This is a genomic window from Neorhizobium sp. T25_27 (assembly GCF_002968565.1).
GTDB lineage: Bacteria > Pseudomonadota > Alphaproteobacteria > Rhizobiales > Rhizobiaceae > Neorhizobium > Neorhizobium tomejilense.
Window position 1 is genome coordinate 57,488 of record NZ_PVBJ01000003.1, and the last position, 55,786, is coordinate 113,273.

The following is a 55,786-nucleotide window of genomic DNA, read 5'->3' on the forward strand; positions in this document are numbered from 1 at the left end:
ATATTCAAGCCGCCACGATGTCGAAGGGACCGGCGTCAGAAGGCGAAGATACTCTCCCGTGCTCGTTCCCGGCAAAACCGCCGAAACGATCGACGCCCCATCCGAAAGCGGTTCCTGCCGCACGATCGGAAGAGGCGCCAATGGCGCGTTGCCGAATTGCAGGCTTTGGCGGATGGCGCCCAGCCGGTCCGCAGGCAGCGGCGCGGCGGTCATGAAGCGCCAGGACGGAATGCTGGTGATCAAGACGACACCATCGGCGTCGGTGACATAGACGGGACGGTTGGCGTCGTGCCAATCGCCTTCCAGCTGGTCGAACTCCATCTTCACCACAACGACGCCGAGCGCACCGGCCTGATTTTCGGCACGCCGGGAGATGTACAGTCCAGGACGCTTACTGACGCTGCCCAGGGCGAAATGCTCTGCCGTTCCGTTCTCCATCGCCCGTTGGAAATATTCCCGGAAGGAATAGTCGTTGCCGACGAAACTCAAGGGTTCGCGCCAGTTGCTGGATGCGACCGCAATGCCATCCCTGCCGGTGACGTAGAGAACGGAGGCATGGGTGCCGGCCACCAACCCTTCCAATTTTCGGTCCAGGGCGCCGACGCTCTGTACGTTTCTCGACGCCAGCGCGCCGACCACCTGTTGATCCTCGGCCAGAAGCAGGGGAAGCGCTCGCGGTCTTTCCAGCACCGCACGCAGCAGCGCAACCTTGAGATTGGCATCGGCGCGGCCCTGGTCGAGGATCGCTCCGATTGCGGAACTGCGGCCGGAGAGACCGGCGGCATAAAGAGTGGATATCAGGATCGCGGCAGCTGCGAAGGCAAAGGCAGGCCATGGTGTCCACCCGAAGGCGGGATCCCTGACCGATTTCTCTCGACGGCGCTGCTCAAGCATCACCGGATGTGTGCATAAATCCGCATAAAAAGCAAAGACCAATGGCGGAAATCCGCACGGCAGGCTTCAGGAACCACTTCCGTCGTTCAGTCCGAACATGGAAAATCAATGGGTTAGGCGTCAGCCACCTCTCTGGCACGCATGTTGCTCCAGCAAAACCAGCAGCACACCTGCCGCAACAGTAACGCCGCCGCCCCGGGAGGCCAATTGGTTGGGGCGCCATGGAGGACATGATGAACGCAACGATCTCCGATGTGCCAACGCACGACAAACTTCCTTTCTACCGCCACCTTTATTTTCAGGTTCTCGTGGCAATTGCCGCCGGCATCCTGCTCGGTCATTTCTACCCGGATGTCGGCGCGTCGCTGAAGCCGCTCGGCGATGCCTTCATCAAGCTGGTGAAGATGATTATCGCGCCGGTGATCTTCCTGACGGTGGCAACCGGTATCGCCGGCATGGCCGACCTGCAGAAGGTCGGGCGTGTCGCGGGCAAGGCGATGATCTACTTTCTGGCCTTTTCGACGCTTGCGCTCGCCGTGGGCCTCCTCGTCTCGAATGTCGTCCAGCCCGGCGCCGGCATGCACATAGATCCGGCCACGCTCGACGCCAAGGCAGTGGCGACCTATACGGCGAAGGCCCATGACGCGACGATCACCGGCTTTCTGATGAACATCATCCCGGACACGATCGTCGGCGCCTTCGCACAGGGCGATATCCTGCAGGTGCTGTTCTTCTCGGTTCTGTTCGGCATCGCCCTTGGCATGGTCGGAGACCGCGGCCGTCCTGTTCTCGACTTCCTGCAGGCATTGACCGCGCCGATCTTCCGTCTCGTGACCATCCTGATGAAGGCGGCCCCGATCGGCGCTTTCGGCGCCATGGCTTTTACCATCGGCAAATACGGCATCGGCTCGATTGCCAACCTTGCCATGCTGATCGGCACTTTCTATCTCACTTCGCTCCTGTTCGTTCTGGTCGTCCTTGGTGCCGTCGCCCGATACAACGGCTTCTCGATCATCGCGCTCATCCGCTACATCAAGGAGGAACTGCTGCTTGTGCTTGGCACTTCCTCGTCGGAAGCGGCGTTGCCCGGCCTGATGGCCAAGATGGAACGCGCCGGCTGCACGCGCTCGGTGGTCGGGCTGGTTATTCCGACCGGCTATTCCTTCAATCTCGACGGCACCAACATCTATATGACGCTTGCCGCGCTCTTCATCGCCCAGGCGACCGACACGCCGATCACACTCGGCGACCAGGTCCTGCTGCTGCTGGTCGCGATGCTGAGCTCGAAAGGAGCTGCAGGCATTACCGGCGCCGGCTTCATCACCCTGGCGGCGACCCTTTCGGTCGTTCCCTCCGTGCCTGTCGCCGGCATGGCGCTGATCCTCGGCATTGATCGTTTCATGTCGGAATGCCGGGCGCTCACGAACCTGATCGGCAATGCGGTCGCGACCGTCGTTGTCGCGCGCTGGGAAAACGAGCTGGACCGGACACAGTTTGCAGCCGCCATGGCAGGCGGCGCCGACGCCGAAAACGCGGTATTGATACCGTCGGGCCAGCCTGCCGAATAATCGCCTGTTTCTATCGCAGCCGAAGAAAGGTCGCTGGCCAGCCGGCGGCCTTTCCCGTTTCCGTAGAACACACGTGTGTCTCGGGATAAGCGCGGCTCTACTCTTCAGGCACGCCTTCGAGCAGACCGTCATACACCTCGATGAGTGCATTGGTGATGGCCTGCCCCAGCGCGTTGCCGGCGACGCGTAGCTCGTCCTCCGTGCCGCTCCGCGAAGCGTTGGCCAGGTCGAAACCCTGTTCGCTGACGATCTGCTTGGCCACTTCGATGGCCCAGAGCCCGAAGTCGCCGCGATTGTCTATCTTGATCGAGTCATCCATCGCGATCTGCCTGTTGCTGAACCTGGCTTCTATATCGCCTCGGCAATGATGGCCAGCATCTATCCGCATAGTATTCAAGCGGCCCGAAAGAAACGGCCCAAGGATTACCAGCTGGTTGGATATTCTGGACAGCCGGCCAAATCGCCGCGTTTCCGCAGCTCATCAATGAAAGGGTCAAATATGAGAAGGCACCGACGCTGCAGTGCAGGCGTGTCCGTTCATTGAAGGCTAGAGCGACAGTCGAACGCCATCGATGCGCAGGGTCACGAGCAACCCTTCCATAGACCATACGTGCTCGAGGGCGCCGCCAAGATGGCCAGCCAGCGTGCGGCGGAGAAGCTTACTCCCATATCCGCCAGGCCCCTCAGGCGCGCTGACTTCGGGCCCCCCTCTCTCCGTCCAGCGAATTTCGACGTTATCCCCAACCATCGTACCCGAGACATCGAGCGTGCCTTCCGACACCGATAGTGCGCCATACTTCAAGGCGTTGGTTGCCAGTTCGTGGACGACGAGCGCCAGACCCGTCGCAGCCGCCTGGCCGACGCCGAGACGCGGAACGGCTACTCTGATTCTTCCGGCAAAAGCTCCATCGTCGTCATAGGGAGCGAGCAAAACGGTAAAGATGTCCCCGAGAAGCGCGGCATCGCCCTGGCCGCTCGGTAACGGCCGAACAAGATCGTGCGCCCGGCCGAGTGCGGTCAGCCGGTTGGTCAGCTGCTTCGTCATGTCTTCGATGGATGCAGAGGATCGTGAGGTAATCAGAGTGAGGCCCGACGCGATGGCAAGCAGGTTCTTGACCCGGTGGCTCATTTCGCCCGCAAGGAGTTCATGGCTTTCTTCGGCCTGCTTGCGCCCCGTGACGTCCAGAAAAATACCCGTCATCGCCCGGTTCTTGATGCCCGCATCACTGCCCTGTCCCCGCGCCGATACCCATCGCACGTCCGATCCGACGAGGATGCGGAAGTCGATCTCGTAAGGGCCGATCACGGCGCGTGTCGCGACAAAGGCTGCCCTCACCCGGTCCCTGTCGGCCGGATGTATTTTCTCGGACAGGTGCTCGAAGGTCAGGGCAACATCGTGCGTGACGTTCCAGAGAGTAAAGCCGTGACCGTCCATAACGAAGCGGTCAGTATCCACGTTCCAGGACCATAGGGCCACGCCCGCCGCATGGATTGCGCTGCGCAATTGCTCCAATCCCCACTCGGGATGTTCGGCGGGGCGACTCTCGGTCACGGCGTTGCTCACACCTGTCTCTGTTTCGCGCGCTTCGCGAGCGCGATGGCGAGCGCTGCATTTCGATCGCGCTCCTCCCTGGCAAGGCGGGCTTCGCGAAGACGCAGGGTCTTCGCCTCCCGTACCTGCGCGACATAATCCAGCTCTTCGACCGCGTGGTCGCGCGCGAAGAACTGCGATTGAACCTGGTCAAAGGCCATTTCGGCCTTGCTGTGCGTCATGACGGCTCCTGTTTGCAAACTATGCATGATCGAAAACAAAAAGGCCGGACATGATGCCCGGCCCTTAAAAAATCAGCTTCCAGCGGTGCCAGTACATCCGTGGTCAAAGCGGAAGCCGCTTTTGGTTAGGCAGCCTGCAGGTTGCAAGCCGACATCTTACCGGACTTTGCGTCGCGTTCGAGTTCGTAGCCGATCTTCTGGCCCTCGACGATTTCCCGCATTCCGGCGCGCTCGACGGCAGAAATGTGTACGAACGCATCAGCGCCGCCGTTGTCAGGCTGAATGAAGCCGAAGCCCTTGGTGGAATTGAACCATTTAACTGTGCCTGTGGTCATGATGATGAACCCTTTCAAAGCAAGATTGAGTGACCCCAGAGCCAAAGCCCTGCGGATGGTGATAGCGATTGATTTTGAAAGGGAAGTTCGTCAGGCGCGCTGCCAATCGCGCGGAAACCAAAGTTCAGCAAGCAAAAGATCGATAAACCGTAAATAGAGGCTATCCGCCCGTGAGTCAACTTTTAGTTTGGACGTCTCGGTGAATTTGCGTCCCGGCACAGCAAAAGGGCTCTCACAGGTGGACCCTCAGCCCGCTCGGCTGGGCGCAGAACTGCCGCAGCAACGGACTGCTCTGTGGTTGGCCTGTCCATACTCCTTGCCTGCTGGCGCAGGACCGCCATATAAGGCGCGATGACGTCTGATTCAAAGATATTTGTCGGCCTACGGTCGATCCGCAAAAAACCGGCTCCGCACCACGAACCCAACCATCCGAAATGCCAGTGGGACGGATGCGAAAAGGGTGGCACTCATCGCGCTCCTGTCGGGCGGGATGCCGAAGGGCTTTATCTGCTGTTCTGTCCTGAGCATGTAAAGGAATATGGCAAAGGTTATAACTTTGCGCCAAACCTCTCCGACCCGTTGATCGCGCGCTATCAGAGGGAAGCGGCAAGCGGCAGCCGCCCGACCTGGGGCACCGGTATCAAAAAAGCCTCGGAGATGCCGCTCCCCTCCATGGCCCGCTCCGGTTCCGCAAAGGCGACGAACGCACGCAAAAGCGCTGCACAACGCCAGGCCGCAAACCTGGATCTTCAGCGACGCAAGCTCAAGGTACTGGAAGCCAAGGCTTTCGAGACGCTTGGCCTTTCACCGGATGCAACGCCGGAGGAGATCAGAAGCCGCTACAAGCAAAGGCTCAAGATGCATCATCCGGACGCGAACCATGGAGAGCGCAACTCGGAGGATCAGCTTCAGGCGTCGATCGACGCCCATAAGATCCTCAAGCTCAATGGCTTCTGCTAGACGTGCGGCAGTGATCCGCTGGCGGTTTCGATGTCGCCCGCCCGTCCCCTGGCGAAGAGAGACAGCGTCGCCGCCGATGCCGGATCACCACCAAGGCACGAATGGCGCTAGCACTCCTGGCATAAGAGTGCTAAGGATATCCGATCGGGAACCCGCCATTGGGCTGCGCTCTCGCTAAGGAACCCAAAATGAACAATACCAATTTTCGGCCGTTGCACGACCGTGTCGTCGTGCGCCGTATCGAGGCTGAAGCCAAGACCAAGGGCGGCATCATCATTCCCGACACCGCCAAGGAAAAACCGCAGGAAGGCGAGATCGTCGCCGTCGGCACCGGCACCCGCGACGAGAGCGGCAAGATCGTTCCCCTCGATGTCAAGGCAGGCGATCGCATCCTGTTCGGCAAGTGGTCCGGCACCGAGATCAAGTTCAATGGCGAAGACCTGTTGATCATGAAGGAAGCAGACGTCATGGGCGTCATCGCCTGATCTTCGGCCGCTTCCTTATTTCCTTTTGACGAAGACCATGGGGCCAACGGCCCGGGAGTTTTTCCATGTCTGCCAAACAGATCAAATTCGGCCGTGATGCACGCGAGAAGCTGCTGCGCGGCGTCGACATTCTCGCCGACGCAGTGAAGGTGACGCTCGGTCCGAAGGGCCGCAACGTCGTGATCGACAAATCCTACGGCGCACCGCGGATCACCAAGGACGGCGTTACCGTCGCCAAGGAGATCGAACTTGACGACAAGTTCGAGAACATGGGTGCCCAGATGGTCCGCGAAGTTGCTTCGAAGACCAACGACATCGCCGGCGACGGCACCACGACCGCGACCGTTCTTGCCCAGGCGATCGTTCGCGAAGGCGGCAAGGCCGTTGCAGCCGGCATGAACCCGATGGACCTGAAGCGCGGCATCGACCTCGCCGTTACCGCCGTCGTGAAGGACCTGCTTGCCAAGGCCAAGAAGATCAACACCTCGGAAGAGATTGCCCAGGTCGGCACCATCTCGGCCAATGGCGAGAAGGAAATAGGCCAGTATATCGCCGACGCGATGCAGAAGGTCGGCAACGAAGGCGTGATTACCGTCGAAGAAGCCAAGACCGCCGAAACCGAACTCGAAGTCGTCGAAGGCATGCAGTTCGACCGCGGCTACCTGTCGCCCTATTTCGTCACCAATGCCGAAAAGATGGTGGCTGAGCTGGAAGATGCCTACGTGCTGCTGCACGAAAAGAAGCTCTCCAACCTGCAGGCCATGCTTCCTATCCTGGAAGCCGTCGTCCAGAGCGGCAAGCCGTTGCTGATCATTTCCGAGGACGTCGAAGGCGAAGCCCTTGCGACGCTCGTCGTCAACAAGCTGCGTGGCGGCCTCAAGATCGCTGCCGTCAAGGCTCCAGGCTTCGGCGATCGCCGCAAGGCCATGCTGGAGGATCTGGCGATCCTGACCGGCGGCACCGTGATCTCGGAAGACCTCGGCATCAAGCTCGAGAACGTCACGCTCGAGATGCTCGGCCGCGCCAAGAAGGTCTCGATCACCAAGGAGAACACCACCGTCGTCGATGGTGCGGGCACCAAGGCGGATATTGACGGGCGCATCGGCCAGATCAAGGCTCAGATCGAGGAAACCACCTCGGACTACGACCGCGAGAAGCTGCAGGAACGTCTGGCCAAGCTGGCCGGCGGCGTTGCCGTGATCCGCGTCGGCGGCTCGACGGAAATCGAAGTCAAGGAAAAGAAGGACCGCATCGACGACGCCCTCAATGCAACGCGTGCAGCAGTCGAAGAAGGCATCGTACCGGGCGGCGGCACCGCCCTGCTTCGCGCCTCGATCGTTCTCGACATCAAGGGCGAGAATGACGATCAGAATGCCGGGATCAGCATCATCCGCAAGGCTTTGCAGTCGCTAGTTCGCCAGATTGCCGAGAATGCCGGTAGCGAAGGCTCGATCGTGGTCGGCAAGATCCTGGAAAGCGATACCGACAATTTCGGTTACAACGCCCAGACTGGCGAATTCGGCGATATGATCACCATGGGCATCGTCGATCCGGTCAAGGTCGTCCGCACGGCTCTGCAGAACGCGGCTTCGGTTGCCGGCCTGCTGGTGACGACGGAAGCCATGATTGCCGACCTGCCCAAGAAGGATGCTGCCGGCGGCGGCATGCCTGACATGGGCGGCATGGGCGGCATGATGTAAACGGGTTCCCATCGGGAACTCGATCACGTCTTCTGCTATGAAGGGCTCCGATCAATCGGGGCCCTTCGTTCGTATATGCAGAAAATCGATCGGCAGCCCTGGTGGCGGCGGACGCGGTCTGGGCCGCAGTTATCTGCCAACCGTTCCGGCTGCAGCATAAGATGAGGGTCAAATGGTTGTATTGAACAGGCCGCGCAGTTCCGAACCCTATCCGGACAGGGATATCGGTTGCCAGGAAGCCCTGGAGCAAGTCTTTCTGCAGCTTGCAAAGGGACTGACGCCGGACGATATCGTGGCGACGGCTGGCGGCAATCTGCCGCCCGTGTTGGCCGGCCTTGCAAAACGCGCCGAAAGCGTCGGCTGGAGCCTGGAAGAAGCGGAAAACGCCATCAGCGAACTGGCTCAGAACCTGCTGGATGACATGTCGCAGATGTAGCTTTTTGGGTGATCCACAACCGATCCCGATAGGAAACGGCCGGTGAGCCACCTGAGACGGCGGTAAATGATCTGCATCCGATCGGCCGGGGACGGGACAGAGATGTCGGCGAACTCTACGCGGAATTCAACGCGAAAGCGTCACGCGCCATCAAGCAGGCATCGTCTCCCGGAACGCATTCGCGACAAACGTCAGGCCTGATCTCGTAGACCATGCAGGATGTGCCGACGCCGACCTGTCCTGACAATGCAGAACAACGGGATCCTTCACAACGCATTCCTCCTTCGTCCGCCGCGACGAAACGTGCCGGCAACAGATCGAGGGCGGCTTCGCTTTCCATGGAGAATCGTGGCCAATCGGCGGAAAACGAACAGCACGCACCGCATGACTGGCAATCAAAATCGTTCGATAAGGTCATAGCCGTCTCATATCACGGCGCCGACCGAAACTCCACAAAGGTGCGCCACACGTGATGATACCTGACCACGATCCGGCAAACCCGGCGGTCGGTGTCGCATAGTCACAAAAGGGTCGTGAGATTGCGGGTATCACAGCGCAGGGCATGCCCCGGAGGGCGCCGCATGATCATAGAAATCCCGGAGGCTGCATGAGCGTCGCTGCATCTTTTCTCTATCGCGGCGGCCGGCGGGTTGAAGCCGTGCCGTTCGACGAGGCGGCGATCCCGGCAATGGACAACGAATTCGTGTGGATCGGGCTGCACAAGCCCACCCGCGACGACCTTTTGACGCTGCAAAGCCGTTTTGGCCTGCACGAACTCTCGATCGCCGACGCACTCAGTCCGCTGCAGATGCCGAAGCTCAGCGTCTATGACGATCAGCTGTTCGTCATCGCGAAGACGGCGCAGCTGGAAGCCGACCATATCACCTATGGGGAAACAGCGATTTTCGTCGGCAAGCGCTATATCATAACGGTCCGCAACGGCTCGGAGCGCGGACATCAAGAGCTGCGCGGCAGGCTGGAAACATCACCGCAGACGCTGTGTCATGGTACGGACTACATCCTGCACGCTATTCTCGATTTCATTATCGACGGCTATCTTCCCATTGTGCGCACGATCGAGGATTCCGTGCTCGACATGGAAAGAAAGATGCTCGATGCGTTTCTGGACCGCAACCAGATCAAGCGCATTTTCAAGCTGCGGCGGGAAATCATCCTGTTCCAGCGGGTGCTGGACGCAATGCTCGACCTTTGCGGAAAACTCTATCACCTCGATTTGCCGTCGCTTGACAGGGAAGCCAAGCCCTATTTCCGGGATGCACTTCAGCACATGCACCGCGTCGAAACGATGGTCGCAAGCTTGCGCGACGTGATCACGTCGGTTTTCGAGGCGAGCAATCTGCTGGAACAGCAAAGACAAGGCACAATCACGCGGCAACTGGCGGCCTGGGCCGCCATTCTCGCCGTTCCGACGGCGATCGCCGGCATATACGGCATGAATTTCGACAATATGCCGGAGCTGAAAACCAGCTACGGGTATTTTGTCGTTTTGGCAGTCATCGCCGTCATGTGCATCGCGCTTTTCATTCGGTTCAAGCGCGCTCGCTGGATCTGACGCCTTCAACGATGCCGCGCCGTCCACCTATCGATCATTGCTGCCGATGAACCCAGCCTTCATTTCTTCTCGTCTGCCAATGCCTCCTTGCGCGGGCGACGCGGCAGGAGTGATTTGAAATATCGCCAGGTCGGCGAGATGACGTAGCCTGCAACCGGGATCGTGACAAAGCCGAGGACAATACCGACGATGCCCGCTCCTGCCGCTTCGACGATCCAGCGCAGCACGGAGGGCAGAACCGGGATCGCATGCGCGGTCACCTCCCCGGCATCATGGATCAGATGCGCAAGGCCACCGAGACCATAAGCCTCGAGCCCGTGAACGATGATGCCGCCGCCGACCCAGATCATCGCGGCCGTTCCCACGATACCCAGCACTTTCAGGAAATAAGGCATACCGGTGACAAGCCCTCGTCCGATGCCGCGCACGAACGACCCTATCGGAGGCGCCGTCTGCGCACCCGCCATCATCAGGCCCAGATCGTCGGCCTTCACGATCAACCCCACGCCACCATAAACCATGGCCGTTATGCTCAATCCCACGACCGCAAGGATAAAGGCCTGCGTGATGACGCTGCCTGACGGCACCGCGGCGAGCGTAATGGCCATGATCTCGGCCGACAGGATGAAATCCGTCTTGATCGCGCCGGCAACCTTCTCGTCTTCGAGCGACTGGGCGCTGAGACTTGCCGTTTCGAGGGCTGTTTCATGGGTGTGAGCGGCATGCGGCAGCAGCATTTCGTAGATTTTCTCCACACCCTCGTAACAGAGGTAGAGTCCACCGATCATCAGCAGCGGCGTGATGGCCTGGGGTGCCGCCAAGCTTAAGACGAGCGCGGCGGGAAGCAGGATCAGAAGCTTGTTCTTCAGCGAACCGAGCGCGATCTTGCCGATGATCGGCAATTCGCGTTCGGCCGAAAATCCGGTCACGTAGCGGGGCGTGACCGCCGCATCGTCGATGACGACGCCTGCCGCTTTCGCGCCGGCCTTGGCCGCCTGTCCGGCGATATCGTCGAGCGAGGCGGCAGCTACCTTCGCCAAGGCCGCAACATCGTCAAGAAGGGCGATCAAGCCAACGCTCATTCGAGCCTCCCGGGGTTAAGAGATTGCGCAGCGGCAACGGGTAGCCGTCATCCCTTAACGCGAGGACGTGGCATCTTCTATCGCGAAGATGCCACGTGCAGATCTTGACGGCAATGTCCGTTACTCGGCGGGCATCGGACTGAAGCCGCCCTCGTTGCTGACGGGACGAGCCTGTTCGTCGCGCTGGCGCGGCACGCGCGACAGGATGCTCTGCCGGTTCACAGACTTGCGCTCCGCATCGATCCGGTGGATCAGGATCTGCGCCCGTTCGATCGAACCGAGCAGCGCAAGGATGGTGCCACGTTCCGCAGCGCCGGCATTGGGTCCGAGCGCCAGCGTGCGGGCACGCAGTTCCTCGACTTCGGGAAGGCTGACATGGCCGGCCGGCATATCCGGACGGGCGACACCGTGATCGGGCATGATTTCCTGTAGGGCAGTGCCCAGCTTGTTCAACGCGACATCGACGATCGCCTGGGCCTGGCTGCTGAACTTTTCACGCCTTACCCGCCGGGCGACCTGATGCATCGATTCCGTCAGGGCCGCGGTAAAATCCGCCTCCTCGATCAAGCTTGCCACGAGATCGAGCTGCTCGTAGGGCAAGTCCTCCTTCATCAGCGATGCGGTATAGTCGCGAATATCGCGGCTGAGGATATCGGTGGCGAGATAGTGTTCGCCCGGATCGGAGGGTGCCGACTTGGCGGAACGGGCGATGTCCAGAAACATGGCGCCGGCCTGAAGATGCCGAGCGGTTTCCTTCTGCACTGCCGGAACCGCAAGGGCAAAGTTGCCGGCAAGCTTGCGGTCGAGAAATTTCGGTGTCGAATAATCCTCCGCATCCTCGGAATCCGTGCGTCCGATCCGCGACAGGACCCGGTCGAACACGCCGACGAAGGGAAACAGCAGCGCCGTGTTGAAGACGTTGAAGAACGTGGAATAGAGACCGACGGCCACGGGAACCAGCGGAAACGTTTCCTTGCCCTCGATCACGACGGCGACACCCGGATCGCCGCCGAACCATTGCATCGCCCATGCCAGCACATCGATCGAGACGAAGAACAACGGTACGGTGATGCAGACGCCGATAATGTTGAAGGACATATGCGCGTAGGCGGCGCGCTTGGCATTCTTCGAAAGATTGAGAGAGGCGATCCACGAGGTGATCGTGGTCCCCAGATCGGCACCCAGCGAGAAGGCAACCGCCGTCGTCCAATCGAGGACGCCGGCCGCGCCGAGACCCATGACGATCCCGATCGTCGCGGACGAGGAATGGATCATCGCGGTGACGCCGGCGGCGATCAGTACGCATTTGATCAGGTTATAATAGGAGTCCGCCGTCAACGTCGACAGAACGGCCATGACCTCGGGTATGTTGCGGAGCGGGCGAAGGCCTCCCGTCATCAGATTGAGGCCATAAAAGATCAGCGCGAAACCCATGCAGGCCAGTGCGATGTTGCGCACCTTCTCGCTCTTGGCAAAACAATAGACCAGCGAGAACGTGCCGGCGAAGATCAGACCGAGTGGACCAAGCGGCAGGGCGATCAGGCCGTTTCCAAGGGTCGTGCCGATGTTGGCACCCATGATGACGCTGATGGCCGGCCGCAGGCCGACGACGCCTGCGTTGACCAGGCCGACGACCATGACAGTCATGGCCGTTGAGGATTGAATGACGCCGGTGATGACCGTACCGGCAATTACGCCCTTGATCGGCGTACCCGCAGCCTTGGCGAGGAACGCCCGCATCTTGTTGACGGAGAGTGCCTGGATGCCGTTCGACATGAACTCGAGACCGAGCATGAAAATACCGAGGCCGCCGATGACGGGAACCAGGATATCCTTAAAGATATCAATATTCATAACGCCTAACCCCTTTTGACGCCGTGGCGGCACGATGCAATGAGACCTTTCGCAACCGGCCGAGCCGGTAGTGAAAAACCTGGCTACGAAAGCACCAGCCTATTGGCTGGCGGCAGTGTCCTTCTTCAGCCAGTACTTGACGATCTGGCTGACCATTTGCGGCGTCACGGGCACGTAGCCCAGCGCCTCGGCGTCCTTGCCACCGTTTTCGAATGCGAGGCGGAAGAAGTCTTGAACCCGCCCGAACCTGTGCGGTCCTATTTTCCTGGAAACGACTGCGAACGTTGCCCCGGCGATCGGATAGGCGCCTTCCGCCGGCTGGTCGGTCAACGACACGGCGAAATCTTTCGCTTCATCCCAGGAAGCCGCGCTTGCGGCGGCCCGCACACCTTCCGGCCCCGGCTTCACGAACTTGCCCGCCTTGTTGCCGATCGCCGCATAGGGAAGATTTGCCCGTTTCACCTGGCCAAAGTCGGCATAAGCGATGGCGCCCTTGGTCGCCTGCACGGCGCGTATGAGATCCTGGGTGCCCTCGACGGAGGCTCCGACGGGCCACTTGATCAGGATATCCGCGCCATGGGTCGCCTTCCATTCCGGGCTAACGGACGACAGATACTCCGTGAAGATGAAGGTGGTACCCGAGCCGTCCTTGCGTGTGACGGCGCTAATCGCCAGGTCGGGAAGCGCGATATCGGGGTTTACGGCCTTGATCGCAGGATCTGCCCAGGACTTGATCCTTCCCAAATAGATGTCGGCAAGAACAGGTCCGGTAAGGTTGATCCCGCTTTTCTCGATCCCGTCGAGATTGACGGCAATAGCCACGCTGCCGAGCACGATCGGAAACTGCTGACGGCCATGCTTTGCCAGTTCCTCATGCGAAACGGGCACATCTGATGCGGCAAAGTCGAGTTCCGGCTGGTCGAGGCGCATCAGGCCCGCCAGGGAGCCCACCAGCTCATAGTCGACCGTCCAGTCCGGCGAACTGAAATCGCCGTCGTCCATGCGCGCCTTCTCGTAGTTCTCGGCCCATCTGGCGATGATCGGGGCAGCAAAGGTCGATCCAGCCCCGCGGATCGGATCGGCCATGACCACTGTTGGGCAAAGCACCAGAGCGATAGCGATGAGACCGCAAAGATGGGCCGTGGCCGCACTCAGTCCCCGCATCTGTCGAAAGAAACGTTCCATCGGTTATTCCCCTCGTGGCCGTTATCTGCGTCCGACCGAATGGCCCGACGGCCGGACATAATCATTCCGCGGCGAGTTGCCCCGCCCTATGCACCATCCAAAAAGATATCCTGGGAATTTAGGTATTTACCTTTGTTAACATCCTGATGACGGCTCACATCCGACAACCTCGGCCTAGTGGCCAAGCACCCAACAAAGCCCCTCTGCTTAACAACGAGGGCGCTCACGCCTTGAAAGCGGGAAGAATGCGCTATAGGCTCTCGCTCGCGGCAATGGCCGTGCAAAAAATCAGGAGCCTTCATGCCTACCGGTACTGTCAAATTTTTCAACGAAGACAAAGGGTTTGGCTTCATCACGCCCGAGAATGGTGGAGCGGATGTGTTTGTGCATGTCTCTGCACTGGAACGAGGCGGATCTTTGAGAGAGGGACAAAAGGTAAGCTATGAGCTAGGCCAGGACCGCAAGACCGGAAAATCAAAAGCCGAAAACGTCAGCGCCCTTTAATCGGCAATGCGCGTTTAGACTACAAAACAGGGTCGAGCCGAAAAGGCGAAACCAGTGAGATGCCGGCGCATCAATTGACAATCGCCGGCCTCTCCCACCTTTCATCGTGATCGTCTTCCCCTCATCTCCGGATCGATTGCGTACGCACCTGTACCTGGCCGGATCGACCTGCGCGTGTAGGGCGACGTTGCTCGCCGACCGCGACGATGATGGGATGGGTATCGGCCAGCCTCGCCAGTTCCTCGACGGTTATCGATAGTTTGGGTCTCCAGTTCGGGTAGGTGTCACTGGTCCCTGGCACGTTGGTGGGCTGTTTTTCGTCCGTCACATCGGCCAATCGCACGGCCACGAGCAACGAAGGCGTCTTGGCGATGAAGCGGTGCGCCATGACCGCCAGTGCCGGAATGTCATTCTCGCGTGCCGTCGTTTCGCTCATCGACGCGACTGGGAGTCCGGCCGTCTTGAATGCCCGCAGAACCTGTCGTCGTTCCCGCTTCCGGTCCCTGATCTGCTGGCGGCCAGCATCGCCGGAAACGAGCCCGTGGCTGATGCGCATCTCGACGTCTACCGCCTTCCACCATCCGGCAAATGTCTGGTGATCATGGGTCGACACACAGGCAAGCGCAAGGGACGGATAATCCTCGGGCAGCTTGAACCCACTCTTGGTCTGCTCATAGGAGATTATCCGATAGGAGAGAATATTTGCCGCTGCCAATTGGGCTTGCAAGCCCTTCGGCAGGTTACCGAGGTCCTCTCCGATCACCACGCAGCGGTATCTCTTGGACAAGGCCGCCAACGTGGCGATCAACGACCGCTGAGGGTAGCCGACATAGGCTCCCTGGTCGGGTCCGTCCTCCGCGGGCACCAGAAATAGCCGGCGCAGGGCGGCGGCGTGATCGATGCGGACAGCACCGGCATATCGCATGACCGCGGACATCAGCTTTTCGAACGGTGACGGCTCGCCTTCGGCAATCGCCGAGGGATGAAACGCCGCCAGCTGCCAGTCCTGCCCACCGGCGGCCATCGGGTCCGGTGGGCTGCCGATGCTCGCTCCCTGGACATAAATCTGGCGGTTGCTCCAGGTCCCGGAGCCATCGAGCGCTTCGCCAACCGCGACATCGAGGTACAGCCCTATACGCATCCCCAGTTCCTGCGCGTGATCGGCAGCCTCCGAGAGCTGCCGATGCGCCAGCCATTGAAGCCATATGTGAAACGCGACCTCGTCAGCGTGTTCTTCTTCGAAGCGCGACACGGCCTCGCTTTTCGGATCACGGTATTGTTCCGGCCAGCGGTGCCAGCCCGCCTCTCCGCCCGAAACGACCTGGGCCTCGGAAATGGCTTCGAACAGCGCATGAAGGCGGAGATCGTCGCCGCCGTCGCGACGGAACTGCAAGAATTCGCGAGCGGCGGCGCTCTTTTCACTTCGCAAATCCCGCGAACTCCGCCAGATTTTGCGCAGAACATCGAGCTTCATGCGCGCCACCCGTCGGTAATTCACCAAGGGCAGGAGCCGTAATTGCGCGATCTCGTCCTGCACTTGCCGGGACGCGGCAAAACCCTCGACCCCGTCAACGGCGATATAGAGCGGATTGAGGAAACGACGGTTGGAAGGCTCATAGGGGCTGCATCGGTCGGGTGCGGCAAGGAAAGGGGCGTGGAGAGGATTGAGTCCGACAAAGTCGGCCCCCCAGGCCCTTGCCAGACCGACGACCGACCGGAGGTCGGCGAAATCGCCGATCCCCCAGTTCCGTCCCGACCTCAGTTCGTAAAGCTGGCACGACAGCCCCCAGACGCGATCGGTGCGCGCGAAATCCGGGAGGAAGCATTTCGGGAGATGGGAAACGAGCTCACGGGACTGGGTAGCCGGAAGCGCCTTCAATGCCGACAGGATTTTGTGCCGACCGGTCTCCGAGACCGGCACCTCCTCGCCGCTTGGCGAGGGCCGTTTTGCCTCCACCCCGTATTGGTTCGCGAGCTCATCCTGTTCCTTCGGGGCCTTCGATCCGCCTCTTCTCATCGGACTGACTTCCAATGCCATGATCCCTCGATCTGATCCATCGCGTTCCCTTTCTCCCAGCTCTCGTGCAGATCACGAAGCAAGAGCCATGGAACTATCGCGGCGCCCAGGTGTTCCGGCGGGCGAGCGAATAACGGGCTGGCCCGTGCCGCGGAACTGGAAAACGCCGATGGGTGAGTGCTTGAGCATCCTTGATGTTTTATGATTGCGCGGTCATCGGCGGTGGTCCGGCGGGGCTGACCGCCGCCATTTATCTTGCCCGTTTCCATCTCAAGGTGATCGTGCTCGATGATCGGCGCGGACGAGCGGTCACGATCCCGATGACCCGCAACCACGCCGGTTATCCGGACGGGATATCCGGATGGGAGCTGGTCGAACGGATGCGAAGTCAGGCTACGCGCTATGGCGCAGAGTTTCTCTCGACGGAAGTCCTAGCTTTGGAGAAGAGCACAGACGGCTTTGTCGTCTCAAGCAAAAGTCAGGTCATCGAGGCTAAAACGGCTCTTCTGGCAACAGGTGTCATCAATCACAGACCGCCTATGCCCGTTCACATGCACGATGAGGCCCTAGCCAAAGGCTTCATTCGCTATTGCCCTGTTTGCGATGGTTTCGAGGTCACGGATCAGGCCGTCGGAGTTATCGGAACCGGCGAACACGGTTTCAGGGAGGCGCTGTTTCTCCGGAGCTATACCACGGATGTTTCCCTGATCTCGCTTGATGATCGTCATAACCTGTCGGAAAACCAGACGGAGGTCCTGATGCGGCACGGCATCAAGATAGTGACCGGCCCCGTCAAAGCTTTCGCTTTGCACGCCGATTCAATCACCGTCGAAGTCCCGGTCGGAGCGCTGAGCTATTCGGCCGTCTATCCGGCATTGGGCACCGAGGTGCGCTCGGGCCTTGCGAGATCGCTGGGGGCGGACTGTAGCGAAGAAGGGTGTGTTGAGGTGGACCGCCATCAGCGAACCACCGTAAGCGGCCTCTACGCAGCCGGAGACGTCGTGCCGGGCCTGGACCAGATCAGCCATGCCATGGGTCAGGCTTCTGTCGCTGCGACAGCTATCCGGAACGACCTGTCCGTGCAAAATCCCTTACTCCGTTCCTGAGCGGCGCAATCAGCCCAATGCCGCGCCGTTGGTCGCCACGAATATGGAATAGAGCGATTTGGTGGCGGTGATGAAAAGCCGGTTCCTGCGCGGGCCGCCGAAGGTGAGGTTCGCAACCGTCTGCGGCACGAGGATCTTGCCGAGCAGCATTCCGTCGGGCGAGAAGCAATGCACGCCGTCGCCGGCGCTCGTCCAGACATTTCCCTTCACATCGACACGGAAACCATCCGGCAGGCCATTGTCCAGGCTGCAGAAAATCCGGTCATTGGAAAGACGCCTGCCGTCGACGACATCGAACACCCGGATGTGCCGCGGCGCCTTGATGTCGTGGCTGGAGGCGGAGTCGGCGACATAGAGTCTTGTTTCGTCCGGTGAGAAGGCAAGGCCGTTCGGCTGCCCGAAATCGGTGACGGCCGCCTCAAGGTCGCCGCTCACCGGATCGAGGCGGTAGACGTTACGTGTATCCTGCTCCGGCTCGGCCCGGTAACCTTCGTAGTCGGACTTGATGCCGTAGGTCGGATCGGTGAACCAGACGCTGCCGTCCGAGCGCACGATGACGTCGTTGGGCGAATTGAGGCGCTTGCCCTGGTAGCGGTCGGCCAGAATAGTGATCGAACCGTCGATCTCGGTACGTGTCACGCGTCTGCCGCCGTGCTCGCAGGAAACCAGCCGGCCCTGACGGTCGCGCGTATTGCCGTTGACGAAATTCGATGGCGAGCGGAACACCGAAACACCGCCGTCCGGCGCCCAGCGCATCATGCGCTGGTTCGGGATGTCGCTCCAGATCAGGCAATTCAGGTCCGCGAACCAGACCGGTCCCTCAGCCCAGCGGCAGTCGGAATAAAGTTCCTCGAGTGCTGCGCTGCCGACGATCAGCTGCCGGAAGGCCTCGTCGTGGATCTCGTAGATGGAGGTTTTCTGCGGCATGGGAATGTGTCCGATTGGAGTTGTTCATCGGTTGGCTTGACGGCCGCCGGCGATGAGAATGACGGCGATGATGATGAGGCCGGTGAGGATGAGGCGGAACCCGGCGCCGAAGCCATAGGTGTTGAGCATCGACACGACAAGGAACATGAAGAGCGAGGCGCCCCATATGCCCGGAATGTTGGAATTGCCGCCCGCGACGGCAGTACCGCCAATCACGACGACGGCAATCGACGTGAGCAGGTATTCGGAACCCATATTGAGTGCAGCACCTCCGGAGAAGCTCGCAAGCAGGTAGCCGCAGATCGAGGCGAGGACGGCGCAAAGAATGTAGGTGACGAGCCGCGTGCCATCGACCGGGATCCCCGTCATGCGGGCAGCAAACGTGCTTTGGCCGATCGCCGAGATCCACCGGCCATAGATCGTCTTTTCGAGCAGCACCCAAGCGATGACGGAGAGGATGAGCGCGACGATGGCGATGTTGGGGACGCCGAACAGGTTGGATGTGGTGAAGATCGCCAATATCTCCGGGGGCTTGATGCGCAGGCCGCGGTTCGTCCAGATCGCCGTCGACTGGATGATGAAGCTCATGGACAGCGTCGCGATGATCGGCGGAATGCGCAGCAGCTTGATAAGCACGTAGTTGCCGATACCGATCCCGAAGCCTAGCAGGATCGAAACCAGCAGGCCGACGACGATCATGCCGTCCTCAACGTCCATCAGCTTCAGCGCCAGCGTGCCCGAAAGCGTCATCGTGGCGGGCACGGAGAGGTCGATATTGCCGGGGCCGAGCGTGATGACGAACATCTGGCCAAGCCCGACGATGACGGAGAAGGCCGCGAAAGTGAGAGCCGCCTGCGACAGGCCGAGCGAGCTTGCTCCGCCGGTGAAGAGGACGGTGACGATCCAGACGGCAATCGTGGCCGCGAAAGACCAGATCCAGGGTTTGGAGAAGAGAAGGCGTGCGCCGTTCATCGGCTCTTCTCCCGCTTTTCCAGCCGGTTGAGGAGGAGGCGCAGCCCCAGCACGACGATGAGGATCGCTCCCTGAGCGCCGATCTGCCAGTCGGGGGGAATGCGCATGAAGGACAGGAACGAACCGGCGAGCGTCAGGGTCAACGCCCCGATGACGGCGCCGATCGGCGAGACCTTGCCGCCGACGAACTCGCCGCCGCCGAGGATGACACCCGCGATCGACAGCAACGTATAGCGCAGAGCGATATTGGCGTCAGCCGAAGTCGTGAGGCCGACGAGCGCGATGCCGGACAGCACAGCGAAGAAACCGGCCAGCGCATAGGTTCCCGCACGGATGCGGATGACCGACCAACCGGCGCGTTCGACCGAGCGGACGTTTCCGCCGACGCCGCGGATCAGCACCCCGACGGAGGAGCGCATGATGACGAAATGGGTGACCAGCGCGATGACGATGCTGGCAACGATCGCCATCGGCACAAAGGGTGGCCGGGAGGTCATCAGCCAGCGAGCCCAGCCCGGAGCTTCGCCGCCCGGAGACGGCAGCATGAGGACCGCGAGCCCGCCCCAGACGAAGCTCATACCGAGGGTCACGACGATCGAGGGCAATTCTCGAACGTGGATGACAACGCCGATCACGGCGTAGGCCGCAATAGCGCCAAGGAAAATCAGCACTCCGATCGCCGGGGAGGCCTGCAGGAACGTCGCCGTCACGCAGGCGCAGAAGCTGACGAAGGCGCCCATCGACAGGTCGAGGTCGTTGACCGCCATGATAAGCATCTGCGCCACCGTCGCGAGTGCGATCGGCACGGCGAGATTGAAGAGCAGGTTCAGGCCGGTATAGCTCATGGCGCGCGGCTGCATGTAGAAGACGGCGGCGAGCAGCAGTGCCAGCGACGCGGCAGGGATGACAAGGCGGATCGTGCCGGTGGATATCCTCATGCCGCTTCGCCTCCGCTAAAGGAGGCTTCAAGCACATTCTTCTCGGTGATCTCGTCGCCTGCGAGCTCGGCGACGATCGCTCCTTCCCGGAAGACATAGACCCGGTCGCAAAGACGTATCTCGTCCATTTCGGTCGAATACCAGATGAAGGTGCGGCCGCTTGCCGCTTCAGAGCGGAGGATGCCATACACTTCCTGCTTGGTGCCGACATCGACGCCGCGCATCGGATCGTCCATCAGCACGATCCTCGCGCTCGTCGCCAATGCGCGGGCGAACAGCACTTTCTGCTGGTTGCCGCCGGAGAGCGACAGGATGCGGTTTTTCATTTCCGGCGTGCGGATCTCGATGCGCTTCTTCCAGCCGTCGCCGAGCGCGCCTTCGCGGTCATGGTCGACGATGGTCCGGGAGGAAAAATCGCCGAGCGAGGCGATGCTGAGGTTCTTCAGGATGCTCCAGAGCGGGAATATGCCGTTCAGGCTGCGGTCGCCGGCGACGAAGGCGATCTCCTTCCGGCTGGCCGGCCACCAGTTGCTGTTGCGGGAAAGATAGAGGTCGAGAAGCGTTTCCGTCTGGCCATGGCCTCCGAGACCGGCAAGGCCGATCATCTCGCCGCGATGGGCTTCGAAGGCAAGGCCGTGACCCCGTCGCGCGGGCATGGCAAGCACCGGCGCGCCGTTGCGTTTGTCGCCCGTGCGCTGCCATTCCTTTTCGCGCGCCACATTGCCCATCGCTTCGACGAGGCTGCGTTTGCTGAACTCCGAGGCGGAGCGGTCGGCGACGACCCGGCCATCCTTCATCACCACGATGCGGTCCGAGGTGGAGAGGATTTCGCCAAGGATGTGCGAGATCAACAGGACCGCGCCCCCCTTGCCGACGAACCTCCGGATATAGGCCATCAGCTGCGCTGCCAGCCCTGCGTCGAGCGAGGATGTCGGTTCGTCGAGAATGACGAGTTTCGGCTTCCGGTTCAGCCCGGCGAAACTGACGGCGATCTCGACCATCTGTCGCTCGGCGATCGAAAGGTCGTCGACCGTGCTGTCGCAGTCGATGCCGTGGCCGGGGAAAATATCCTGCAATTGCAGTCTGACGAGGACGCCCGCCCTGCTGCGCCAGTTCCAGCCGGCGAGTTCCGCGTGCATGATGCGGGCGTTCTCATTGACGGTCAGGTTGGGACAAAGCGACAGTTCCTGGAAGACGCAGCGAACGCCATTGGCTCGCGCGGTCGAAATGCCGTGCTGGGTGCTGACGCCGCCATAGCTGATTTCGCCAGCATGCGGGTTCAGGCCGCCGTTGATGACGTTGACGATCGTGGATTTGCCGGCGCCGTTATGTCCGACCAATCCGACGCATTCGCCGGCATGGATGACAAGGTCGGCGCCGTCCAGTGCCTTCACGGCGCCGAAGGTTACCTTGATGCCGCGGGCGGCAACGACCTCTTGTCTTGTTGTCACTTCATTCATGCGAAACACGTCGTCGACAGTTCGGGGGGCGGCCGGGCACGGATCGGGACACGGCGCGCAACGGCGCCGCATCCTGTCTTGGGGAGGATCAGCTTACTTGGCTGCGCTGATGACTTTCTGGGCGTCTTCCAGCGAATACTCGACGTTGGCGACGCCACCCTTCTGGGTGCCGGCGAGATTGGTTTCGAGATTGCCCTGGTCGATGCGCAGGAAGGGCACCACAAGGTCCTTCTTGACCTGCTTGCCGTCGAGGATCTGCTGGGCCACCCAGAAGGCGAGCGTCGAAACGCCGGGAGCGATGGAGACGGACATCGTCTCGTAGCCGTTCTTGTCCTTCTGCTGTTTCCACCAGACGAGTTCGTCCTCGCGGTTGCCCATGACGATGGTTGGAGTGGGACGATTGGCGGCGGCGAACGCCTGGGCCGCGCCATAGCCGTCGCCGCCCTGGGTTACGACGGCGGTGATTTCCGGAAGGCTCGGAAGGATGCCAGCGACAGCGCGCTGCGCGACGTCCTGCGCCCAGTCGCCGTTGACGGCACCGACGACCTTGAACTGCGGGTTTTTCCGGACGCCAGCCTGGATGCCCGCATGGATTTCGTCATCGACCGAAACCCCTGCAAGACCGCGAATCTCGAGCAGGTTCCCACCCTTCGGCAGCTTCTTGGCGAGATATTCGACCTGGCTTTCGCCCATCGCCTTGAAATCCACCGCGATGCGCCAGGCGCACGGCTCGGTCACGATGCCGTCGAAGGACACGACGGTGATGCCGGCGTTACAGGCTTCCTTGACGGCGCCATTGAGCGCGGTCGGCGACGCTGCGTTGATGACGATCGCGTCATAGCCCTGCAGGATCATGTTCTGGATCTGGGCGGCCTGCTCGGTCGCCTGGTTCTCGGCCGTCGTGAACGGATCGGCGGCAGCGACGATCTTCTTGGAGACGGCTTCCTTGGTGATCTTGTCCCAGCTTGTCAGCATGGCCTGACGCCAGGAATTGCCGGCATAATTGTTGGAAAGGGCGATCTTTTTGCCCGAAGTATCGGCCAGGGCGGAGACCGGCCCGGCAACGCATGCGATAGCGACAGATGCGAAAAGCATCTTCCTGATGATCATGATTTCCTCCCTAGAGTTCTCGACGGGTTCTTCGGGCCGCTCCTCAACGGTTGTCCGAAGATAGTGATTGCGCTGAGCCCCGTTTGCTCAGTAAAGCGAGCATGGAGGAGAAATCAGATGTTGTATAGGCGCATACAAGCAACCTCTCTGCGGGTATTCGCGCAAAATTTGCGGGTTCCCGCAAGACAAGAGCAGCAGCGAGGCGTCTAATAATTGGAGGACTGGAGGATGTCCGTCATGCTCAATCCGGCGCCAAATGCGTTATTTGACCGCTATCTCGGAATTTCCCGGCTGCTGGCAGGCCAGCTCGATTTCAATTCGATCATCCAGGCGGTGGCGGCTGAGATCAGCCATATCATTCCGCACGATCATCTCGACGTATGCATCAAGATGCTGGACGGGAAATACCACATCGCCTACGAGAGCGGGCTTGCGACCGCCTGGAGCCAGCAACCCCCGGCGCTGCTGACCGGCAGCCCGATCCGTACGCTCCTGTCCGGCGAGGTGGATTTCCTGCTTTCACCGGATGCTTGTGCCGATCCGCGCTTTCATTTCGACGGGGCGTTTTCGAGCCCGATAATCGAACTGTCCCTGAGAAGCCGGCTACATGTGCCGCTCAAGGTCCAGGGTGATATCATCGGCGCCCTGAGCTGCTCCAGCCATCAGCACGACAAGTACTCGATGGAGGATGTCGAGAACGCCCGCTCGATCGCCGACCTTTTGGCACCTTATTTCTTTGCGCTGAGGGCTGCCGAACAGGCCAAACGCTCGGCGATCGTCGAGACGGAGGCCCGCGCCCGCGAAGAGGGATTGCGGCTGGGTGCGCTAAAGCTGACCGAGGCGCTGGAGGCCGAACGGCAGCGGATCGGCATGGACCTTCACGACCAGACGCTCGCCGACCTGACACGGCTCGCGCGGCGCATGGAGCGGCTTTCAGGACTTCCGGACTTGCATGGGGATGCTCTCGAACCGCTCTGCCGCACCCTCCAGCAGTGCATGCACGACCTTCGCCAGATCATCGAGGAGGCCAAGCCGACCGTGCTGCAGCTTTTCGGCGTGGCGGAGGCGATCGAGAACCACCTGGAACGCTCAGTACGGGAAAGCGGCCTGCCCGTCGTCTGGCGGATGGTCGACGAGACGGGTGGAGCGTTGCTCGACCTCGACAGGACCGTGGCGACCGCGCTGTTCCGCATTGTCCAGGAAGCGGTCAACAACGCGATCCGTCATGGACAACCGAAGACGATCCTGGTGCATATGCGTATCCAGGGCGACGCACTGTCGATCGAGATCAGCGACGACGGGAGCGGCCTGCGCAACACCCGCGACAAGGCGGGGCACGGGATAGGCAATATGAAGACGCGAGCGCGACTGATCTCGGCAAAATTCGAGATCGGCGCCAATCCCGGCGGGCGCGGCACGACGGCCAAGGTCATGCTGTCGATGGAACGCCGGCATGTTGCGGAGAGGTTGGCATGAAAGTCTTGATCATTGAGGACGATCCGCTGCACCGGTCCTACCTGCACGAGGCGGTGCGGGCCGCATTGCCGGAATGCGACACGGTCCTGGAGGCGGAAAACGGCCATGCCGGTGAGGTGCAGGCGCGCCAATCCCGGGCCGAGCACGTGGTCATGGATCTGCAGATGAGCGAGCGCAACGGCATCGAGGCGGCCCGTACCATCTGGCGCGAACGGCCGGATACCAAGATTCTATTCTGGTCGAACTATTCCGATGAGGCCTATGTGCGTGGCGTGGCGCGTATCGTTCCGGAAGGTGCGACATACGGATACGTGCTGAAATCCACCTCCGATGAGCGATTGAAGCTCGCATTGCGCGGCGTCTTCATTGAATCGCAATGTGTTATCGACCGCGAGGTCCGGGGCATCCAGCAGAAAAGCCTCGGTACTGCGCATGGCTTGAGCGACGCGGAATACGAAATCCTGGTGGATGTGGCGCTCGGCCTGACCGACAAGGCGATAGCCCAGCGGAAAAAGCTCTCGTTGCGAAGCGTCCAGAACCGCCTTCAGCAGCTCTATGAAAAACTGGACCTCTACGAGGAGCCCGGCAATGGGCCAGAGGGCTGGTACAATCTTCGCATGCGCGCGGTCGCCGTCGCCCTGCTCCGCAAGGTACTGAATGCCAGCGCGCTCGAAAGAGGCGAGCGGGAATTGCGCAGCGCGCGCGGGAATTAGGCAACGGGGCTGAATTGTCTATCACAGCACGGCAGTTCTGCGATCAACCGATTCCGCGTCGTGAGCGGATCGGCACGTTTGCTCCTGCACGACCAGGCGTGAACTCTCTACATGGTGAACCGCCTCGAGAGAAAAATCAGGAGGACAAGCGGCCCTCCAAGAAGGGCCGCCATCATGATGGCGGATAGAAGAAACCTGCCGAAGAGGCGGAGAACGGTTTTGCGGGTCATGGCTGTGCCGATTTCGGCGAGTGAAGTTCGTTTTCGCTGGCCGCATGCGTCCGCACCCTCCCCGCAATCCAAAGCGTCAGACTGTCGATGTAGGAGAGGATGACGGGCACCACGATCAAGGTCAGAAGGGTCGAACTGACAAGGCCGCCGATGACGGCATGGGCCATCGGCGCCCGTTGTGCGCCGCCGCCACCGGCTGCCAGCGCGAGCGGGATCATCCCGGCGATCATCGCGAGCGATGTCATGATGATCGGGCGGAACCGTACGGCGCCTGCATTGACGAGCGCCTCGCTGAGGGTCGAACCCTGCCGGCGCTCGCGGTTGGCGAAGTCGACCAGCAGGATGCCGTTCTTGGTCACGAGCCCCATCAGCATGATGAAGCCGATCATCGAGAACATGTTGATGGTACTTCCCGCGACCATGAGGCCGAGGAGCACGCCGACCAGCGACAGGGGAAGTGCAGCCATGATAGCGATCGGCTGTGTGAAGCTTCCAAACTGCGACGCCAACACGACATAGATGAAGATCACCGCCATGGTCAGCGCCTTGAACATCCCGCCTGTCGCGTCCTGGATGTCCTCGGAATCGCCGCCGAATTTTATCCGGTAGCCAGTCGGCAAATCTTGCTTGGCTACCATGGCCACCAGTTCGGCTGTGACATCCCCCACGGCTCGGCCGGATATGTCCGCCGAAATCAGGATCTCCCTGGACATGTCGAGACGACGGATCTCGGAAGCCGCCGGGACGACTGCGATGTCCGCGACCTGATCCAGCTGGACCATGCGCGGGCTGCCGCTTGCGTCATCGCCCGGGACTTTGATCATCAACTCGCCGAGGGCGGCAGCATTGGTGCGCTGGTCGCGGGGAAGGCGGGCGACAACGTCGTAGGTTTCTCCGCGCCTATCGGTCCAGGTGGAAACGTCTTCGCCGCCGATCAGCGGCGAGAGCATTCCGGCCAGTTCGGCGATACCGATGCCCAGATCGCTCGCCTGCTCGCGCTTGAGCCGGACGGACAGGATGGAATTTTCCTCGCCAGCGCTCGAATTGATGTCCACCATGCCGGGCATCCCGCGCATGCCGGTGGTCAGATCCGCCGCGATCTTTTCCAGTACCCGCTGATCGTCACCCAGGACGCTCAGTTGGATCGGACTGGCGCCTCCGCCCAGGCCCTCCTGGACGATGGCGATCTTGATCCCCGGTATGACGGAGAGACGTTCCCGGACGGGACCCGCGATGGCGGCGGGCGCCCGTTTGCGCTGCTCCAGCGGCACGAGGCTGACGAGAATGGCGGCTTTGTGTTTGCCCATGGCGCTGCCGGTATTGATCATCGAGTAGATCGAAGCAACCTCCGGAAACTCATGCAGCGCCTTCTCGACCTGCCCAACCTTGGTGCGCGTGTAATCCAACGAAGAGCCTGCCGGCGTCGTCACGTTGATCTGGAATCGACCTTCGTCCGCATTGGGAACGAATTCGACACCCATCAGCGGAACCATCAAAATGCTGCCGACGACGATGCCGCCAGTCAGCCCGACCGTGACCAAACGATGCCGCAGCGTCCAGCGGATGATCCCTCGATAGCGCTCGGCGAGCCTTTCGAACCCGGCATCGAAGCGCGAAATCAGCCGTCCGACCGGTCCGCGCCTTGCGCCGGGCTCAGCATCGGGATCATGCCAGACACTGGAAAGCATCGGGTCGAGGGTGAAGGCGACAAACAGCGAGATCAGCACGGCGGCGGAAACTGTAACGCCGAATTCGTAGAAGAAACGGCCGACCATGCCTTCCATGAATGCGACGGGCAGGAAGACCGCGACAATCGTGGCGGTCGTCGCCGTCACGGCGAGCCCGATTTCGTTGGTGCCATCGAGAGCCGCCTTCAAATGCGACTTGCCCATGTGCAGGTGGCGCATGATGTTCTCGCGCACCACGATCGCGTCATCGACAAGAATGCCGATCGAGAGCGTCAACGCCAGCAGGCTGAGCATATTGAGCGTGAAGCCGAGAAAGTCGATGACAGCGAGCGTGCCAATCATGGCGATCGGAAGCGTCAGCCCGGTGATCACCGTGCTTCGCCATGAGTTGAGGAACAGGAAAACGATAGCGACCGCCAATGCCGCTCCCTCGATCAGTGTCGATTGCACCTGCCCGAGCGACTCCCGAATGGGGGTCGAGGCATCCGTGATGATCTGAAGCCGAACGTTTTGGGCGCTCAGTTCGGCCTTCAGCTGATCGAGCCGCTTTCGCACATCGCTCACCACCTGCACGGTATTGGCATCCCGGACCTTGACAATGGCGAGCGCTAGCGCTGTTTCGCCGTTATAGATCGCCAGGCTTTCCGGATCCGCCGCGCCATCCTTAACGGTGGCAACATCCCGGAGATAGACAGCCCCGTCGCCGCGGCGGGCAACGATCATATCCAGAAAGTCCTTCGGCTCCGCAATCCGTCCCTGCACCTGAATGGTACGGTCCGTAATACCGCCGATTACGTTTCCGGCGGACCTGTTCCGGTTGGTGGTCCGGAGGGCCTCGATGACCTCGTCGATGCCGATGCCCAACGCGCGCATTCGCGTCTCGTCGATGCTGATGTCGACCTGCCGTTTCTGACCGCCGATCAGCGTCGCCTGCCCCACCCCGGCTATCGTCGTCAGTTGGCGCAACACGCGCTGGTCGGCGATGGCGGTGAGTTCCGGCATTTCGAGGGAGGGCGAACTGATCGCCACCGACAGTATCGGTTCGTCCGATGGATTGAACCGCGCCACGACAGGCTTGTCGATTTCTTCGGGAAGGTCTGCTTCGAGGGCTGCTATCTTGTCGCGGACGTCCTGTGCTGCCGTCGTGCTCTCCACCTCCAGCTTGAACTGGGCGATGACGACCGACCGTCCTTCGTAGGAGGTCGACGTGATCTCATCGAGGCCGCTGATCGTATTGAGCGCCTCCTCGATGGGCCTGGTCACCCCCGTCTCGACGGTTTCGGGCGTCGCACCCGGGTAGGTCGTCGTGACCACGACAACCGGGACGTCGACATTCGGAAACTGGTCGACGCCGAGGCGCTCGTAGGAAAACGCGCCAAGCACAAGCAGCACCACCATCATCATGGTGGCGAAGACGGGATGAGCGATCGAAATGCGGGTGAGAAACATGTCAGCCCGCCTTCGAGATCGTGACGGTGACGTCCGGTCGCAACTCGGGCAGCGGTGCCGTCACGATCGTGTCGCCGTAAGCCAGGCCTTCGGAAATCTCCAGGCTGTCACTCCCGCCCCATCCCGATCCGACAGTCACGGGCTGGCGGACGAGACGGCCTTTTTTCAGCTTGAGGACATAGTCTCCCGTCTCGTCCTTACGCAGCGAGATCGCCGGTATGATGATCGCGTCTTCGTTTTGCCGGACCAGGATTGAGCCTGTCGCGAACGATCCGCCCCTCAGATGGGCGCCACTGTTGGAGAGCCGGATATAGACCGGGATGAAGCGCGTGCCGCGGTCGGCGACCGGACTGATACGATCCAGGCGTCCGATGACCGTTTGCCCGTCAAGCCCGTCGATGTGCAGTTCTGCCCGTTGGGCGATGGCAATACGGTGAACGTCGCGCGTGGAGATCAGGACTTTTGCTTCCAGAACGCTCGTATCGACGATTGTGAAAAGTTCTGCGCCGGCGCCGACGCGGGAGCCCTGATTGATCGCCCGGTTTGAGATCACCCCATCGAACGGCGCCAGAACTTCGGCGTCCCGCAAAGCGGTGCGTGCGATATCCGCCTGGGCTGAAAGGCTTTTCAGTCTGGCGGTCGCGGCGGCCACCTCGCTTCGTGCTTTGTCGAGCTGCTCCTGGCTCGCGATGTTCTTATCCGCGAGTTGTTCGATCCTGTTGAGCGACTGCATGGCGAGCAGCATCTCCGCTGCCGCGACATCGCGATCCCCTTCACGCTGCTTGAGGATCGATTGGAGATCGTCCGTCTCGAAACGTGCCAGCACGTCCCCTGCCTTGACGCCCTGTCCCGCAACGGCGCGAACCTCGATGATCCTGCCTCCATCCTTGGCGTGCAGGACGGCGCGATTGATCGGCTCGAGGTCCCCGCTGACGCGCAGCCGTTCCGCCATCGACATGGGCCTGATGTCAGCGATCTCCGAAGGGGCCAGTTCCAGCGGTCTATCGAGCTGGTTCGCCGCGACCGCCGCGACGACCTCTTTCACCCGCTCATTCGCATCGACCGTTCCGCGTGCGGGATCGATAAACACGACAGCGAGGTAGACGCCTCCCAGAAGCATCCCCGCCTTGGTCAATCTCATCGTCCATTTCAAAGCCATAGCGACATTCCTTGGATGTAAAGCACGGCCACCTGCGGGCGGCGCCTCGCGTTTTCGCGACTGGATGGCTCCGGTTGCTAGGCTTCTACAATTGCAGCAGCATTACCTGATGGTTCCTTTGTCCCCCGTAATGCTGCCGCAATCTTCGCGGCGGAGAAGGACCGGACAGGAGAGCCAAGGGACGATGAGACTTCTATTGATAGAGGACGAGAAAGAGCTGGCCGACGCTCTTTCAGGGGCGCTGAGCAAACGCGGCATCGTCACTGATCACACCACGCATCTTGCGGACGCTTTCGAATTGACGCGCCAGAATAGCTACGACGCGATTCTCCTGGATCGGCGTCTGCCTGATGGCGAAGGGCTGACCTTCATTCCGATGCTGAGGCGGACGGGCACCGACACACCGATCATTGTGCTGACGGCGCGCAACGAGCCGTTGGAGCGGGTCGAAGGGTTGGATCTCGGGGCGGACGATTATCTCGGCAAGCCGTTTCTTGTCGACGAGCTGATGGCCCGGTTGCGGGCGGTTCTGCGACGGCCGCCAAGTCTGACGGAACTTCAGATCTCGGTGGGCCGAATGGTGATCGATCCGCTGCATTTGAGCGTGACCGTCGAATCGATCCCGCTCGATCTGCCGAGGCGCGAACTTCTCGTCCTGGTGGCGTTGGCCAAGCGGAAAGACAAAACCGTCCTTCGATCGACCCTTGAGGCTGCGGTCTACAATTATGAAGAAGAAATTCAGTCGAACGCGCTCGATGCGCATATTTCAAGATTGCGCAAACGACTGCTGGATGCCGGCGCCGGTATCACGATCCACAATATCCGCGGTGTCGGATATCTCCTGAAGGAGGAATGATGCACGACAAGGCTACCCGTTCGCTTTGGTGGAAGCTGAGTTGGCAACTCAGCCTGGTCATCGTCGCAGTTATTGCTGCGGTGATCCTCGGGCTTTGTATATGGGCTGCTACGATCATGTCGCCTAACATTGCCATGGAGGAGAAGATCGGTTCTGCGATAGCCGCGGCCGCGACACGCGACAGCCAAGGACGTTTGGAGCTACGAGAAACGCCGAGGCTAAGGGCGCTCAAGGAGCAGAACAACTCTCTTTGGTATGTGGTCGCCACGATAGATGGTGCGTCGGTGTCCTATGGCACCATCCCTCCAGCTTATGCTGAACTCGCCCATCTGGTCCATCTGTTCGACGACGCGGACATACGGGGATCCTCTGCGACAAAGGAGGCCGCGACGATTGACAATGCCGAGGCGGCCGTCGGCGAGATTCGGATTCTGTTTGGCGGCGTGGCTGACAAAGGTTCGCCGGTCTTCGCCCTTCTAACAAGGGCCTACCCGATCTATGTCTCCCTGCTTGCGGTCGCCTTGCCTGCGATCTTCCTCGCCGTCCCGCGAATCGTCGGCCGCGCGCTTGCGAGGGTGAGCGATGTCGCCGACAAAGCATCGCAGATCCAACCCCGCCAGCATGGAACACGGCTGCCGGTGGCAGGTATTCCCAAAGAAGTTGCTCCGTTGGTGATCGCATTCAACGGTACGCTCGAGCGGCTTGAGAACGAATTGAAGAAACGCCAGCGCTTCCTGATCGACGCGGCGCATGAGCTCCGAACACCGATCGCCATCATGCAAACGCGGATCGATGGGACGTCCGAGGGCCAGGAACGCAGGCGATTGTTGAACGACGTTGCGCGTTTGGCCGAGACCGCCGAACAGCTCCTCGACTTTGAGCGCAACGACCAGGCGAGCGAGCTCCATGAAGCGGTCGATCTCGTGGAGATTGCACGGACGGTGGTTGCCGACCTCGCGCCCCAGGCGATCGCTGCGGGCTACCAGATTTCCTTCCAGCGCGAGGTGGAAAGCGTTGAGCGGCGCGGCAGCCCTTCCGCTCTGCCAAGAGCGATCAGCAATCTGGTCCGCAATGCGATCGACCACGGCGGCAACAGGGGAATGATCACCATCTCGGTCTCGGCCGGCGGGCGGATCACCGTGGCCGACGAAGGGGCAGGCATACCCGCCGAACATCAGGAACTGGTTTTCGAACCCTTCTACCGCGTCACCCCAAAAAGCAGAGGCGCAGGCCTTGGTTTGAGCCTGGTGAAACAGATCGTCGCAAACCATCAGGGGCGGGTCAGCCTTCAAAGCGGCACAATCGGAACCCAGGTTGCAATCGAACTCTGACAGACGACACCATGTTCGCCCATCCCAATCCTCTGTAATGCTGCGGCAATCCTTCCCCCGCACTGTCAACCTGGTACACCCATGACGGAGGCCCGACGGCGTGCGCAGCAATCCATCAATTGAACCATTTCTCCGATTTGCAGGATCTCCATCCACGTTAGCTTTCAGATCTCTATGTTTCGCCCTGCCTCTAACCCTGGCGGTGGCGGGATGCACCTCGGTGCCGCTGAAGGAGGCAGGCACCCTGACTTCCTACAGCAATCTTGGCGCGCCGAAGGGAACGCTGGCCAAGAAACGCCTCTATGTCGATGGGCGACATCTGGCCACGGTCAAGACGGTCAGCATCGTGCCGACAACCTTCTCTTTCAGTGCCGCATCCCGCATCAAAACGGAAGCCGACCGCTCGCTGGTGTCGAACGTTCTGGACCGGGCGCTCTGCGTCGCGCTTAGCGACAAGTACCAGATGGTGCCGGCCGGCCAACCGGCGGATCTGACAATACGGTCCGTCGTCACCGATATCGTACCGACGAACAGGGCCGCGGCTGGGGTCGCGACCGCCGTCACCGTCGGCACCGGCTTTGTCCTGCCCGTCAGCATGCCGCGATTGCCTTTCGGCCTCGGGGGATTGGCCGTCGAAGCGGAGGCTGTCGACGGCGACGGCATTCAGAGCGCGGCGATGGTGTGGGCCCGCGGCGCAAATTCGATCCAGGACAAGCCCCGCGTTTCCGAAGTCGGGGACGCCTATGGCCTCGCCTCCAGGTTCGCGTCCGACTTTTCGCGCGTGCTCATTTCCGGCAAGGAGCCGAAAGGATTGAACATCGCCCTTCCTTCAGGGCAGCGGATGCGATCCTGGCTCGGCGGAAAACCCAAATACCCGGCGTGCGACGCCTTCGGGCGGGCGCCTGGATTGGTGGGAGCCGTGGCGGCCAAGTATGGCGCGCCGCCGGACTGGACCGACAAGAAGCCGAAAGCGGCCATTACGCACTGACATATCATCCGAGTGGCCCGGCATGCGCGTCAGCGTAGCCGTTGCACTTTTTACGGAGGAACGGCGGTCGGACCCTCCAGCGACCGGCCCGCTCCGTAAGGCGGCATGGACGGACGGAGCACGGGCCGGCACCCCCAAAGCCTTGCTCCGTTCGTCCGCTGCTCGCCGGCATTGGCAGCAGGATTTGCCGCTATCGCTTCGCCCTGCCGCACCGACAGTGCCGGCTGGTTTTCATCTCGACCTTGTAATGCTGCGGCAATTCTTCAACCGCAACTTCTCCCCGAAACCATACCCCGGTTTCTTTAGCTTTTATAATCAGGAGTTAATTTGGTGAGCCAGCACGATCAACATCATCCGGAAGACCGGCACCGCAATACGGTCTTAAGCGGAGTTGGGGCTTTCGACATCATTCAGCGACGGTGGACGATAAAAATCTCGATCGCGGCGTTGGCCGCAGCCTCGGCACTCTTGCCGGTCACGGCACTCGCGGCTGACCTTGAAGCAACCGACGCGGCGATTGCCCCTCCCCAGCAGTTCGATACCGCGCGCTACGGCGGCATTCGCGGCAAACTGCATGACTGGAAGGTAACGATCGGCGTCGGGGCGGTTTACCTGCCCGAATACGAAGGATCCGACGAATTCGAGGTGCAGCCGTTTCCGCTCGTCTCCGCCCAGTTTGGGGAGCGCGTGCATCTCGATACCAGTGGCCTCACCGTCGATCTTTTCGAAACAAACGGCTTCAGGATCGGCGTGACCGGTGGTGTCGAGATGGGCCGCAAGGAGGACGACTCGGACTACCTGCGTGGTCTGGGCGACATCGACATGGGCGGCGTCATCGGAGGGATCGTCAGCTATGAGGTCGGCCCATTCGGCGTCTACGCCAAGTTGGACAAGACCATAGGCGGCAGCGAGGGACTGACCGGCACTTTCGGCGCGAAGGTTTCCCATCGCTACGAACGGTTCATCTTCTCCGCCGATGTGTCCGGCACATGGGCCGACGACAAGCACATGGAGTCGTATTTCGGGGTGACTTCGATCCAGTCAGCTCGGTCCGGCCTGGGGGCATACGAAGCGAAGGCGGGGATCAAGCGCGTCGATCTCAAGGGTTCCATCACCTATATGATGACCGAGAACTGGAGCGTCACAGGCGCCGGCGGGGCCGGCTTCCTGCTCGGGGATGCCAAGGACAGCCCGATCGTCAAGGACGACGTTCAACCCTTCGCAATGCTGGGAGTAGGATACAGGTTCTAGAAAACGAGTGAGATCCTGCGGCAGCCATGACGGCTGCCGCTATTCCGTAGTGGGGTTACCGCCTAACGAAACCCCACTGGCTGACTGTATACTTGAAATTACTGGGCCAGCGCCACCAGCCGGCCGCTTGAGGGCTGGCATAGGATATCCATCCGGACGTCGTAGATGCGAACCAGTTCCTCGGTCGTCATGACCTCTTGCGGGGTGCCATGGGCAATCAGCCGGCCGGAATGCAGCGCGACGATCTCATCGCAGAAGCGGGCGGCCATGTTGACGTCGTGCAGCACGGTGATGATGGTGATGCCCTTTTCGCGGCAAAGGTCGTGCGTCAAGGACAGGACTTCCAACTGATGGCCGATATCGAGCGCGGAGATGGGTTCGTCGAGCAGAAGGCAGGCGGCATCCTGTGCCACCAGCATGGCAAGCCAGGCCCGCTGGCGTTCGCCGCCCGACAGGCTGTCCACCATGCGTTCTGCAAAAGAGCCGATACCGGTGAGCTCGATAGCCTCCTCCACCTTCTGCTTGTCGGTGGCGCTGAACCGGCCGAGCGCGCCGTGCCATGGATACCGGCCGAGCGCCACCAGTTCCTTGACCAGCATGCCGGGCGCTGCTGGCGTCCGCTGCGGCAGATAGGCGAGCCGGCGGGCGAATTCGCGCGCACTCCAGGCTTCAAGCGGCTTGCCCTCGAACTGGATAGTGCCCGCGCTCAGCGCCTGCTGCCGGCCGATCAATTTCAACATCGTCGATTTGCCGGAGCCATTGTGACCGATCAGAGCGATCGACCTGCCTGCCCGAAGATCGAGCGTCAGCGGATGTAAGAGGACGCGGCCTTCGATCGCAAAGCTCGCCTCCTTTAATGACAGGAGAGGGAGATTTGCCTTGGCGATCTCACGCTCGTTTGGGTTCAGTGGCATGGGTACCATCCGTACATCGTCTTTCAAACCGGAAAACTAGACTCATGTTTCTTCGAATCGGACGCTCCGGTCAACCGACCTCCTTTGCCGTGCCGTTGGTCGCGTTGCCGGCCGCCCGGTGTGTGTGTATTTGCCCCTGTGTTCCGCAGATCGGGATGGTGCAGCATCCGCAACGCCCGCGGGATTGATACGCTGCATTAAAGTTGATAAAAATATGCAAGTTTATTTATTCGGGTAGCTGCATGATCTTTCAACCGCGGATGCAGAACAGGATCGAGGGTTTTTCGGTCATCGGGGGGCTGAGGCGCCGTTACTGGAACGGCATCACCGCCGACCTCTGGGAGGTGGAATGCGCCGCCTATGCGGGCGGTCACTACGTGGCGCGGGACCCGCGACTGTTCATCCTGCTCGACCAGCGCGGCCGCGGGCGCCCTGTCGTAAAGCTCTCCCCGAAATCCCGCGGCGCGCCACAGGACAGCAATCAGAGCCCGATCTCCTACATTCCCGCCGACATGGACCTTTGGCTGGACATTGCCGACGTTCAATATGTGCGCCACCTCGATATCCATTTCGACGCGGACATCCTCGGCCGCCGGTTGATGGAAGACATCAACCCCAAAAAGCTCAAGGATCCCCAATTGTTGTTCTCCGACCAGCGCGTCATGGCGCTGGCCGGACTGATCGCCGCCGAGATTTCCAACCCGGAGCCGCTGCATGATCTCTATGGGGACGGGCTCGCCCTGGCGCTGGTCATCGATGTCCTGAAGATGGCAAAGGTACCGCCCCGGCGGCGAGGAACGCTGGCCGTAGCGCAGCTGCGGCGCGCCACGGATTTCATCACTGAAAACTGCATGCGCAATATCCGCCTGCAGGAACTCGCTGACCTGACGGGACTGTCGCCATCGCATTTCAGCCATTCGTTCAAGGCATCGACTGGAATGGCCCCCCACGACTGGCAGATGAATGCCCGGCTGGAACGCGCAAAAGCCTTGCTGGCGTCGGACGCCTGTGCCTTGACCGAAGTTGCCGCCGAAACCGGTTTCTCGGACCAGGCGCATTTTACCAAGGTCTTCCGCAAACATGTGGGGATCACCCCGGCCCGCTGGCGCAAGGCCAGGCAGTCGTGATGCACTTCGCAAATATTTGCTCACTCCTTCAGAAATTGCCCAAAAACGTCCAATTGTCGCCGATCGAACCAAGCCCAAACTTTAAATATGAGTTAACTGCTCACCTTATTGTAGCGCCGCTTCCGGAGAGCGGCGAAAAGTTCGTGTGAGTGGGGCATGGAATGAACAAGAGAAAAACAACCTTGGGGGCAAGGCTCGGCCTGGGTGCAGGTGTGGCGTTTGTCGCCCTTTGCAGCGCGTGGGCGGCTCATGCCCAGGACGCCGATACGACCTTGGCGCCGATCGTCATTCGCGGTGAGGGCGAAGGCGACGGAACCGGCCCGGTCAAGGGTTATGTCGCGAGGCAGTCGACGACCGGGTCCAAGACCGATACGCCGCTCAAGGAAATCCCGCAGTCCGTGTCGGTCATCGGCCGGGAAGAGATGAACGACCGCGGCGCCGTCAGCAAGATCGACCAGGTGCTCCTCTATACGCCGGGCGTGTTCGGCCAGCCCTACGGCTCGGACCCCGACACCGACTGGATCTATGTTCGCGGTTTCAATGCGTCGCAGACGGGCGTTTTCTTCGACAGCCTCGCGCTCACCAGTCATGCCTATGGCGGCTTCCACATCGATCCGTTCATGCTGGAACGCGTCGAGGTCCTCAAGGGCCCGGCCTCCGTCCTGCTCGGTGGGGCCAATGCCGGCGGCGTCGTCAACCTGATCCGCAAACGCCCGACCGACGAGCCCTACTACTACACCGAGACCGGCATCAACACGAATGGCAACGCCTTCTTCGGTTTCGATATTTCCGACAAGATCACCCCGGACGGCACCTTCAGCTATCGCCTGACCGGCAAGATCGCCGGTGGCGACAACTATACCGACTACAGCGAGGACCTGCGCGGTTTCATCATGCCGCAGTTCACCTTCTCGCCGGATGCAGGCACCAGCCTGACGGTCTGGACCTATTTAAGCGGCCTCGACCAAGTCCACACGACCAACGGTCTGCTGCCTTACGGCGGCACAGTCGTCAACGCCGGCTACGGCAAGATACCGCGCGACATGTTCCTCGGCGAACCGGATTTCGATAACGGCACGGTCGTCCAGAAAATGGTCGGCTACGAATTCGAACACGAATTCGAAGGCGGTTGGAAATTCACTCAGAACCTGCGTTACAGCCATTTGTTCAAGCATGAGAAATATGTCTATCCATTCGACTTCGACCCGACGGATGGCGTGGTAGACCGGTACGGCGAAGACATTACGTCGACCGCCAATGCCTTCAATGTCGACAACCGGATCGAAAACGAGTTCGATTTCGGGAGCGCCTCGCATAAGATCATGGCTGGCTTGGACTACCGCTACTATCGGCTGCATACAGACCAGTTCGCAACCCCCTTCCCGTCCTTCCCGGATCCGTTCGATCCCAACAATCCGGTCTATGGCTCGCCGATCACTCTCGCCCGCAACCTCAACCAGGTCTACACGATCAACCAAGTCGGCGTTTACGCGCAGGACCAGATCAAGTTCGGCGATGGCTGGATCGCAACTTTCAACGGCCGCTACGACTATGTCCACAACGAGATCGATGACCTCATGCCGGGAGGAACGGAGAACTATTCCAGCAACGACCGTGCCTGGAGCGGCCGCGCGGGCCTGGCATACGAGTTCGACAACGGCCTGACGCCCTATGTCAGCGCCGCTACGTTCTTCAGCCCGATCGTCGGCCTGACGGGCCGCGCGGCGCCGAAACCCGAGGAAGGCCACCAGTTCGAGGCAGGCTTGAAGTACGAGCCTACCTGGCTCGACGGCAGCCTGACGGCCTCCGTTTTCGACATCACGAAAAAGAACTACACGATCACAGCCGGCGGGATAACCAGCCAGCTTGGCGAAGTCCGCTCCCGGGGCGTCGAAGTAGAAGGCAAGTTCAATCTGGACGAGAACTGGAAGGTCATCGCGGCGGCGTCGTATACGGATATCGAGATCACCAAGGACGATCCCACGCTCGTCGGCAATACACCAAACGTCGTGCCTGACGTTCTGAGTTCTCTCTGGCTCGACTACACCGTCACGGAAGGACCTTTGGAAGGACTCAGCTTCGGCGCCGGCGCCCGCTATCGCGGCAAATCCTGGGCGGACAATGCGAACACCCTGCGCGTTCCGGATGCGACGGTCTTCGACGCGGCGATCCGCTACGAGAAGAACGATTGGAAGGCGTCCCTCAACGTCACCAACCTGCTCGACAAGGACTATGTCGCAGGCTGCAACACGGAGTATTTCTGCGGCTACGGCGAGGCCCGCACCGTCAACTTGAAGATCAGCAAGGTCTGGTAGTTTGACGATCTGAAACAAGTCTTTCAGGAAGGCCCGGCTGTGGCCTTCCTGTGCCTTTGGAGACATGCCGAGAGTGCCGCAATTTACCCGCAGAACCATGCTTTCAGCCGCAGCCGCCTTGGCGGCGGCGCGCACTCTGCGGGCGCAGGAAACAGGGCCGCGGGTTGCAACGCTCGACTGGGCGCTTCTCGAAACGCTGCTTGCGATCGGCGCCAATGTCGTGGCGGCGACCGAGCTTCGGCAGTTCCGCCAGGTTGCGATCAAGCCCGATGTCCCGGACAGCGTTGCCGATCTCGGCCTGCGCGGCACGCCGAATTTCGAGGTGCTGCGCTTTGCCCGCCCGGACCTTATCCTCAACTCGAATTTCTATGCCTGGGCCGATCCGCTGATGCGCCGTATCGCGCCGGTCGAAAACCATTCTATCTACAAACCCGGCGAAAGCCCGTACCTCCTTGCAGAACAGGCCGTGCTGTCGATCGGCGAGCGGCTGCAGCTGCCCGCGGCCAATAGGATGGTCGAGGAGCTCGCTGCCCGGCTCGATCGCTACAAGAACCTCCTTGCCGGAGGTGACGGCCGCCCTGTCCTGCCGATCAACCTCGGCGATGCGCGCCATTACCGCGTCTTCGGTTCCGACAGCATGTTCGGCGAGGTCTTGAAACGCGTCGGGCTGGCCAATGCCTGGACGGGCGCCACCAGTTATTCGGCCATGGCGCCGATGGGCATCGAGACGCTGGCCTCCATGCCCGAGGCATGGATCGTCCTCATTCCTCCGCATCCGGAGGATGCCTTTGCGACACTGACCGAAAGCGCTTTCTGGAAGGCCCTGCCTGCGGTGCGGGAAAATCGCGTGCTGACGGTCGGATCGATCAATCCCTATGGGGCACTGCCGGCCGCACGTCGTTTTGCCGATTTCCTGGCGGAAGGATTTTCCCATGCCCGCAACGGCTAGTCTCCCGATGCCCATGCGCGAAGGCCTTCCCCACGTTCTTCCTGCAGCCGTGCTCGGCATCGCCTGCGTTGTCTCCTTCGCTCTGCTTCTGGCGTTTCGCCCGCACGTTCCCGGGGCGACGACGACCGCGGCTGCGCTCGATGCGATCCTGCTGTGGAACAGCCTTCTGCCTCGTGCCGCGATTGCGCTGATCGCCGGGGCAGCGCTCGGTCTTTCCGGTGCGCTGCTGCAACGGGTATTGCGCAACCCGATCGCCGATGCCTCAACTCTCGGCATCGCCTCGGGGGCACAACTGGCGCTGACGCTCGGCCTTAGTTTTCTGCCGCTTCTGACCGGCATTTCCCGCGAACTGCTCGCCTTTGCCGGCGGCTTTACCGCGGTGGCGATCGTGCTGGCGCTGAGCTGGCGGCGCAGGCTCGATCCGGTCACGGTGGCGCTCTCCGGCATGATCGTCAGCCTGATCGCGGCCTCGCTCAGCGTGATGCTGATCCTGGCGCGCGGCGAATATGCCATGTCGATCCATATCTGGGGTGCGGGCGCGCTCAACCAGCAGGACTGGAGTGGTGTCACTTCGCTGGCGCCGCGGTCGGCGGCGGGCATCCTCGCCGCAGCACTGCTGCTGCGGCCGCTGAATGTCCTAGCGCTCGACGATTCCAGTGCCAAAAGCCTCGGCGTCGCGCTGCATGGTGTCCGGTTTTCGATCCTCGTTCTCGCCGTCTGGCTGTCCGCCTCCGTCACGGCAACAGTCGGCATCATCGGCTTCCTGGGGCTCGCAGCACCCGCCATGGCCAGGTTCTGCGGCGCGCGAACCACCGGACAGGTGATGATGGCCGCGCCTCTCACGGGAGCCGCGGTGCTTTTCCTGTCCGATTGCCTGACCCAATTGCTGGGACCGGGTTTTTCCGATCTGGTACCGGCGGGTGCCGCAACCGCACTGCTCGGCGGGCCGTTGCTTCTCCTGCTGCTGCCCCGCGTCCACGGATTTTCTGCCATGACCGCAACGGCCGACGCTGCCTATCGACAGCTTCGAAATCCTGCTGGCGCACTGTCGCTCCTTGCCTTGGCGCTTTCCATCATCTTCGTCCTCGTACTTGCGCTAGGCCCGACCGATCACGGCTGGAGCGTTGCAATCGGCCCGCTCTTTTCCGAGCTTCTGCCGTTTCGTCTGCCGCGTATCCTGGCAGCCGGCGGTGCCGGCGCCATGCTCGGTGCGGCCGGCTTCATCATGCAGCGCGTGACCGGCAATCCGATCGCCAGTCCCGAGGTGCTCGGTGTTTCGAGCGGCGGCGGTGCCGGGCTGACGGTTGCTCTCTTCCTGTTCAGCATCCCATCGCCTGCCATCATGCTTCTCAGCATGGCGCTCGGCTCGCTCGCCGTCTTCCTGGTGATGATCGCGATCGCCGGCCGCTCCGGTTTTTCGGCCGAACGACTGCTGCTCGCCGGCATCGCCATCAGCGCTTTCTGCATGGCGATCGTCAGCATGGTGCTCGCCCAGGGCGACATGCGCAGCTATACCCTGCTCTCCTGGATGGCCGGATCCACCAATCGAGCCGGTATCTTCGAAGCCTGGACGGCGATGATCGCGCTCGTGGTGTTGACGGCGCCGCTCTTCTTCATGATCCGCTGGCTCGCCATCCTGCCGCTCGGGACTAGCCTTTCCCGCAGCGTCGGCCTTCGCGTCCTGCCGTCACGCCTCGTGCTCGCGATCCTTGCGGCATTGATGACGGCGATCTCGTCCTTCCTCGTTGGGCCCTTGAGCCTGACAGGACTGATCGCCCCGCATCTCGCGCGGCTCATCGGCTTCCAGAACCTGCGATGCCAGCTTGCAGCGGCAATCGTCATCGGCGCAGGCGTACTGATGATGGCCGACTGGCTGTCGCGGGTCGTCATCTATCCCTATCAGGTCCCGGTCGGCCTCTTCGCGGCGCTGATCGGCGGACCTTATCTTCTCTGGCTGCTTGGGTTAAAGCAACGCTCCCCGTAATGGCCGAACGCTCCACGCCGTCCGGCAGCCGTCGATGTTTGGCGAGCCCTGTGCCCTCGGCTATTTTGATTCCCGACTGGGTGAAGGTTTGTACGGCACCGCACAGAAGGCCGCCGGCGTTCATTATCTGTGGAAAAAGCGCTTCGCGGGGATTAGAATTCGCCGCTTCAAGGAGGCCGATATGACATATCACAATCCTTTTCCGGCGCGTGCAATGACGATGGGAGACATTTCCCTCCTCCGGCACGCTGTCATTGTTGCAGCCGAAAAATCAGAACGCAGCGCCGATTCAGTCGCACCCATCGTGTACGACCTTTACTGCCGCGGCCTCAAGGATCCTGAAAAACTCGCCGAGGCGGCCGGCTTGCTTGCCACGTCTCGTTCCTTCAACTGAATAGCACCGTAGCCTATTCGCCAAAGGGATAGGTTTCCGGCATGCCGCGATGGTGCTCCGGTCCGAGCGGCGTCACCGCCTGGGACTCGTTGAACCAGACATAGGCATCGAATTGCTCGGGAAGGATTGCCTGGCTGTAGTGGCTCCACAGCTCCGTGTCGGGCCGGTAGATAACGCCGATGAAGCGCTCAAGCCGAGGCTCCGAGAGGCGGCGTCTCAGCGGCTCGTGCTTGGCAGGCGAAAGATCAAGCAGGAACCGGGATTTACCCGCCTCATGGCACAGCCGCTCATAGCTGTCCGGGCGGGAAGGATTGACCCGCATGACCTGCATGTCTCCGTCCCAGTCGTGCGCGGCGGCCACCGTGCCGGCATGGGTGCCGAAACCGACAAGTGCTGCCTCGCTTGCAAAAGCTTCCCGGCAGAGCTGTCCGATATTGAGCTCGTTACGGATTGCGCCCATATCGGTGGATCGGGCATCGCCGATGTGACTGTTATGGGCCCAGACGATCGCCTTGGCATCTGGCCCCTTGGCATCAAGAAGATGCCGCAGCGTTTCAAACATATGGGTATCACGCAGGTTCCAGCTTTCCGCCCCGCCGTAATACATGATCCGGTAGTAGCGCTCGGCGGACGCGATCAGCCGGGCGTTCTGGGCGGCATCGAGGAAGGCGTCGCCGTCGTTATTTGCATAGTCGAGCCGCTTGCGCAGCAGCGCTTGGCATTGCTCGATCACCGCCTGCTCGCATTCGGCATAACCGCGGCTGAGCGCCGCCCGGCCATAGGTCGCGGGGTTCTGCTGCCAGGGCGTCAGGCAGCCGTAGCGCTCGCGCGCCACAGCCGCCGCCTGCGGATCGACCCGATCCAGATAGTCAAGCACGGCTCCGATCGAGGCGGACATGTTGTAGATGTCGAGCCCGTAGAAGCCCGCCCGATCCTCCATGGCGTCGAGACCTGCATTGTGCTTTCGCATCCATTCGGTCAGTGCCCGAACGTCCGTGTTGCGCCACATCCAGGTCGGGAAGCGTTGGAACGGAGGCTCTTCGCGTTCGGACGCGGACCGGTGTCGGACGTATCGATCAACTTTCGCCGCATCCGGCCAATCTGCCTCGACCGCAACAATCGTGTATCCCCGATGGACGATCAGGTGACGCGTGATCGCGGCACGGGCTCGATAGAATTCGGCGGTCCCGTGGCTCGCTTCCCCCAGCAGAACCACGCGTCGATCGCCAAAGCGGTCGAACAGGCGGCCGAATGCTGGATCGTCGAAATCCGGGAGGTCTTCGGCCGCCTCGGCAATCATTGCCGGCAGGCTCTGCTTGCGAGAAATGCCCGGCTTGTGATTACTCGCGGAGCGCCGGCCATCTTCGGCCCAGCCCTGCTCCCCGATCAGCGGCACGAACATCACCGCCCCGAGATTCGATTGCTCATAGCTGGTCGCCGTGCGCCGGATAACCTTGCAGAGCGTCTGGCTAGACTCCCCACCCACGGGGATCACGAGCCGCCCGCCGATTGCGAGCTGATCCTTCAGCGCTTCCGGCACCGCCGGAGCGCCCGCGGCCACCACAATTGCGTCGAACGGCGCTTGCTCGGGAAGTCCTCGCGTGCCGTCGCCAGCAAGAACCTCGACATTGTCATAGTCGAGATCAGCCAGGCGCTGCTTTGCCGATGCGGCCAGGGCCTCGTGGCGCTCGATCGCATAGACGTGCTCCGCGATCTGGCCCATCACCGCGGCCGCGTAGCCGGAACCGGCTCCAACCTCGAGCACACGATCGCCCGCCCGCAGCTCTGCCGCCTCGATCATCGCCGCGACGATGTAGGGCTGCGAAATAGTCTGCCCCTCCTCTATGCGCAGAGGCGCATCCTCGTAGGCGAATTCAGCCATACCTTCGGCGACGAAGCGCTCTCGCGGCACGGCACGCATCGCATTGAGGACATGCTCATCCCTTATTCCACGCCGCCTTATGTGAACCTCGGCCATGTGATCGCGCATGCGCTGGTAGTCGACCATCCAGGCCTCCTTCCCTTCTGCTCACCTCTCGATCGTTCCCGCCAGGCGACGGTGCCGCATTCAGTAGGGGCGCGACGATCGAGGCGCGCCCTGGGCGTCGCTCGAAGATCGTCTCTCGTCCTGCAGAATCTTCTCCGTCGCCCGGACAGCCTTTTCCATTGCCGCCTCCCGTTCCTTGCGGCTCCGCTCCGTGTCCGCGCACCTTGCGTCATCCGTCCCCGGCTCAGGCGGCACATGCCGCTCCTGCTTCTCTTCCATAGCTGATCTCCTCAGGCGGCACTGCCGAGCGGTTCGGTTACTGGACAATCCCGCGCCGCTTCCATTCACGATACGGTGCCAGAACCTGTCCCGGATAGCGCCGCTCGATCTCGCTCTCGACCAAGGCAATTCCGGCAAGGATGTCGTCGCGGCCCTCGTCCCGCGCTGCCTCGCTCGCCAGCTCCAGCTGACGCATGGCGATGAAAACCTCCTCATCGGTCATGGTCTCCATCCTGGCTACCAGATCTCCGATCGGCTCGTTTTCAATATTCTCAATGGAGGCCATGGCTTACCCCATAGTCTGCAAGTCCGCCGTCAACGGCTAAAGCGAATGGCTATCGCCGGCATGGCTAGGATGTGGAATCGTTGAAAGTGTTGGCGGTCTCAGTAACGACTGAGGCCGCGTCCGTTGGTCATGGACGTGAACCCGAATCCGCGCGAGTTGTATTGTTCGCGAGCATCGTCGAGGCATCAAGCCCTGCCGACGAAGGCCGGAAAGAACTCAGCATCGATCGACGTAACGGTTCCCATCGCGGTCGCGGTAATAGCAGCGGCCGGGCTGTCCCGCGACATTCCCGATCAAGGCGCCGGACACGCCACCCACGGCCGCACCAACCGCGGCACCGCGAACGTTACCCGTTGCTACGCCGCCGACGACGGCACCCGTGGCAGCGCCGATTCCCGCCCCACGTTCAGTCGACGTGCAAGCTGTGAGGCACAACCCTACACATCCGATGACGAAAAACTTTTTCATTTGAACCTCCGTTCAAGTTTTCTCACTGATAGATTGGCTTGTTGGGCATGGCGACGCGACGAGTGTCGGCTTTGGCTGGAACGTCGCGCTAAGGTCTCCGAACCAAGTCTGATGCCGAAAGTTCCAAGGCAATTGAGGGACAGCTCTGCCGGCGAAGAATGCCGCTGGCTTCAAGGCTTTGCGACACCGGAACGGAACCATCCCCTGCCTCCGCGGGTTAAATGGCATATTTTGCGCTCTTACCTCTGGGAGCATGCCATGGCTGTACTTTCCTCCAATGATCGAGACGCGGCCGCCTATCCGATCCAGTCGCTTTTCGTCCCATTCCCCTTCGTCTGCTTCATACTTGCGCTCGCAACCGATATCGCCTTCTGGCAGAGCAACAACCTGATGTGGCAGAACTTCTCCGCATGGCTGTTGTGCGCCGGCCTGGTGTTCGGCGTAATTGCAATCCTGGCTGGGCTCATCGACCTCGCGCGGCCCCGCACCCGTCCACTGCGGCCGGCTTTCCCGTCGGCGCTTCTCTACCTGATCATCCTCGCCCTTGCCGTCCTCAACAGCCTCGTCCATGCCGGCGACGGATGGACCGCCGTGGTCCCTTATGGCCTGGCGCTCTCTGCCGTTACATTCGCGCTTTGCCTTGTGGCTGCCGCCGTTTCCGCCCGCAAATATGCCAGATTGGCCTGGAGGATATGATGATGAGATCCCTCATTCTCGGCACTTCGGTTCTGTCGCTTTCCCTAGGGCTCGCCGCGTCGGCGCAGGAAGCCACATTCGATCTGTCCCAGCAGATCGGCCCGAACCCGGTTCTGCCTGACCCCTCTCCTTCCCTGATACCTGATCTGAAGGTCGCGGAAGTGGTCGGCTGGAAGGACGGCGAGACGCCTGCCATTCCCGATGGCCTGAAGGTCACGGCCTATGCCCAGGACCTTGCCAATCCCCGCACCGTCCATACCCTGCCAAATGGCGACGTGCTCGTCGTCCAGTCCCGCGGCCCCGCCGGCGAGCCGACCTCGCGGCCGAAGGATTTCATCCGCGACTGGATCATGTCGATCGCCCACGGCGGCGGCGGTGAACAGAAAGAAAGCAATATCATCACCCTGCTGCGTGACACCAATCGCGACGGCACGGTCGATGAACGCCATGACCTCCTGAAGAAGCTCGATTCTCCCTTCGGCCTCGCCTGGATAGACAACACGCTTTATGTCGCCACGACGAGCGCCATCCTTGCCTACCCCTACGAACTCGGCCAGAACGGGATCACCGCGCAACCGAAAACGCTGACGCCGCTGCCCGGCGGCCCGATCAATCACCATTGGACAAAAGATCTGGCCCTCAGCCCGGACGGCCGGACGCTTTACGTCTCCGTCGGATCGAATTCCAACATCGTGGAGAACGGGCTCGAAGCAGAAAAGGGCCGTGCGGCGATCTGGCAGGTCGACCGGCGGACCGGCGCCGCGCGCGTTTTCGCCTCGGGTTTGCGCAACCCGAACGGCCTCGCCTTCAATCCCCAAACCGGTGCGCTCTGGACCGTCGTCAACGAGCGCGACGAGCTCGGCCCGAACCTCGTTCCCGACTACATGACCTCGGTGGAGGACGGCGCCTTCTACGGCTGGCCGTGGAGCTACTACGGCAACCACGTCGACGCTCGCGTTCATCCGCCACGTCCCGACATGGTCGAAAAAGCAGTCCAGCCGGATTACGCCCTGTCCAGTCATGTCGCTGCGCTCGGACTGACGTTCTCGATGAATTCCGCGCTGCCAACTGCATACGCCAACGGCGCCTTCATCGGCGAGCACGGCAGCTGGAACCGGGACAGCTTCAATGGCTACAAAGTCATCTTCGTACCGTTCCAGAATGGCAAGCCATCTGGCAAGGCGCAGGATGTCGTCACAGGCTTTATCCAGGGTGATCAGGCGAAAGGACGGCCGGTCGGCGTCGGGATCGATGGGACCGGAGCGCTGCTCGTCGCCGATGACGCCGGCAATACCGTCTGGCGCGTTGCGTCATCCGACGGTCGGGTCACGCCGCAACCGATTGGCACGGACCAGGTATCTGTCAATCAGCAACTGTCATCGCCGGCGAAGACCGACAGACTTCCTGACGGAGTATCCGGTATCGGAACGGAAATCACCGCGTCGACCACGCAATCGGCGCGGCCTCCCACGTCTGCCGACGAGCGACTGACCGGTCAGAAGCCGCTTTCCGGCCAACCGGATAAGCTCGTGCCCGCCCAGATGCAGATCGCTCCCGCGACGGGCCCTTGACGAACTAGGCGGCGAGATGAAGGACGGAACCTGCTGCAACGCTTCGGATCGAAGCCGCCGGCCTGGCGGCTTCGATCAACCACGTGGCGTATGAGTGATCGCCAAAGCCACTATTTCATGGCTTCGAGCAAGGCTGCTATATAGCCGTAGCAAAACGCAAAGGCTACGCCTGTGGGATCGCGGCCGCTTATCCGGGGAACGTGATCGGGCATGATCATGTAACGATAGTCGACCTCTTTATAGACTTTGAGAGAGCGCACCATGTCCATGTCGCCCTCGTCCGGAAAAGTTTCCATGAAGGAGAGTTTTCCGCCCGCGATATTGCGGAAATGGACGTTGAAAATCTTGCCGCGTGTCCCGAACCAGCGGATGATATCGTCGATCTCTTGCCCGGGGTTCTCCAGCATCTCGCCGATCGAGCCCTGGCAAAAATTGAGGCCGTGGTAGGGGCTCTCGCGCATGAGCACGAACTTCTTCAGACCCTCGACGGTGCCGAGCACGCGGGTAACGCCCTTGTAGCCGGGCGGGGTGTAAGGGTCATGCGGATGGCAGGCAAGCCGCACCTTGTTGCTCTCTGCGATGGGCACTACACGTTCCAGAAAATAGTCGATCCGCTCCCAGTTTTCGTCCTCGGACAGCACGCCCGCCAGGCCTGGCTCGGCCTGCTGGTCGGCCTTGTCCCATCGAAAGGCTTCGTTCAGTGACCCGCCCCGCCCAAGTTCCATCTCCGTACGTGGGATGCCGATCAGGTTGAGATTGTATTTCACCGACGGGATTCCGGCCTTGGCGGTTTCCTCGATCAGCCTGCATACCGCATCGATCTGCCGGTCGCGATCCGGACCCTTGAGGAGGATGTCCGGATAGGATGCCTTCTCGATGGGCTGCGACGGAAGCGGAAGCTGGATCATGTCGAGGATGAGCCCGAAGCTTTCAATCTTGTCGCGATGACGTTCGAGATCTTCCAGTTTCCAGCTCGACGGCGCGCCGGGCGGATCTGCGCAGATGTGTTTCAATCCCAATTGGGCGAAAACGCGGTAGTCGTCATCATCTCTCGCGCCAACTTGTGTGCCAACATACATTTTCACATCCTCCCTAAGCGTATCATATATCATACGACCTAATATGATTTTTTACCGGCTGTCGAGAATCTTCGTGCGGCAAGCGTGGAGATCGGCTGGCGGAACTATACCTAAACAGCTAGCTGCGATCGCCCGATTTTTCTTGAGATTCCCGCAGAAAATCGGTTGATAATACGCATTATCAGAAAGGTTTATCGTTAACTCACCACGCTCTGTAAAATGTAGGCTTGCGGAAAGCTCGTGCGGCAAGCTTGCCATCCCCAGAAAAGTTGGCTAAGTCATCATACAACATTTGAACAACCGGCTATGTCTTTGGTTCACTCTGGGAGGAGTTACAATGAAATACCTTTGCACCCGATTGCTTGTTGGCGCGGCTTTTGCCGTCATGTCTTTCGGCACGCCAGCGGCTTTTGCCGAGACGCCGGCCAATCAGCTCGTCATTGCGACTTCGCTTGCCCAGGTTCTCTCGCTGGATCCGCATCAGGCGACGGAAGCCAAGGCCAATGAGATCATGGCGAACCTCTACGATCGCCTGGTTTCGACCGACGGTTCCGGAAAGATTTCCCCGCAACTTGCCGAAAAATGGGAGATCGATGACAAGGGGATCACGTTCCATCTGCGCAAGGCGGAATTCGCATCGGGCAACCCGGTCACCTCCGCGGACGTGGTATACTCGATCACCCGCCTCCTGAAGCTCGACCAGGCCGCGGCCGCCAATCTCAAGCGTGTCGGCTACAATGGCGGCAACGTTGAAAAGCTGGTGACGGCGCCGGACGAGAAGACTGTGCGTGTAGACCTTTCCGGCGAGGTCACGTCGGAGCTCCTGCTCTATCGCCTGGCGATGGTCATCGCGAGCGTTGTCGACAGCAAGGAACTGAAGAGCCATGTCGTCAACGACGACTGGGGCAATGCGTGGTTGCGCACCAATTCGGCAGGCTCGGGTCCTTTCACGCTGAACAAGTGGACGCCGAACGAGATCGTCATCCTCGACGCGAACAAGAATTACGTCGCCGGTCAGCCGAAGATGCGCCGCGTCGTCGTTCGCCATGTGCCGGAAAGCCAGGTCGAGCGGCTGATGCTTGAGCGTGGCGATATCGACATCGCCAGCGCACTGACCGCGACCGACCTTGCGACATTCAACGGCAAGCAGGGTTATCAAATCCAGCGCGTCCCGACAGGGGGGTTCTATGTCCTGTCGATGAACGCCGGCAAGGAACCGCTTTCCAATCCGAAGGTCCGCGAAGCGATTGCCTATGGCATTGACTACAAGGGCATGGAAAAGGCGATCATGGGGCCATACGGCCGGGCGCGCACCGTTCCCGTTCCGGAAAACTTCGAATATGCCATTCCGAGCCCGGACTGGAAGCTGGACGTGGCAAAGGCAAAGGCCTTGCTGGCGGAAGCCGGCTACAAGGACGGCTTCACGCTGAACCTCAAGACCATTGCCCAGACGCCGCGCATCGATCTTGCAACCGCGATCCAGGCGTCGCTCGGCCAGATCGGCGTGAAGATCAATATCATGCAGGGCAATGGTGCAGATATCATCGCCGCGCACCGAGCCCGAGATTTCGATCTCCTGATCCCGCAGACAGGGGCCTATATGCCGAATGTCCTGGGCGCGATGGAGCAATTCTCGAGCAATCCGGACAATTCGCTGAAGGCCAACAATGCCGGCAACTTCGTATGGCGGTCCGGCTGGGATATCCCTGAGCTGACGGCCATCACCGCCAAGGCTGCGCTGGAGCCGGACGCGAAGAAGCGCGGAGCGCTTTACGTTCAGATGCAGGAAATGTTCGTTGCCCAGAAACCTGCCGTTCTGCCGCTCTTCGAACGCTATGAACCGATCGTCCTGACCAGCCGTGTGCAGGGCTATGTCGGGCATCCGAGCCAGACGACACGTCTGGAAGGCGTCACGAAGGCCGATAAGTAACTTAACGTCAGGTCAGGCAGCCGATCATGAAGGAACTTTCGTTAGGCGAGCTGGGACGACGACTTCTCCATCTGATCGTCAGCCTGTTCATCCTGTTGTGCGTCACCTTCGTGATCGGCCGCGTCATGCCGACCGATCCGGTCGGGGCCATTGTCGGCGAACTCGCCGATCCGAAAGCCTACGAGGCCATGCGCGTCAGGCTTGGGCTCGACTTGCCGCTCTACCAGCAATTCTTCGTCTATGTCTGGGGACTGCTGCACGGCGATATGGGCACGGCCATCCTGACCGGCAACGCAGTCACCAAGGACCTGTCCCAGGCTTTCCCGGCAACGCTGGAACTTGCAACGCTCGCGGTGTTGATTTCCACCCTAGTCGGCGTTCCTCTCGGCCTGGCGGCCGGTCTTTTCAGGGATAGCGCGATCGACAAGTTCGCCCGCGTCTTCGCGCTGGTCGGACATTCGATCCCGGTCTTCTGGTTCGGTATCGTGGGGTTGGTCATCTTCTATGCCGGCCTCAATCTGGTCGGCGGGCCGGGCCGCGTCGATGTCTTCTACGAAGGCCTGATCGAGCCGACCACCGGGCTGATGCTCGTCGACAGTCTGCTCGAAGGCGAGACCGATATATTCTGGAACGCCCTGTCGCACATCATCCTGCCGGCGTGCATCCTGGCCTATATGGCCATGGCCTATATCACGCGCATGACCCGCGCGTTCACGCTGGAACAGCTCAATCAGGACTATGTCATCGCCGCGCGCGCCAAGGGCGTCGGTCCGGTCCGCACCGTCATCAGCCACGTCCTGCCCAATATCGCCGTTCAGCTGATCACGGTGCTTGCGATCTCCTACGGCAACCTGCTGGAAGGCGCCGTGGTGACGGAGATCGTGTTTTCATGGCCGGGCATCGGTCAGTACATGACCAATGCCCTCATGATCGGTGACATGAACGCAATCCTCGCGGCGACCATCATTGTTGGTTTCATCTTCATGTTCCTGAATTTCGTTGCAGACATTGCCTACGCGCTTCTTGATCCGCGTACCCGGGAGGCCGCACGATGAGCAATATCGCCCAGGACGACGCCATCATCCGGCCGCCGGCAATCGGCACCAGGATATGGAACTCGACCTCCCGCATTCTGCACAAGCTGGCCGACGAACCGCTTGGCATGATGGGTTTCATCATCCTCGCCATCCTGGTTGTGGTCGCGATCTTTGCGCCGCTGATCGCGCCTTACGATCCCGCGGCCCAGACATTGAGCGACGCGCTGCAGCCTCCGAGCCTCGCGCATCTCGCCGGCACGGACGAATTCGGGCGCGATATCTTCAGCCGTCTCGTTCACGGCACGCGCATCACGATCCAGACCGTCCTGTCGGTCTCGGTGATCGTCGGGCCGATCGGCCTGGTGATCGGAGTCGTCGCAGGCTTTTTCGGCGGACGCACCGATGCCATCCTGATGCGGGCCACCGATATAGTCCTGTCGTTTCCGTCCTTGATCCTGGCGCTCGCCTTCGCCGCGGCTCTCGGGGCAGGTTTGGGAACCGCGATCGTCGCCATTTCGCTGACGGCCTGGCCACCGATCGCCCGGCTCGCACGCGCGGAAGCGCTCGTCGTGCGCAATGCGGATTACGTGGCGGCCGCCCGGCTCTATGGCGCCTCACCCTTGCGCATCCTGTTTCTCTATATCGCTCCGATGTGCATTCCCTCCGTAATCGTGCGGCTGACGCTCAACATGGCAGGCATCATCCTGACGGCGGCTTCCCTCGGCTTCCTCGGCCTCGGTGCGCAGCCGCCGCTGCCGGAATGGGGCGCGATGATTTCCAGCGGGCGAAAATTCATGCTCGATTATTGGTGGGTCGCGGTGATGCCCGGCCTCGCCATTCTGTTGACCAGCCTTGCCTTCAACATCGCCGGAGACACGCTTCGCGATCTATTGGACCCGCGCCATGCCAGATCTTGATGAAACGCCTGTCCTGTCCGTTCGCGACCTGAACGTCCGTTTCGGCCGAAACTCCATTCCGGCGGTCTCCAATGTCAGCTTTGACGTGGGACGGGAGCGCATCGGCATCGTCGGCGAATCCGGTTCGGGCAAGTCGACCACCGGCCGCGCCATCATGCGGCTCCTGCCGCAACGCGCCGGCGTGACCGCCGAGCGGATGGATTTCCTCGACAGCCCGTTGCTGGAAAAGACCGAACGGCAGATGGGAGGCCTTCGCGGCAAAGACATCGCCTTGATCATGCAGGATCCGCGTTACTCGCTGAACCCTGTTCTGACCATTGGAAAACAGGTTGCCGAGGCTGCAAAGCTGCATCTTGGCGCCAGGGGCAAGGATGCCGTTGCGCGCGCCCGCGACATGCTGGCGAGAGTGCGCATCAACGATCCCGATCGCGTCCTGTCTCTTTACCCGCACCAGATATCCGGCGGCATGGGCCAGCGCGTGATGATTGCGATGATGCTTCTGGCGCGTCCCAAGCTCGTGATCGCCGATGAACCGACGTCTGCGCTCGATGTCAGCGTACGCAAGGACGTTCTGATGCTGCTTGATGAACTGGTGCGAGAGAACAACTCCGGCCTGATCCTCATCAGCCACGACATCCGCATGGTCGCCGCTTTTTGCGAGCGCATTCTGGTCATGTATTCCGGCCGCGTCGTCGAAACGCTGAGCAGGCTCGAAGATGCGGCGCATCCCTATACCCGAGGCCTGATAGCCGCGATGCCGGATCCCAAACATCCCGTCAGACGTCTGAAAGTCCTCGACCGCAAATCCATCGAAGTGGAGACCAATCCATGATCAAGGTCGAAAACCTCGATGTCGTCTATGGCTCCAAGGATAAAAGCAATCACGTCGTACGCGGCGTCAGCTTCGCCGTGAGCCGCGGCGAAACGCTCGGCATCGTCGGTGAATCCGGTTGCGGCAAGTCGACGGTGCTGCGCTCGCTTGCCGGCCTCGAGGGCGCATGGACAGGATCGATATCGTTTAACGGCAAGCCGGTCGGCAAGGTGCGGACACGCGACGAGTTGAAGCTTGCCCAGATGGTGTTTCAGGACCCCTACGGCTCGCTGCATCCGCGCCACCGCATCGGGACCGCACTCGCCGAGCCGATCAGGTCGATGGGCGCTGGCGACGGTTGGACAAGGGTCGCCGAGGCACTGCAACAGGTCGGCCTGCCGGCGCATTTCGCCAGCCGTTTCCCGCATGAACTTTCGGGCGGCCAGCGTCAGCGCGTGGCGATTGCACGCGCGCTGATCCTGTCGCCGCCGATCCTGCTTCTCGACGAGCCGACTTCGGCGCTCGATGTCTCGATCCAGGCGGAGGTACTCAATCTGCTGGCAGACCAGCGGGAGGAGCGCAATCTGACGTTCATCCTCGTCAGTCACGATCTGTCCGTCATCTCCCACATGTGTGATCGGGTCCTCGTCATGCAAAATGGCGTATTTGTCGACGAACTCACTAGGCAGGATCTGCAGGCAGGCGTGACCCACGCGAGCTATTCCCGCGAACTTTTTGACGCAAGCTTTTTGTAGCCCATCCACTCCCAACTGGCGACCTCTCGGACAGGAAGGTCGCTCGCTTCGCGACTGGCACCGGCGCGACAAGTTCAGGGTGCCAGACCTGCGATCCTACGACCAAAGTGGGGAAATCTTTCCCTACCTCATATGACATCAAGAATCCGGCGTGATCAGCTCAATTGTCGGGAAGTAGGTCCGATAACGGCCGATGTCCCGCGTCAGCAAGGGCAGTTTCCACACGGCTGCCTGCGAACCGATGAAAAAGTCCGGTAACACGCCAGTGCGCGAACCGCCGGCCCCGCGGTATTGCCTGAATACCTTTCCGGCGAGAAACAAGGCCGCGCGCGGCAACGAAGTAAGCTCTAAGCCGGCTTCTTCGATGACGGCATCAAGTTCTTCGATGCGTTTATAACGAACGGCGAGTTCCGCGTAGATTACCTCGTTGATCAACAACGGCCCCGCGAGGCTGGCAGCTTCCAGCTGCGCTACCGACCAGTCCGCCCAGATCGGATCATTGGTTACAAGATCGAGCAGCACATTTGTGTCAACGAGCGTCACGCTTCGCCACGTGTCATCGCCATGATGGCGTCGGTATCAAGCCCTTTTCCGGCATGACCACGAAGTCTTTGAAAACGGCTCGCCGGCTGCGTCTTGTCAGCCCTTGTCAGCACAACGCTCCCATCGGCAGCTCGATGGAAATCGACCTTGCTGCCGGGAACGATTCCGAGCAGGTCCCGAACCGCCTTCGGAATCGTGACTTGCCCTTTTGCCGTGACTGTTGTCGTCATTTTCCGTGACCTAGTAATACCGCACGCCTCAAAGGTATTACCATCGTGCACGAAAATCAACATCATCTGGCTTTTCGGCGACTGGAGCTGGAGCCTGCGACGGATGGACTTCATCGAACCAGATCACCGGGGCAAAGAGATAGACGAAGGCTTCGAAGTGAACAGTTCTGCGGCCGTATCGGGTGGCGAAGCGGTGCGGGAAAACCATGCGAGCCACCAGCGACAGAAAAAGCGCCGGGAAATCCCGGCGCTCTATACTCGAACCTTCGGTATTAGCGGGCGCGCGTTTGGCCGTCGTAATAGTCACCGCTGTCGATCACCGGAGACGAAGGAATATCGAGACGCCGATCGCGCTTCAGCGGCGGATAGCCATAACGGGTGACCGAGGGGATGCCCAGGGAATCCGCCGTGACCCCCAGATGGTCGCGGTCGCGAGAGGCGCCCTCATAATATTCGCCGTCCTGGGCAAAGGCACTGCCACCTGCAAAGGTGGATGCCATCAGGGTGGCGAGGATGGTGGAGATGACAGAGTTTTTCATAGTCGTTGTTCCTTGTTTAGCCTGATCGGCTTCTGGTGCGACCCAGCCGATCGATGTCTTGAATGAACTGTTTGGACGCTTTGCTTCCGGGATCTACTGCCGTTCGTCGCCGGTAAGCCGGTTGTCGCGACGGGTCGGGGTCCGGACCTGCGCCACGTCAAGCGTGGCATCGGCCTTTGCCTCGGTTTTGGCAGCATCCGCCGGGGCGGCGAACGAGGCCTCGTTTCCCGAAGTCGACCGATGGCCGTCATAGGCCAGGACGTGTCCGGCAAACGAAGCCATGCACGCCGCGGCGACGAGGAAGGCAATCTTCTCTATAGGCACAGTCATTTTTCACTCCATTGTTTGGCGAAACCCGCTTTTGCGGACGTCGTGCTTGATTTTAAGTCTGGCGAGACAGCAGTCGCTGTCATCGATTTCCGAATGACTGGAGGATCTCCTCTCGGCCCGTTGAACGGTGTTGCCGAAGCTCCCGTGAGCTCATCCTTCGGAGACGAAAGTAGGCTGAGGATCTGCCCACCGGCTTGAAGCGTTTGTGAACGTTCCCCTGCCGATCGGTTGAGTGCTGCCGGGGACGGCCAATGCCAGCCAGCCGGACTGTGTTCTCCACCGTCTTTCGTGATGAGACTTTCTCTCGAACCCGTCATCGCCCCGCCAGCGCGGCGTTAAACTTCCGTAAAAAATTGCGGTGATGAGAAAACAATGGGGAGCGCTCATCAACTATAATTCCGCACAACACGGAACCAAGCAAGATATTCTGATAGAATATCGCAACAATATCGAACATTACGAAACAGCTTTTGTCATTGTATGACGCCATGCTTGGCGTATACATGACATAAACTCAGGATATTCTCAATTATACGCGAAGACAACGTCATGATCTCTCGTGGTGCCTAAAGGCCTCCCGATACCATCTCGTGCAGAATGTGAGGGGGTTTGATAGTGTGATTGT

General features: G+C 60.9%; 53 protein-coding genes (1 of these 53 only partly in view). 26 read left to right on the top strand and 27 right to left on the bottom strand.

Features of this window, described 5'->3' with window-relative positions:
* On the bottom strand, window positions 1-894 hold the beginning of the coding sequence (locus C5J24_RS10460; protein ID WP_105418388.1) for an ATP-binding protein. It extends 960 nt beyond the left edge of the window; 894 of the gene's 1,854 nt are visible here — the first part of the coding sequence; it begins with the start codon at window positions 892-894; its stop codon lies beyond the left edge, outside the window.
* A gap of 221 nt (window positions 895-1,115) precedes the next feature.
* Between C5J24_RS10460 and C5J24_RS10465 the strand changes: the two genes are divergently transcribed.
* Window positions 1,116-2,462, top strand: a complete 1,347-nt coding sequence (locus C5J24_RS10465) for a dicarboxylate/amino acid:cation symporter (protein WP_371674081.1) — start codon at window positions 1,116-1,118, stop codon at window positions 2,460-2,462.
* 97 nt (window positions 2,463-2,559) lie between these two features.
* Here the strand turns inward: C5J24_RS10465 and C5J24_RS10470 are convergent, their stop codons facing one another.
* From C5J24_RS10470 to C5J24_RS10485, 4 genes are all read right to left on the bottom strand, one after another.
* Entirely contained in the window at window positions 2,560-2,781 is a 222-nt protein-coding gene (locus C5J24_RS10470; protein WP_046605889.1) for a hypothetical protein, read from the bottom strand.
* A 228-nt stretch (window positions 2,782-3,009) separates the two neighbouring features.
* Window positions 3,010-4,026, bottom strand: a complete 1,017-nt coding sequence (locus tag C5J24_RS10475) for a sensor histidine kinase (RefSeq protein ID WP_245446609.1) — start codon at window positions 4,024-4,026, stop codon at window positions 3,010-3,012.
* Window positions 4,023-4,235: a hypothetical protein gene (locus C5J24_RS10480; protein ID WP_172723914.1), complete on the bottom strand. Its 213-nt coding sequence runs from the start codon at window positions 4,233-4,235 to the stop codon at window positions 4,023-4,025. The genes C5J24_RS10475 and C5J24_RS10480 overlap by 4 nt, the downstream gene beginning before the upstream one ends.
* Before the next feature lie 125 nt (window positions 4,236-4,360).
* Window positions 4,361-4,570, bottom strand: coding sequence for a cold-shock protein (locus tag C5J24_RS10485; protein ID WP_046632143.1), 210 nt, complete (start codon window positions 4,568-4,570; stop codon window positions 4,361-4,363).
* A 351-nt stretch (window positions 4,571-4,921) separates the two neighbouring features.
* Between C5J24_RS10485 and C5J24_RS10490 the strand changes: the two genes are divergently transcribed.
* The 4 genes from C5J24_RS10490 (at window position 4,922) to C5J24_RS10505 (ending at window position 8,151) form a co-directional block, all read left to right on the top strand.
* On the top strand, window positions 4,922-5,530 hold the full coding sequence (locus C5J24_RS10490; protein ID WP_105417734.1) for a J domain-containing protein: 609 nt from the start codon (window positions 4,922-4,924) through the stop codon (window positions 5,528-5,530).
* A gap of 188 nt (window positions 5,531-5,718) precedes the next feature.
* Window positions 5,719-6,015 carry a co-chaperone GroES gene (groES, locus tag C5J24_RS10495; protein WP_037079031.1) on the top strand — a complete coding sequence of 99 codons (297 nt, stop codon included), beginning with the start codon at window positions 5,719-5,721 and terminating at the stop codon, window positions 6,013-6,015.
* 65 nt (window positions 6,016-6,080) lie between these two features.
* Window positions 6,081-7,715, top strand: coding sequence for a chaperonin GroEL (groL, locus tag C5J24_RS10500; RefSeq protein ID WP_046632139.1), 1,635 nt, complete (start codon window positions 6,081-6,083; stop codon window positions 7,713-7,715).
* A gap of 172 nt (window positions 7,716-7,887) precedes the next feature.
* On the top strand, window positions 7,888-8,151 hold the full coding sequence (locus C5J24_RS10505; protein WP_105417736.1) for a hypothetical protein: 264 nt from the start codon (window positions 7,888-7,890) through the stop codon (window positions 8,149-8,151).
* A gap of 115 nt (window positions 8,152-8,266) precedes the next feature.
* Here the strand turns inward: C5J24_RS10505 and C5J24_RS10510 are convergent, their stop codons facing one another.
* The gene (locus C5J24_RS10510; protein ID WP_105417738.1) at window positions 8,267-8,569 is read right to left on the bottom strand and encodes a YkgJ family cysteine cluster protein; all 303 of its coding nucleotides are present in this window, start codon (window positions 8,567-8,569) and stop codon (window positions 8,267-8,269) included.
* A gap of 189 nt (window positions 8,570-8,758) precedes the next feature.
* On the opposite strand from C5J24_RS10510, the gene C5J24_RS10515 reads away from it, so the two are divergent.
* Complete coding sequence (locus tag C5J24_RS10515; protein ID WP_105417740.1) at window positions 8,759-9,724, top strand: magnesium and cobalt transport protein CorA; 966 nt, start codon at window positions 8,759-8,761, stop codon at window positions 9,722-9,724.
* A gap of 59 nt (window positions 9,725-9,783) precedes the next feature.
* Here the strand turns inward: C5J24_RS10515 and C5J24_RS10520 are convergent, their stop codons facing one another.
* The 3 genes from C5J24_RS10520 to pstS all read right to left on the bottom strand — a co-directional run bounded on the left by C5J24_RS10520 (window position 9,784) and on the right by pstS (window position 13,845).
* The gene (locus C5J24_RS10520; RefSeq protein WP_105417742.1) at window positions 9,784-10,806 is read right to left on the bottom strand and encodes a DUF808 domain-containing protein; all 1,023 of its coding nucleotides are present in this window, start codon (window positions 10,804-10,806) and stop codon (window positions 9,784-9,786) included.
* Between the two features lie 120 nt (window positions 10,807-10,926).
* Window positions 10,927-12,660 (bottom strand): Na/Pi cotransporter family protein, encoded by a 1,734-nt coding sequence (locus C5J24_RS10525; protein ID WP_105417744.1) that lies wholly within the window; start codon window positions 12,658-12,660, stop codon window positions 10,927-10,929.
* 99 nt (window positions 12,661-12,759) lie between these two features.
* Window positions 12,760-13,845, bottom strand: a complete 1,086-nt coding sequence (gene pstS / locus C5J24_RS10530) for a phosphate ABC transporter substrate-binding protein PstS (protein WP_105417746.1) — start codon at window positions 13,843-13,845, stop codon at window positions 12,760-12,762.
* 300 nt (window positions 13,846-14,145) lie between these two features.
* Here pstS and C5J24_RS10535 point away from each other — a divergent pair, with 300 nt between their 5' ends.
* On the top strand, window positions 14,146-14,349 hold the full coding sequence (locus C5J24_RS10535; RefSeq protein WP_037079265.1) for a cold-shock protein: 204 nt from the start codon (window positions 14,146-14,148) through the stop codon (window positions 14,347-14,349).
* A 121-nt stretch (window positions 14,350-14,470) separates the two neighbouring features.
* Here the strand turns inward: C5J24_RS10535 and malQ are convergent, their stop codons facing one another.
* Complete coding sequence (gene malQ / locus C5J24_RS10540) at window positions 14,471-16,387, bottom strand: 4-alpha-glucanotransferase (RefSeq protein ID WP_105417748.1); 1,917 nt, start codon at window positions 16,385-16,387, stop codon at window positions 14,471-14,473.
* A gap of 173 nt (window positions 16,388-16,560) precedes the next feature.
* Between malQ and C5J24_RS10545 the strand changes: the two genes are divergently transcribed.
* A complete protein-coding gene (locus C5J24_RS10545; protein WP_105417750.1) occupies window positions 16,561-17,472 on the top strand; it encodes an NAD(P)/FAD-dependent oxidoreductase in 912 nt (303 codons plus the stop codon).
* A 9-nt stretch (window positions 17,473-17,481) separates the two neighbouring features.
* On the opposite strand, the gene C5J24_RS10550 is transcribed toward C5J24_RS10545, so the two are convergent.
* From C5J24_RS10550 to C5J24_RS10570, 5 genes are all read right to left on the bottom strand, one after another.
* Complete coding sequence (locus C5J24_RS10550; RefSeq protein ID WP_105417752.1) at window positions 17,482-18,399, bottom strand: SMP-30/gluconolactonase/LRE family protein; 918 nt, start codon at window positions 18,397-18,399, stop codon at window positions 17,482-17,484.
* 24 nt (window positions 18,400-18,423) lie between these two features.
* Window positions 18,424-19,371, bottom strand: a complete 948-nt coding sequence (locus C5J24_RS10555) for an ABC transporter permease (protein WP_105402726.1) — start codon at window positions 19,369-19,371, stop codon at window positions 18,424-18,426.
* Complete coding sequence (locus C5J24_RS10560; RefSeq protein ID WP_105402725.1) at window positions 19,368-20,309, bottom strand: ABC transporter permease; 942 nt, start codon at window positions 20,307-20,309, stop codon at window positions 19,368-19,370. The genes C5J24_RS10555 and C5J24_RS10560 overlap by 4 nt, the downstream gene beginning before the upstream one ends.
* Window positions 20,306-21,769 (bottom strand): sugar ABC transporter ATP-binding protein, encoded by a 1,464-nt coding sequence (locus tag C5J24_RS10565; protein WP_105417754.1) that lies wholly within the window; start codon window positions 21,767-21,769, stop codon window positions 20,306-20,308. Before C5J24_RS10565 ends, C5J24_RS10560 begins: the two co-directional genes overlap by 4 nt.
* Window positions 21,770-21,862: 93 nt before the next feature.
* On the bottom strand, window positions 21,863-22,879 hold the full coding sequence (locus C5J24_RS10570) for an ABC transporter substrate-binding protein (RefSeq protein ID WP_105402723.1): 1,017 nt from the start codon (window positions 22,877-22,879) through the stop codon (window positions 21,863-21,865).
* Between the two features lie 237 nt (window positions 22,880-23,116).
* Between C5J24_RS10570 and C5J24_RS10575 the strand changes: the two genes are divergently transcribed.
* Together C5J24_RS10575 and C5J24_RS10580 are read left to right on the top strand one after the other, a co-directional pair.
* Window positions 23,117-24,355, top strand: coding sequence for a GAF domain-containing sensor histidine kinase (locus C5J24_RS10575; protein ID WP_105418395.1), 1,239 nt, complete (start codon window positions 23,117-23,119; stop codon window positions 24,353-24,355).
* Window positions 24,352-25,068, top strand: a complete 717-nt coding sequence (locus C5J24_RS10580; protein ID WP_105417756.1) for a response regulator transcription factor — start codon at window positions 24,352-24,354, stop codon at window positions 25,066-25,068. The genes C5J24_RS10575 and C5J24_RS10580 overlap by 4 nt, the downstream gene beginning before the upstream one ends.
* A 226-nt stretch (window positions 25,069-25,294) precedes the next feature.
* On the opposite strand, the gene C5J24_RS10585 is transcribed toward C5J24_RS10580, so the two are convergent.
* Both C5J24_RS10585 and C5J24_RS10590 read right to left on the bottom strand, forming a co-directional pair.
* Window positions 25,295-28,435, bottom strand: coding sequence for an efflux RND transporter permease subunit (locus C5J24_RS10585; protein ID WP_105417758.1), 3,141 nt, complete (start codon window positions 28,433-28,435; stop codon window positions 25,295-25,297).
* A 1-nt stretch (window position 28,436) separates the two neighbouring features.
* Window positions 28,437-29,576 (bottom strand): efflux RND transporter periplasmic adaptor subunit, encoded by a 1,140-nt coding sequence (locus C5J24_RS10590; RefSeq protein ID WP_245446610.1) that lies wholly within the window; start codon window positions 29,574-29,576, stop codon window positions 28,437-28,439.
* Between the two features lie 202 nt (window positions 29,577-29,778).
* Between C5J24_RS10590 and C5J24_RS10595 the strand changes: the two genes are divergently transcribed.
* The 4 genes from C5J24_RS10595 (at window position 29,779) to C5J24_RS10610 (ending at window position 34,020) form a co-directional block, all read left to right on the top strand.
* Complete coding sequence (locus C5J24_RS10595; RefSeq protein WP_105402719.1) at window positions 29,779-30,450, top strand: response regulator transcription factor; 672 nt, start codon at window positions 29,779-29,781, stop codon at window positions 30,448-30,450.
* Entirely contained in the window at window positions 30,450-31,781 is a 1,332-nt protein-coding gene (locus C5J24_RS10600; protein ID WP_105417762.1) for a HAMP domain-containing sensor histidine kinase, read from the top strand. Before C5J24_RS10595 ends, C5J24_RS10600 begins: the two co-directional genes overlap by 1 nt.
* Before the next feature lie 100 nt (window positions 31,782-31,881).
* A complete protein-coding gene (locus C5J24_RS10605; RefSeq protein ID WP_371674092.1) occupies window positions 31,882-32,769 on the top strand; it encodes a DUF3313 domain-containing protein in 888 nt (295 codons plus the stop codon).
* Between the two features lie 405 nt (window positions 32,770-33,174).
* Window positions 33,175-34,020 (top strand): MipA/OmpV family protein, encoded by an 846-nt coding sequence (locus tag C5J24_RS10610; protein WP_105402800.1) that lies wholly within the window; start codon window positions 33,175-33,177, stop codon window positions 34,018-34,020.
* A gap of 98 nt (window positions 34,021-34,118) precedes the next feature.
* On the opposite strand, the gene C5J24_RS10615 is transcribed toward C5J24_RS10610, so the two are convergent.
* Window positions 34,119-34,934: an ATP-binding cassette domain-containing protein gene (locus tag C5J24_RS10615; protein ID WP_105417764.1), complete on the bottom strand. Its 816-nt coding sequence runs from the start codon at window positions 34,932-34,934 to the stop codon at window positions 34,119-34,121.
* Window positions 34,935-35,176: 242 nt separating this feature from the next.
* Here C5J24_RS10615 and C5J24_RS10620 point away from each other — a divergent pair, with 242 nt between their 5' ends.
* The 5 genes from C5J24_RS10620 (at window position 35,177) to C5J24_RS10640 (ending at window position 41,703) form a co-directional block, all read left to right on the top strand.
* Window positions 35,177-36,061, top strand: coding sequence for a helix-turn-helix domain-containing protein (locus C5J24_RS10620; RefSeq protein ID WP_105402716.1), 885 nt, complete (start codon window positions 35,177-35,179; stop codon window positions 36,059-36,061).
* A 161-nt stretch (window positions 36,062-36,222) separates the two neighbouring features.
* The gene (locus tag C5J24_RS10625; protein ID WP_172723915.1) at window positions 36,223-38,376 is read left to right on the top strand and encodes a TonB-dependent siderophore receptor; all 2,154 of its coding nucleotides are present in this window, start codon (window positions 36,223-36,225) and stop codon (window positions 38,374-38,376) included.
* 64 nt (window positions 38,377-38,440) lie between these two features.
* On the top strand, window positions 38,441-39,325 hold the full coding sequence (locus tag C5J24_RS10630; RefSeq protein WP_105402715.1) for an ABC transporter substrate-binding protein: 885 nt from the start codon (window positions 38,441-38,443) through the stop codon (window positions 39,323-39,325).
* On the top strand, window positions 39,309-41,309 hold the full coding sequence (gene fhuB / locus C5J24_RS10635) for a Fe(3+)-hydroxamate ABC transporter permease FhuB (RefSeq protein ID WP_105402714.1): 2,001 nt from the start codon (window positions 39,309-39,311) through the stop codon (window positions 41,307-41,309). Before C5J24_RS10630 ends, fhuB begins: the two co-directional genes overlap by 17 nt.
* A 34-nt stretch (window positions 41,310-41,343) precedes the next feature.
* Window positions 41,344-41,703, top strand: coding sequence for a hypothetical protein (locus tag C5J24_RS10640; RefSeq protein ID WP_105402713.1), 360 nt, complete (start codon window positions 41,344-41,346; stop codon window positions 41,701-41,703).
* Between the two features lie 13 nt (window positions 41,704-41,716).
* On the opposite strand, the gene C5J24_RS10645 is transcribed toward C5J24_RS10640, so the two are convergent.
* The 4 genes from C5J24_RS10645 to C5J24_RS10660 all read right to left on the bottom strand — a co-directional run bounded on the left by C5J24_RS10645 (window position 41,717) and on the right by C5J24_RS10660 (window position 44,723).
* Window positions 41,717-43,711, bottom strand: coding sequence for a protein-L-isoaspartate(D-aspartate) O-methyltransferase (locus tag C5J24_RS10645; protein WP_105402712.1), 1,995 nt, complete (start codon window positions 43,709-43,711; stop codon window positions 41,717-41,719).
* Window positions 43,712-43,771: 60 nt separating this feature from the next.
* Window positions 43,772-43,969: a hypothetical protein gene (locus C5J24_RS10650; protein ID WP_105402711.1), complete on the bottom strand. Its 198-nt coding sequence runs from the start codon at window positions 43,967-43,969 to the stop codon at window positions 43,772-43,774.
* Window positions 43,970-44,006: 37 nt separating this feature from the next.
* Window positions 44,007-44,192: a hypothetical protein gene (locus tag C5J24_RS10655; protein ID WP_205836934.1), complete on the bottom strand. Its 186-nt coding sequence runs from the start codon at window positions 44,190-44,192 to the stop codon at window positions 44,007-44,009.
* Window positions 44,193-44,471: 279 nt separating this feature from the next.
* The gene (locus tag C5J24_RS10660) at window positions 44,472-44,723 is read right to left on the bottom strand and encodes a glycine zipper family protein (protein WP_080955010.1); all 252 of its coding nucleotides are present in this window, start codon (window positions 44,721-44,723) and stop codon (window positions 44,472-44,474) included.
* A 258-nt stretch (window positions 44,724-44,981) separates the two neighbouring features.
* Here C5J24_RS10660 and C5J24_RS10665 point away from each other — a divergent pair, with 258 nt between their 5' ends.
* Both C5J24_RS10665 and C5J24_RS10670 read left to right on the top strand, forming a co-directional pair.
* On the top strand, window positions 44,982-45,419 hold the full coding sequence (locus tag C5J24_RS10665) for a DUF2231 domain-containing protein (RefSeq protein ID WP_105402709.1): 438 nt from the start codon (window positions 44,982-44,984) through the stop codon (window positions 45,417-45,419).
* Window positions 45,419-46,990, top strand: coding sequence for a sorbosone dehydrogenase family protein (locus tag C5J24_RS10670; RefSeq protein WP_105417766.1), 1,572 nt, complete (start codon window positions 45,419-45,421; stop codon window positions 46,988-46,990). Before C5J24_RS10665 ends, C5J24_RS10670 begins: the two co-directional genes overlap by 1 nt.
* 110 nt (window positions 46,991-47,100) lie before the next feature.
* Here the strand turns inward: C5J24_RS10670 and C5J24_RS10675 are convergent, their stop codons facing one another.
* Entirely contained in the window at window positions 47,101-48,069 is a 969-nt protein-coding gene (locus tag C5J24_RS10675) for a mannonate dehydratase (RefSeq protein ID WP_105402707.1), read from the bottom strand.
* A gap of 385 nt (window positions 48,070-48,454) precedes the next feature.
* Here C5J24_RS10675 and C5J24_RS10680 point away from each other — a divergent pair, with 385 nt between their 5' ends.
* The 5 genes from C5J24_RS10680 to C5J24_RS10700 are packed head-to-tail and all read left to right on the top strand — an operon-like array spanning window position 48,455 to window position 53,519.
* Window positions 48,455-49,999 carry an ABC transporter substrate-binding protein gene (locus tag C5J24_RS10680; RefSeq protein ID WP_371674241.1) on the top strand — a complete coding sequence of 515 codons (1,545 nt, stop codon included), beginning with the start codon at window positions 48,455-48,457 and terminating at the stop codon, window positions 49,997-49,999.
* A gap of 26 nt (window positions 50,000-50,025) precedes the next feature.
* Window positions 50,026-51,054 carry an ABC transporter permease gene (locus C5J24_RS10685; protein ID WP_105417768.1) on the top strand — a complete coding sequence of 343 codons (1,029 nt, stop codon included), beginning with the start codon at window positions 50,026-50,028 and terminating at the stop codon, window positions 51,052-51,054.
* Window positions 51,051-51,953: an ABC transporter permease gene (locus C5J24_RS10690; protein ID WP_105417770.1), complete on the top strand. Its 903-nt coding sequence runs from the start codon at window positions 51,051-51,053 to the stop codon at window positions 51,951-51,953. The genes C5J24_RS10685 and C5J24_RS10690 overlap by 4 nt, the downstream gene beginning before the upstream one ends.
* Window positions 51,940-52,785 carry an ABC transporter ATP-binding protein gene (locus C5J24_RS10695; protein WP_105417772.1) on the top strand — a complete coding sequence of 282 codons (846 nt, stop codon included), beginning with the start codon at window positions 51,940-51,942 and terminating at the stop codon, window positions 52,783-52,785. Before C5J24_RS10690 ends, C5J24_RS10695 begins: the two co-directional genes overlap by 14 nt.
* Window positions 52,782-53,519 carry an ABC transporter ATP-binding protein gene (locus C5J24_RS10700; RefSeq protein WP_105402702.1) on the top strand — a complete coding sequence of 246 codons (738 nt, stop codon included), beginning with the start codon at window positions 52,782-52,784 and terminating at the stop codon, window positions 53,517-53,519. The genes C5J24_RS10695 and C5J24_RS10700 overlap by 4 nt, the downstream gene beginning before the upstream one ends.
* Before the next feature lie 138 nt (window positions 53,520-53,657).
* Here C5J24_RS10700 and C5J24_RS10705 read toward each other — a convergent pair whose 3' ends face one another.
* The 4 genes from C5J24_RS10705 to C5J24_RS10720 form a co-directional block, all read right to left on the bottom strand.
* Window positions 53,658-54,062, bottom strand: a complete 405-nt coding sequence (locus C5J24_RS10705; protein WP_105417774.1) for a type II toxin-antitoxin system VapC family toxin — start codon at window positions 54,060-54,062, stop codon at window positions 53,658-53,660.
* Window positions 54,059-54,292: an AbrB/MazE/SpoVT family DNA-binding domain-containing protein gene (locus tag C5J24_RS10710; protein WP_105402798.1), complete on the bottom strand. Its 234-nt coding sequence runs from the start codon at window positions 54,290-54,292 to the stop codon at window positions 54,059-54,061. The genes C5J24_RS10705 and C5J24_RS10710 overlap by 4 nt, the downstream gene beginning before the upstream one ends.
* A gap of 272 nt (window positions 54,293-54,564) precedes the next feature.
* A complete protein-coding gene (locus C5J24_RS10715) occupies window positions 54,565-54,831 on the bottom strand; it encodes a hypothetical protein (protein ID WP_105417776.1) in 267 nt (88 codons plus the stop codon).
* Between the two features lie 93 nt (window positions 54,832-54,924).
* A complete protein-coding gene (locus tag C5J24_RS10720; RefSeq protein ID WP_105417778.1) occupies window positions 54,925-55,161 on the bottom strand; it encodes a hypothetical protein in 237 nt (78 codons plus the stop codon).
* Between the last annotated feature and the right edge of the window lie 625 nt (window positions 55,162-55,786).

What these genes read in the sequence shown, in the direction of transcription:
- C5J24_RS10465 (WP_371674081.1), top strand. Translation starts at nt 1,116, where the DNA reads ATGGAGGACATGATGAACGCAACGATCTCCGATGTGCCAACGCACGAC.
- C5J24_RS10470 (WP_046605889.1), bottom strand. Translation starts at nt 2,781, where the DNA reads ATGGATGACTCGATCAAGATAGACAATCGCGGCGACTTCGGGCTCTGG.
- C5J24_RS10480 (WP_172723914.1), bottom strand. Translation starts at nt 4,235, where the DNA reads ATGACGCACAGCAAGGCCGAAATGGCCTTTGACCAGGTTCAATCGCAG.
- C5J24_RS10485 (WP_046632143.1), bottom strand. Translation starts at nt 4,570, where the DNA reads ATGACCACAGGCACAGTTAAATGGTTCAATTCCACCAAGGGCTTCGGC.
- C5J24_RS10490 (WP_105417734.1), top strand. Translation starts at nt 4,922, where the DNA reads ATGACGTCTGATTCAAAGATATTTGTCGGCCTACGGTCGATCCGCAAA.
- groES (WP_037079031.1), top strand. Translation starts at nt 5,719, where the DNA reads ATGAACAATACCAATTTTCGGCCGTTGCACGACCGTGTCGTCGTGCGC.
- groL (WP_046632139.1), top strand. Translation starts at nt 6,081, where the DNA reads ATGTCTGCCAAACAGATCAAATTCGGCCGTGATGCACGCGAGAAGCTG.
- C5J24_RS10505 (WP_105417736.1), top strand. Translation starts at nt 7,888, where the DNA reads ATGGTTGTATTGAACAGGCCGCGCAGTTCCGAACCCTATCCGGACAGG.
- C5J24_RS10510 (WP_105417738.1), bottom strand. Translation starts at nt 8,569, where the DNA reads ATGACCTTATCGAACGATTTTGATTGCCAGTCATGCGGTGCGTGCTGT.
- C5J24_RS10515 (WP_105417740.1), top strand. Translation starts at nt 8,759, where the DNA reads ATGAGCGTCGCTGCATCTTTTCTCTATCGCGGCGGCCGGCGGGTTGAA.
- C5J24_RS10520 (WP_105417742.1), bottom strand. Translation starts at nt 10,806, where the DNA reads ATGAGCGTTGGCTTGATCGCCCTTCTTGACGATGTTGCGGCCTTGGCG.
- C5J24_RS10525 (WP_105417744.1), bottom strand. Translation starts at nt 12,660, where the DNA reads ATGAATATTGATATCTTTAAGGATATCCTGGTTCCCGTCATCGGCGGC.
- pstS (WP_105417746.1), bottom strand. Translation starts at nt 13,845, where the DNA reads ATGGAACGTTTCTTTCGACAGATGCGGGGACTGAGTGCGGCCACGGCC.
- C5J24_RS10535 (WP_037079265.1), top strand. Translation starts at nt 14,146, where the DNA reads ATGCCTACCGGTACTGTCAAATTTTTCAACGAAGACAAAGGGTTTGGC.
- malQ (WP_105417748.1), bottom strand. Translation starts at nt 16,387, where the DNA reads ATGGCATTGGAAGTCAGTCCGATGAGAAGAGGCGGATCGAAGGCCCCG.
- C5J24_RS10545 (WP_105417750.1), top strand. Translation starts at nt 16,561, where the DNA reads ATGTTTTATGATTGCGCGGTCATCGGCGGTGGTCCGGCGGGGCTGACC.
- C5J24_RS10550 (WP_105417752.1), bottom strand. Translation starts at nt 18,399, where the DNA reads ATGCCGCAGAAAACCTCCATCTACGAGATCCACGACGAGGCCTTCCGG.
- C5J24_RS10555 (WP_105402726.1), bottom strand. Translation starts at nt 19,371, where the DNA reads ATGAACGGCGCACGCCTTCTCTTCTCCAAACCCTGGATCTGGTCTTTC.
- C5J24_RS10560 (WP_105402725.1), bottom strand. Translation starts at nt 20,309, where the DNA reads ATGAGGATATCCACCGGCACGATCCGCCTTGTCATCCCTGCCGCGTCG.
- C5J24_RS10565 (WP_105417754.1), bottom strand. Translation starts at nt 21,769, where the DNA reads ATGAATGAAGTGACAACAAGACAAGAGGTCGTTGCCGCCCGCGGCATC.
- C5J24_RS10570 (WP_105402723.1), bottom strand. Translation starts at nt 22,879, where the DNA reads ATGATCATCAGGAAGATGCTTTTCGCATCTGTCGCTATCGCATGCGTT.
- C5J24_RS10575 (WP_105418395.1), top strand. Translation starts at nt 23,117, where the DNA reads ATGCTCAATCCGGCGCCAAATGCGTTATTTGACCGCTATCTCGGAATT.
- C5J24_RS10580 (WP_105417756.1), top strand. Translation starts at nt 24,352, where the DNA reads ATGAAAGTCTTGATCATTGAGGACGATCCGCTGCACCGGTCCTACCTG.
- C5J24_RS10585 (WP_105417758.1), bottom strand. Translation starts at nt 28,435, where the DNA reads ATGTTTCTCACCCGCATTTCGATCGCTCATCCCGTCTTCGCCACCATG.
- C5J24_RS10590 (WP_245446610.1), bottom strand. Translation starts at nt 29,576, where the DNA reads ATGAGATTGACCAAGGCGGGGATGCTTCTGGGAGGCGTCTACCTCGCT.
- C5J24_RS10595 (WP_105402719.1), top strand. Translation starts at nt 29,779, where the DNA reads ATGAGACTTCTATTGATAGAGGACGAGAAAGAGCTGGCCGACGCTCTT.
- C5J24_RS10600 (WP_105417762.1), top strand. Translation starts at nt 30,450, where the DNA reads ATGCACGACAAGGCTACCCGTTCGCTTTGGTGGAAGCTGAGTTGGCAA.
- C5J24_RS10615 (WP_105417764.1), bottom strand. Translation starts at nt 34,934, where the DNA reads ATGCCACTGAACCCAAACGAGCGTGAGATCGCCAAGGCAAATCTCCCT.
- C5J24_RS10620 (WP_105402716.1), top strand. Translation starts at nt 35,177, where the DNA reads ATGATCTTTCAACCGCGGATGCAGAACAGGATCGAGGGTTTTTCGGTC.
- C5J24_RS10625 (WP_172723915.1), top strand. Translation starts at nt 36,223, where the DNA reads ATGAACAAGAGAAAAACAACCTTGGGGGCAAGGCTCGGCCTGGGTGCA.
- C5J24_RS10630 (WP_105402715.1), top strand. Translation starts at nt 38,441, where the DNA reads ATGCCGAGAGTGCCGCAATTTACCCGCAGAACCATGCTTTCAGCCGCA.
- fhuB (WP_105402714.1), top strand. Translation starts at nt 39,309, where the DNA reads ATGCCCGCAACGGCTAGTCTCCCGATGCCCATGCGCGAAGGCCTTCCC.
- C5J24_RS10640 (WP_105402713.1), top strand. Translation starts at nt 41,344, where the DNA reads ATGTTTGGCGAGCCCTGTGCCCTCGGCTATTTTGATTCCCGACTGGGT.
- C5J24_RS10645 (WP_105402712.1), bottom strand. Translation starts at nt 43,711, where the DNA reads ATGGTCGACTACCAGCGCATGCGCGATCACATGGCCGAGGTTCACATA.
- C5J24_RS10650 (WP_105402711.1), bottom strand. Translation starts at nt 43,969, where the DNA reads ATGGAAGAGAAGCAGGAGCGGCATGTGCCGCCTGAGCCGGGGACGGAT.
- C5J24_RS10655 (WP_205836934.1), bottom strand. Translation starts at nt 44,192, where the DNA reads ATGACCGATGAGGAGGTTTTCATCGCCATGCGTCAGCTGGAGCTGGCG.
- C5J24_RS10660 (WP_080955010.1), bottom strand. Translation starts at nt 44,723, where the DNA reads ATGAAAAAGTTTTTCGTCATCGGATGTGTAGGGTTGTGCCTCACAGCT.
- C5J24_RS10665 (WP_105402709.1), top strand. Translation starts at nt 44,982, where the DNA reads ATGGCTGTACTTTCCTCCAATGATCGAGACGCGGCCGCCTATCCGATC.
- C5J24_RS10670 (WP_105417766.1), top strand. Translation starts at nt 45,419, where the DNA reads ATGATGAGATCCCTCATTCTCGGCACTTCGGTTCTGTCGCTTTCCCTA.
- C5J24_RS10675 (WP_105402707.1), bottom strand. Translation starts at nt 48,069, where the DNA reads ATGTATGTTGGCACACAAGTTGGCGCGAGAGATGATGACGACTACCGC.
- C5J24_RS10680 (WP_371674241.1), top strand. Translation starts at nt 48,455, where the DNA reads ATGTCTTTCGGCACGCCAGCGGCTTTTGCCGAGACGCCGGCCAATCAG.
- C5J24_RS10685 (WP_105417768.1), top strand. Translation starts at nt 50,026, where the DNA reads ATGAAGGAACTTTCGTTAGGCGAGCTGGGACGACGACTTCTCCATCTG.
- C5J24_RS10690 (WP_105417770.1), top strand. Translation starts at nt 51,051, where the DNA reads ATGAGCAATATCGCCCAGGACGACGCCATCATCCGGCCGCCGGCAATC.
- C5J24_RS10695 (WP_105417772.1), top strand. Translation starts at nt 51,940, where the DNA reads ATGCCAGATCTTGATGAAACGCCTGTCCTGTCCGTTCGCGACCTGAAC.
- C5J24_RS10700 (WP_105402702.1), top strand. Translation starts at nt 52,782, where the DNA reads ATGATCAAGGTCGAAAACCTCGATGTCGTCTATGGCTCCAAGGATAAA.
- C5J24_RS10710 (WP_105402798.1), bottom strand. Translation starts at nt 54,292, where the DNA reads ATGACGACAACAGTCACGGCAAAAGGGCAAGTCACGATTCCGAAGGCG.
- C5J24_RS10715 (WP_105417776.1), bottom strand. Translation starts at nt 54,831, where the DNA reads ATGAAAAACTCTGTCATCTCCACCATCCTCGCCACCCTGATGGCATCC.
- C5J24_RS10720 (WP_105417778.1), bottom strand. Translation starts at nt 55,161, where the DNA reads ATGACTGTGCCTATAGAGAAGATTGCCTTCCTCGTCGCCGCGGCGTGC.